At 61.3% G+C, this 55,597-nt stretch carries 57 protein-coding genes and 1 tRNA gene (2 of these 58 cut by a window edge); 26 read left to right on the forward strand and 32 right to left on the reverse strand.

Annotated elements, in window-relative coordinates; all coding sequences use genetic code 11:
• Positions 1–576: the 3' end of a sensor histidine kinase gene (locus CR152_RS16670; protein ID WP_099876186.1), read on the forward strand. It extends 2,745 nt beyond the left edge of the window; the window shows 576 of its 3,321 coding nt (coding positions 2,746–3,321); the start codon falls outside the window, past its left edge; the stop codon is at positions 574–576.
• 9 nt (positions 577–585) lie between these two features.
• Here CR152_RS16670 and CR152_RS16675 read toward each other — a convergent pair whose 3' ends face one another.
• The 3 genes from CR152_RS16675 to CR152_RS16685 all read right to left on the reverse strand — a co-directional run bounded on the left by CR152_RS16675 (position 586) and on the right by CR152_RS16685 (position 4,024).
• Positions 586–1,770, reverse strand: coding sequence for a DUF3103 family protein (locus CR152_RS16675; protein ID WP_099876188.1), 1,185 nt, complete (start codon positions 1,768–1,770; stop codon positions 586–588).
• A 114-nt stretch (positions 1,771–1,884) separates the two neighbouring features.
• On the reverse strand, positions 1,885–3,327 hold the full coding sequence (locus CR152_RS16680; RefSeq protein ID WP_099876190.1) for a sensor histidine kinase: 1,443 nt from the start codon (positions 3,325–3,327) through the stop codon (positions 1,885–1,887).
• Between the two features lies 1 nt (position 3,328).
• Positions 3,329–4,024, reverse strand: a complete 696-nt coding sequence (locus tag CR152_RS16685; RefSeq protein ID WP_099876192.1) for a response regulator — start codon at positions 4,022–4,024, stop codon at positions 3,329–3,331.
• A gap of 153 nt (positions 4,025–4,177) precedes the next feature.
• Here CR152_RS16685 and CR152_RS16690 point away from each other — a divergent pair, with 153 nt between their 5' ends.
• The 5 genes from CR152_RS16690 to CR152_RS16710 all read left to right on the forward strand — a co-directional run bounded on the left by CR152_RS16690 (position 4,178) and on the right by CR152_RS16710 (position 10,313).
• The gene (locus CR152_RS16690; RefSeq protein WP_099876194.1) at positions 4,178–5,242 is read left to right on the forward strand and encodes a porin; all 1,065 of its coding nucleotides are present in this window, start codon (positions 4,178–4,180) and stop codon (positions 5,240–5,242) included.
• Positions 5,243–5,312: 70 nt separating this feature from the next.
• Positions 5,313–6,257, forward strand: a complete 945-nt coding sequence (locus CR152_RS16695; RefSeq protein WP_099876196.1) for a tripartite tricarboxylate transporter substrate binding protein — start codon at positions 5,313–5,315, stop codon at positions 6,255–6,257.
• Between the two features lie 25 nt (positions 6,258–6,282).
• Positions 6,283–7,386: an ABC transporter substrate-binding protein gene (locus CR152_RS16700; protein WP_099876198.1), complete on the forward strand. Its 1,104-nt coding sequence runs from the start codon at positions 6,283–6,285 to the stop codon at positions 7,384–7,386.
• Positions 7,387–7,451: 65 nt separating this feature from the next.
• Positions 7,452–9,218 (forward strand): ABC transporter permease, encoded by a 1,767-nt coding sequence (locus CR152_RS16705; protein ID WP_099876200.1) that lies wholly within the window; start codon positions 7,452–7,454, stop codon positions 9,216–9,218.
• Positions 9,219–9,242: 24 nt separating this feature from the next.
• Complete coding sequence (locus tag CR152_RS16710) at positions 9,243–10,313, forward strand: ABC transporter ATP-binding protein (protein WP_099876202.1); 1,071 nt, start codon at positions 9,243–9,245, stop codon at positions 10,311–10,313.
• Positions 10,314–10,316: 3 nt separating this feature from the next.
• Here the strand turns inward: CR152_RS16710 and CR152_RS16715 are convergent, their stop codons facing one another.
• Positions 10,317–11,111 (reverse strand): DUF2145 domain-containing protein, encoded by a 795-nt coding sequence (locus CR152_RS16715; protein ID WP_099876204.1) that lies wholly within the window; start codon positions 11,109–11,111, stop codon positions 10,317–10,319.
• Between the two features lie 2 nt (positions 11,112–11,113).
• A complete protein-coding gene (locus CR152_RS16720) occupies positions 11,114–11,539 on the reverse strand; it encodes a hypothetical protein (protein ID WP_099876206.1) in 426 nt (141 codons plus the stop codon).
• Between the two features lie 142 nt (positions 11,540–11,681).
• Between CR152_RS16720 and CR152_RS16725 the strand changes: the two genes are divergently transcribed.
• The 3 genes from CR152_RS16725 (at position 11,682) to CR152_RS16735 (ending at position 16,718) form a co-directional block, all read left to right on the forward strand.
• Complete coding sequence (locus tag CR152_RS16725) at positions 11,682–12,416, forward strand: helix-turn-helix domain-containing protein (RefSeq protein WP_054263907.1); 735 nt, start codon at positions 11,682–11,684, stop codon at positions 12,414–12,416.
• Positions 12,417–12,479: 63 nt separating this feature from the next.
• Positions 12,480–14,366 carry an MFS transporter gene (locus tag CR152_RS16730; protein WP_099876208.1) on the forward strand — a complete coding sequence of 629 codons (1,887 nt, stop codon included), beginning with the start codon at positions 12,480–12,482 and terminating at the stop codon, positions 14,364–14,366.
• Between the two features lie 120 nt (positions 14,367–14,486).
• Positions 14,487–16,718: a hybrid sensor histidine kinase/response regulator gene (locus tag CR152_RS16735; RefSeq protein WP_099876210.1), complete on the forward strand. Its 2,232-nt coding sequence runs from the start codon at positions 14,487–14,489 to the stop codon at positions 16,716–16,718.
• Here the strand turns inward: CR152_RS16735 and CR152_RS16740 are convergent.
• Both CR152_RS16740 and CR152_RS16745 read right to left on the reverse strand, forming a co-directional pair.
• The gene (locus CR152_RS16740; RefSeq protein WP_099876212.1) at positions 16,715–18,247 is read right to left on the reverse strand and encodes a hybrid sensor histidine kinase/response regulator; all 1,533 of its coding nucleotides are present in this window, start codon (positions 18,245–18,247) and stop codon (positions 16,715–16,717) included. The two genes, CR152_RS16735 and CR152_RS16740, sit on opposite strands and share 4 nt — an antisense overlap.
• Before the next feature lie 12 nt (positions 18,248–18,259).
• Complete coding sequence (locus tag CR152_RS16745; protein WP_099876214.1) at positions 18,260–19,762, reverse strand: ATPase domain-containing protein; 1,503 nt, start codon at positions 19,760–19,762, stop codon at positions 18,260–18,262.
• A gap of 244 nt (positions 19,763–20,006) precedes the next feature.
• Here CR152_RS16745 and CR152_RS16750 point away from each other — a divergent pair.
• A tRNA-Pro gene (locus CR152_RS16750) sits at positions 20,007–20,083 on the forward strand.
• 175 nt (positions 20,084–20,258) lie between these two features.
• Here the strand turns inward: CR152_RS16750 and CR152_RS16755 are convergent.
• Complete coding sequence (locus CR152_RS16755; protein WP_099876216.1) at positions 20,259–20,558, reverse strand: hypothetical protein; 300 nt, start codon at positions 20,556–20,558, stop codon at positions 20,259–20,261.
• A gap of 866 nt (positions 20,559–21,424) precedes the next feature.
• On the opposite strand from CR152_RS16755, the gene CR152_RS16760 reads away from it, so the two are divergent.
• The 4 genes from CR152_RS16760 to CR152_RS16770 all read left to right on the forward strand — a co-directional run bounded on the left by CR152_RS16760 (position 21,425) and on the right by CR152_RS16770 (position 25,630).
• Positions 21,425–24,019: a PAS domain S-box protein gene (locus tag CR152_RS16760; protein WP_099876218.1), complete on the forward strand. Its 2,595-nt coding sequence runs from the start codon at positions 21,425–21,427 to the stop codon at positions 24,017–24,019.
• A 256-nt stretch (positions 24,020–24,275) separates the two neighbouring features.
• A complete protein-coding gene (locus CR152_RS16765) occupies positions 24,276–24,689 on the forward strand; it encodes a BLUF domain-containing protein (protein ID WP_099876219.1) in 414 nt (137 codons plus the stop codon).
• A 285-nt stretch (positions 24,690–24,974) separates the two neighbouring features.
• Positions 24,975–25,112: a hypothetical protein gene (locus tag CR152_RS34235; RefSeq protein ID WP_229413424.1), complete on the forward strand. Its 138-nt coding sequence runs from the start codon at positions 24,975–24,977 to the stop codon at positions 25,110–25,112.
• Positions 25,088–25,630, forward strand: a complete 543-nt coding sequence (locus CR152_RS16770; RefSeq protein ID WP_502554295.1) for an ADP-ribosylglycohydrolase family protein — start codon at positions 25,088–25,090, stop codon at positions 25,628–25,630. The genes CR152_RS34235 and CR152_RS16770 overlap by 25 nt, the downstream gene beginning before the upstream one ends.
• 37 nt (positions 25,631–25,667) lie before the next feature.
• Here the strand turns inward: CR152_RS16770 and CR152_RS16775 are convergent, their stop codons facing one another.
• On the reverse strand, positions 25,668–26,501 hold the full coding sequence (locus CR152_RS16775) for an SIR2 family NAD-dependent protein deacylase (RefSeq protein ID WP_099876223.1): 834 nt from the start codon (positions 26,499–26,501) through the stop codon (positions 25,668–25,670).
• A 220-nt stretch (positions 26,502–26,721) separates the two neighbouring features.
• Between CR152_RS16775 and CR152_RS16780 the strand changes: the two genes are divergently transcribed.
• Positions 26,722–26,904, forward strand: a complete 183-nt coding sequence (locus CR152_RS16780) for a YegP family protein (RefSeq protein WP_099876225.1) — start codon at positions 26,722–26,724, stop codon at positions 26,902–26,904.
• A 64-nt stretch (positions 26,905–26,968) separates the two neighbouring features.
• The gene (locus tag CR152_RS16785) at positions 26,969–27,175 is read left to right on the forward strand and encodes a hypothetical protein (RefSeq protein WP_099876227.1); all 207 of its coding nucleotides are present in this window, start codon (positions 26,969–26,971) and stop codon (positions 27,173–27,175) included.
• A gap of 52 nt (positions 27,176–27,227) precedes the next feature.
• Here the strand turns inward: CR152_RS16785 and CR152_RS16790 are convergent, their stop codons facing one another.
• Positions 27,228–27,674 carry a group I truncated hemoglobin gene (locus CR152_RS16790; RefSeq protein WP_099876229.1) on the reverse strand — a complete coding sequence of 149 codons (447 nt, stop codon included), beginning with the start codon at positions 27,672–27,674 and terminating at the stop codon, positions 27,228–27,230.
• A 138-nt stretch (positions 27,675–27,812) separates the two neighbouring features.
• On the opposite strand from CR152_RS16790, the gene CR152_RS16795 reads away from it, so the two are divergent.
• Positions 27,813–28,031: a hypothetical protein gene (locus CR152_RS16795; RefSeq protein WP_099876231.1), complete on the forward strand. Its 219-nt coding sequence runs from the start codon at positions 27,813–27,815 to the stop codon at positions 28,029–28,031.
• Positions 28,032–28,119: 88 nt separating this feature from the next.
• Here CR152_RS16795 and CR152_RS16800 read toward each other — a convergent pair whose 3' ends face one another.
• The 7 genes from CR152_RS16800 to CR152_RS16830 form a co-directional block, all read right to left on the reverse strand.
• Complete coding sequence (locus CR152_RS16800; protein WP_099876233.1) at positions 28,120–29,217, reverse strand: glycosyltransferase family 9 protein; 1,098 nt, start codon at positions 29,215–29,217, stop codon at positions 28,120–28,122.
• Complete coding sequence (locus CR152_RS16805; protein ID WP_099876235.1) at positions 29,214–29,780, reverse strand: D-glycero-alpha-D-manno-heptose-1,7-bisphosphate 7-phosphatase; 567 nt, start codon at positions 29,778–29,780, stop codon at positions 29,214–29,216. The genes CR152_RS16800 and CR152_RS16805 overlap by 4 nt, the downstream gene beginning before the upstream one ends.
• A 3-nt stretch (positions 29,781–29,783) precedes the next feature.
• Entirely contained in the window at positions 29,784–30,536 is a 753-nt protein-coding gene (locus CR152_RS16810; protein ID WP_099876237.1) for an SDR family oxidoreductase, read from the reverse strand.
• A gap of 11 nt (positions 30,537–30,547) precedes the next feature.
• Complete coding sequence (locus CR152_RS16815; RefSeq protein WP_099876239.1) at positions 30,548–31,876, reverse strand: glycosyltransferase; 1,329 nt, start codon at positions 31,874–31,876, stop codon at positions 30,548–30,550.
• A gap of 35 nt (positions 31,877–31,911) precedes the next feature.
• A complete protein-coding gene (locus CR152_RS16820; RefSeq protein ID WP_099876241.1) occupies positions 31,912–32,889 on the reverse strand; it encodes a glycosyltransferase in 978 nt (325 codons plus the stop codon).
• Between the two features lie 393 nt (positions 32,890–33,282).
• Positions 33,283–34,170: an alpha/beta hydrolase gene (locus tag CR152_RS16825; protein WP_099876243.1), complete on the reverse strand. Its 888-nt coding sequence runs from the start codon at positions 34,168–34,170 to the stop codon at positions 33,283–33,285.
• A gap of 84 nt (positions 34,171–34,254) precedes the next feature.
• On the reverse strand, positions 34,255–35,001 hold the full coding sequence (locus tag CR152_RS16830; RefSeq protein ID WP_229413426.1) for an AraC family transcriptional regulator: 747 nt from the start codon (positions 34,999–35,001) through the stop codon (positions 34,255–34,257).
• Positions 35,002–35,180: 179 nt separating this feature from the next.
• Between CR152_RS16830 and CR152_RS16835 the strand changes: the two genes are divergently transcribed.
• Genes CR152_RS16835 through CR152_RS16850 form a run of 4 tightly spaced genes read left to right on the forward strand, consistent with a single transcriptional unit; the run spans position 35,181 to position 38,775 of the window.
• Positions 35,181–36,077: a dihydrodipicolinate synthase family protein gene (locus CR152_RS16835; RefSeq protein WP_099876247.1), complete on the forward strand. Its 897-nt coding sequence runs from the start codon at positions 35,181–35,183 to the stop codon at positions 36,075–36,077.
• 7 nt (positions 36,078–36,084) lie between these two features.
• On the forward strand, positions 36,085–37,218 hold the full coding sequence (locus CR152_RS16840) for an NAD(P)/FAD-dependent oxidoreductase (protein WP_099882408.1): 1,134 nt from the start codon (positions 36,085–36,087) through the stop codon (positions 37,216–37,218).
• Positions 37,208–37,471, forward strand: coding sequence for a 2Fe-2S iron-sulfur cluster-binding protein (locus CR152_RS16845; protein ID WP_099876249.1), 264 nt, complete (start codon positions 37,208–37,210; stop codon positions 37,469–37,471). The genes CR152_RS16840 and CR152_RS16845 overlap by 11 nt, the downstream gene beginning before the upstream one ends.
• Positions 37,468–38,775 carry an NAD(P)/FAD-dependent oxidoreductase gene (locus CR152_RS16850; RefSeq protein WP_099876251.1) on the forward strand — a complete coding sequence of 436 codons (1,308 nt, stop codon included), beginning with the start codon at positions 37,468–37,470 and terminating at the stop codon, positions 38,773–38,775. The genes CR152_RS16845 and CR152_RS16850 overlap by 4 nt, the downstream gene beginning before the upstream one ends.
• Here CR152_RS16850 and CR152_RS16855 read toward each other — a convergent pair.
• Entirely contained in the window at positions 38,772–39,236 is a 465-nt protein-coding gene (locus CR152_RS16855; RefSeq protein WP_099876253.1) for a hypothetical protein, read from the reverse strand. The two genes, CR152_RS16850 and CR152_RS16855, sit on opposite strands and share 4 nt — an antisense overlap.
• A gap of 351 nt (positions 39,237–39,587) precedes the next feature.
• Between CR152_RS16855 and CR152_RS16860 the strand changes: the two genes are divergently transcribed.
• The 4 genes from CR152_RS16860 to CR152_RS16875 all read left to right on the forward strand — a co-directional run bounded on the left by CR152_RS16860 (position 39,588) and on the right by CR152_RS16875 (position 42,087).
• On the forward strand, positions 39,588–39,896 hold the full coding sequence (locus CR152_RS16860; protein WP_099882410.1) for a KGG domain-containing protein: 309 nt from the start codon (positions 39,588–39,590) through the stop codon (positions 39,894–39,896).
• A gap of 115 nt (positions 39,897–40,011) precedes the next feature.
• Positions 40,012–40,413, forward strand: a complete 402-nt coding sequence (locus CR152_RS16865) for a hypothetical protein (RefSeq protein ID WP_229413427.1) — start codon at positions 40,012–40,014, stop codon at positions 40,411–40,413.
• Positions 40,414–40,498: 85 nt separating this feature from the next.
• Entirely contained in the window at positions 40,499–41,620 is a 1,122-nt protein-coding gene (locus CR152_RS16870; RefSeq protein ID WP_099876256.1) for a M14 family metallopeptidase, read from the forward strand.
• Positions 41,621–41,622: 2 nt separating this feature from the next.
• A complete protein-coding gene (locus CR152_RS16875; RefSeq protein WP_099876258.1) occupies positions 41,623–42,087 on the forward strand; it encodes a CYTH domain-containing protein in 465 nt (154 codons plus the stop codon).
• On the opposite strand, the gene CR152_RS16880 is transcribed toward CR152_RS16875, so the two are convergent.
• Positions 42,047–42,610: a hypothetical protein gene (locus CR152_RS16880; RefSeq protein WP_099876260.1), complete on the reverse strand. Its 564-nt coding sequence runs from the start codon at positions 42,608–42,610 to the stop codon at positions 42,047–42,049. The two genes, CR152_RS16875 and CR152_RS16880, sit on opposite strands and share 41 nt — an antisense overlap.
• Before the next feature lie 143 nt (positions 42,611–42,753).
• On the opposite strand from CR152_RS16880, the gene CR152_RS16885 reads away from it, so the two are divergent.
• The gene (locus CR152_RS16885; RefSeq protein ID WP_157778549.1) at positions 42,754–43,473 is read left to right on the forward strand and encodes a hypothetical protein; all 720 of its coding nucleotides are present in this window, start codon (positions 42,754–42,756) and stop codon (positions 43,471–43,473) included.
• Here the strand turns inward: CR152_RS16885 and CR152_RS16890 are convergent.
• From CR152_RS16890 to CR152_RS16940, 13 genes are all read right to left on the reverse strand, one after another.
• Positions 43,470–43,889, reverse strand: a complete 420-nt coding sequence (locus tag CR152_RS16890) for a DUF2177 family protein (RefSeq protein ID WP_099876263.1) — start codon at positions 43,887–43,889, stop codon at positions 43,470–43,472. The genes CR152_RS16885 and CR152_RS16890 overlap by 4 nt on opposite strands.
• Before the next feature lie 155 nt (positions 43,890–44,044).
• Positions 44,045–44,860, reverse strand: coding sequence for a helix-turn-helix domain-containing protein (locus CR152_RS16895; RefSeq protein WP_099876266.1), 816 nt, complete (start codon positions 44,858–44,860; stop codon positions 44,045–44,047).
• Between the two features lie 311 nt (positions 44,861–45,171).
• Positions 45,172–45,576 (reverse strand): thioredoxin family protein, encoded by a 405-nt coding sequence (locus CR152_RS16900; RefSeq protein ID WP_157778550.1) that lies wholly within the window; start codon positions 45,574–45,576, stop codon positions 45,172–45,174.
• Positions 45,560–46,969: a HEAT repeat domain-containing protein gene (locus tag CR152_RS16905; RefSeq protein ID WP_157778551.1), complete on the reverse strand. Its 1,410-nt coding sequence runs from the start codon at positions 46,967–46,969 to the stop codon at positions 45,560–45,562. Before CR152_RS16905 ends, CR152_RS16900 begins: the two co-directional genes overlap by 17 nt.
• 131 nt (positions 46,970–47,100) lie before the next feature.
• Positions 47,101–48,129: a beta propeller repeat protein gene (locus CR152_RS33050; protein WP_157778552.1), complete on the reverse strand. Its 1,029-nt coding sequence runs from the start codon at positions 48,127–48,129 to the stop codon at positions 47,101–47,103.
• A complete protein-coding gene (locus CR152_RS33655) occupies positions 48,068–48,370 on the reverse strand; it encodes a hypothetical protein (protein ID WP_208640137.1) in 303 nt (100 codons plus the stop codon). Before CR152_RS33655 ends, CR152_RS33050 begins: the two co-directional genes overlap by 62 nt.
• Entirely contained in the window at positions 48,321–49,349 is a 1,029-nt protein-coding gene (locus CR152_RS33055; protein WP_157778553.1) for a beta propeller repeat protein, read from the reverse strand. Before CR152_RS33055 ends, CR152_RS33655 begins: the two co-directional genes overlap by 50 nt.
• A gap of 10 nt (positions 49,350–49,359) precedes the next feature.
• Complete coding sequence (locus tag CR152_RS33060; RefSeq protein ID WP_157778554.1) at positions 49,360–50,811, reverse strand: hypothetical protein; 1,452 nt, start codon at positions 50,809–50,811, stop codon at positions 49,360–49,362.
• A gap of 4 nt (positions 50,812–50,815) precedes the next feature.
• Positions 50,816–51,202, reverse strand: a complete 387-nt coding sequence (locus CR152_RS16920) for a DUF4150 domain-containing protein (RefSeq protein ID WP_099876278.1) — start codon at positions 51,200–51,202, stop codon at positions 50,816–50,818.
• A gap of 13 nt (positions 51,203–51,215) precedes the next feature.
• Positions 51,216–52,328, reverse strand: a complete 1,113-nt coding sequence (locus tag CR152_RS16925; RefSeq protein ID WP_099876281.1) for a hypothetical protein — start codon at positions 52,326–52,328, stop codon at positions 51,216–51,218.
• A complete protein-coding gene (locus CR152_RS16930) occupies positions 52,325–53,446 on the reverse strand; it encodes a DUF2169 family type VI secretion system accessory protein (RefSeq protein ID WP_099876283.1) in 1,122 nt (373 codons plus the stop codon). Before CR152_RS16930 ends, CR152_RS16925 begins: the two co-directional genes overlap by 4 nt.
• Positions 53,447–53,453: 7 nt before the next feature.
• Positions 53,454–53,978: a DUF6484 domain-containing protein gene (locus CR152_RS16935; RefSeq protein ID WP_099876285.1), complete on the reverse strand. Its 525-nt coding sequence runs from the start codon at positions 53,976–53,978 to the stop codon at positions 53,454–53,456.
• 2 nt (positions 53,979–53,980) lie between these two features.
• Positions 53,981–55,597, reverse strand: the 3' portion of a protein-coding gene (locus CR152_RS16940) for a type VI secretion system Vgr family protein (protein WP_099876287.1). It continues 651 nt past the right edge of the window; the window shows 1,617 of its 2,268 coding nt (coding positions 652–2,268); its start codon lies beyond the right edge, outside the window; the stop codon is at positions 53,981–53,983.

Consider the following 55,597-nt stretch of genomic DNA (forward strand, 5'->3'; position numbering starts at 1 on the left):
ATCGATGCGCTGATTCGCCAGAGCGCGACCATCCTGGAAGGCACTTCGCGCATCCGCGACCTGGTGCGCGATCTTGGCACGTTCGCGCGGCCCGACGAAGGGGCGATGACGACCGCGCCCATCGGTCCCAATCTTCTGGCGACGGTGCACCTGGTGCGCACCCTGTATGCCAGCGTGGCCGATATTACCTGCGTGCTGGCGGCCGACCCGCCGCTGGCATGCTGGCCGGCGCAGCTGAACCAGGTGTTCATGAACCTGATCGTCAATGCCTGCCACGCCATCGAAGACAAGCAGCAGCGCAGCGGCGACTTCACGCCCGGCGTGCTGGCCATCAGCAGCCGGGCCGACGAGGCATCGCTGTACGTCGACTTCGAGGATAGCGGCAGCGGCATCGACCCGGCCGTCATCGACCATATCTACGAGCCGTTCTTCACCACCAAGCCGACCGGGCAGGGCACCGGTCTTGGTCTGTCGATTTCGTTCGGCATCGTGGAGCGCCATGGCGGCAGCCTGACGGTGCGTTCAAAGCCGGGCCAGGGCAGCTGCTTCACGGTGAGGCTGCCGCTGCCCGCGTGATGCCGGCGCTTACTGCGCGCGTAGCAGATACGGCGAGAGCGTTACCGTGGCATTGTTGGCGGCGCCGCGATGGTTTTCATAGGTGCGGCCACGTTCGATGGTGTAGAACGAGTCGACGTAGTCGTCATCGTTGCTGAACCAGCCTGCGGGCATGGCTTGCAGGATCGCCGTGGCGACCTGGCCGATCACCGCGTAGGAGGGCGCAAACACGCCGAGGATCGCGCTGACGCTTTGCGACAGGGCCACCGCCAGGTCCTTGTAGTTGGTGTTGTCGTCATGCTCGAACAGCTGGATGTTGGCCGCGCCGTAGCGGTAGCTGCTCCAGAAAACCATGATCTGGTTCGGCGTGTAGGCGGTGCCGGCGTAGTCGAGGTAGGGCATGTCGACCACGCTCAATTCGGCCTTGGCCTGGTCGGGCTGCACGCCGGAGACGATGGCAAACACTTCGGCCGCCCCCGACACCCAGCTCTCCTGGCTGTTGGCCAGGCTGACGCGGTCGAGGCGGGTGGTGTCGATATCGCCGGCGGCCATGCTGGAAGCGGTCTTGGGCGCTATTTTTGGCGGCGCCGATTGCAGGCCGGCGGCGCGCAGGCTGCGGTTCACGTAGGCCATCCCGGCACGCATGTCTTCGCGCGCGTTGATGCCGACGATCAGGACCGGCGTGGCGGGCGGCGTGCGCGCATCGAGCAGCTGCACCTGGCCCAGTTGGTCGAAGGCTTCCACGTCGCTCCATTCGGAGCGCTTGCCTGCCGGCGCGTAGGCGACCAGCAGCTTGCTCATGTCGGGCCGTGCGGCGGCGTCCTGGCCGCGTGGCACGTAGAGCCGCACTTCGAGCAGGTTTTTGGAGTCGCGCGCGATGGCCTTGTGCTCGCGCACGCGCTGGTCGAGAAAGCGCAGCTTGTCGGCGCTGGCCCTGGTCTGCGCGCTCGGCTGGCGCACGTCGTCGAGCAGGGTGTCGAGCATGACCGCCTTGTCCTCGCCGGCGAGTCGCTTGTCCAGTGCCCTCGCGAACTGGGGGTCGCCCAGCATGCGCGCCACGTTCCAGGCGCTGTAACGCTTGGCCTGGTCGACCAGTGCGGTCTGGCCGCCACGCGGTTCGTGGTAGTCGGCGCTCAAGCGGTCGCCTGCGATGACGGGCGCGCTTGCGCTTCCCGCCAGGACGATGGTGAGTAATGCCTTTTGAATAAACTGCATGCCTGCTCTCCGTTTCTTGTTGTTGAAGGGTGCTGTAAATACAGCATCGACAACATTAGCATTGGACGCGCAGGCTGACGCGCAGTTTTTTCCGTCTGTATTTGATCCGTAAGCTCAGGCGGCCGAATCGAAACAAATCACGACCCTGAGGCCAGGTCCCGCGCTGGCGCTTGCCAGTGAAACCACGGCGTGGTGCTGGGCCGCTACCTCGCGCACGATGGACAGGCCAAGGCCGGTGCCCCCAGGGTTGGTTTCGAGCGCGCCCGACGAACGGTAAAAGGGCGTAAAGACCTTTTCGCGCTCGTCGTCGGCGATGCCGCAGCCGCTGTCCTCGACGTCGAGTTGAACTTTGAGGCCGTCAACCCTGACCCGCAGCGCCACTTTGCCGCCCGCCGGCGTGTAGCGGATGGCATTGTCGACCAGATTGGTCACCAGTTCATGCAGCATGAGTTCCTGGCCATCGACCAGCGCTTCATCGGCCGCGTCGAGCGACAGGTCGATCTGTTTTTGCACGGCCGGCAGCGCCATTTCCAGCCCGACCTGGCGCACGATGGCGGTGAGCGAGACCGGCGCCATGCCGGCCGCCTCGCTGCCATGCTCGACGCGCGCCAGCGTGAGCAGGCGGTTGGCCAGGTGGACGGTGGCGTCCGTTGTGGCGGCGATCGAGCGGACGATCTCGCGCATGGCGTCCGGGTCGTTTTCGCGCAGCGCCAGTTCGGCCTGGGTCTTGAGCACCGTGAGCGGGGTGCGCAACTGGTGCGAGGCGTCGGCGATGAAACGGCGCTGGCTGGCGATCAGGTTGTGCATGCGCGACATGGTGCCGTTCATGGCAGCCACCAGCGGGCGCACTTCCTTGTGTACCAATGCCTGGTCGACGTCGGACAGGTCGTTCAGGGCGCGGTTCTCGACTTCGATTTTCAGGCGCATCAGGGGGCGCAAGACCAGGCGCACCGCAAACCACACCAGCGAGGCGACCGCCAGCACCATCACCGCCTGGCGCAGCAGGGTGTCGACCAGGATCTTGCGCGACAGGCCGCGGCGCGCGTCGAGCGTTTCGCCGACCTGGATCAGGGCGATGCCGCGCATCGAATCGTCGTACACCGGCTGCAGCAGGGCGGCGATGCGAACCTGCTCGCCGTTGTAGTCGGCGTGGTAGAAGCGCACCAGCGCCGGATAGGCTTCCGAACGCGGCACATTGGCCGGCACCGGCGGCAGGTCGTCGAAGCCGGACACGGTTTCGCCGTCGATGCCGCTGACCTTGTAGTAAATGCGGCCCAGGGTATCGGTCTCGAAGCTGTCGAGGGCGACGTAGGGTACGTCGGCCACCACCTTGCCATCCTTGATGGCGACCCGCTCGGCCAGCGCGCGGGTGGACGCCAGCAGCGAGCGGTCGTAGGCCATGTCGGCCGCGTCGAGGGCGTTGTCGTACACCGATACCGCGTTCAGGGCGACCAGCAGCACCAGGGGAATGAGCAGCCAGCGCAGCAACTGGCTGCGCAGGCTGCCCAGGGGCGCGGCGCCGAACTTGCTGCGCATGGTGGCGTACAACGGGGCCATCTCAGGAGGTGGCCTCGCGCGGCTGCAGCAGGTAGCCGATGCCGCGCAGGGTGGTGATGGCGGCGGCGCCCTCCTGCACGCGTTCGAGCTTCTTGCGCACGCGGTGGATGTACAGCTCGATGGCATCGAGGTTGGCGTCGTCTTCGAGCGCAAAGACTTCGTCGAACAGCTTTTCCTTCGATACCGCGCGGCCCGGCCGGGTAATCAGGGCTTCGAGCACCGCGTGTTCGCGCGGGGTGAGGGCCAGCGCCGCGCCGCCGTAAGAAAACATGCGCGTCACGGTGTCGAAACTGAGCGCGCCGCACTGGTGCACCAGAGCTTCGCTGCCCTGGCTGCGGCGCAGCAGCGCCTTGACCCGCGCTTCGAGTTCGGTCAGTTCGAACGGCTTGGCCAGATAGTCGTCGGCGCCCAGGTTCAGGCCCTGGACCCGCTCTTCCAGGCCGCCGCGCGCGGTGAGGATCATCACCGGCGTCTTGGCGCGCGCGCCGCCCCGGGCGCGCAGGCGGCGCAGCACATCGAGGCCGTCCATCTTGGGCAGGGTCAGGTCGAGGATGACGAGCGCGTAGTCCTGCGTGTGCAGCAGGGCGTCGGCGTCGGCGCCGTTGACGGCGCATTCGACGGTCAGGTGGGCGTCGCGCAGGGCCTTGGAAAGCCAGTGCGACAGTTCGATGTGGTCTTCAACCAGGAGTATTCGCATCGGGGCAGTGTAGCCCTAAGCGCGCAAAAAAGCTTGACCGGTGTGGTCCGGCCGGTACAGATGAGCACTGAAAGCCAATTGAAAGGATGGCGAACATATAGTGGGACCCGAAGCACCCGTCATACATAAAACATAAAAACTCAGGAGACAAGAATGAAACCATCCGTGCTTACGCTCGCGCTGGCGGCCGCCCTGTCGGCAGCCGGCGCCGCCCAGGCCCAGTCCAGCGTGCAAATTTATGGCCTGATCGACGCTGGCGTCGATTACACCACCAACACCAACGCTGCCGGTGACAATGCCACCCGTGTCATCTCGGGCGGCAAGAACACCTCGCGCTGGGGCTTGCGTGGCAACGAAGACCTGGGTGGCGGCCTGAAAGCCGTTTTTGGCCTGGAAGGCGGCATCCTGATGGATACCGGCGCGGCCGACGGCGCGCTGTTCAAGCGCCAGGCGTTCGTGGGCCTGGACGGCAGCTTCGGACGCGTGGTGGTAGGACGTTCGTTCACCACCACCTACGACTTCGTGATCCTGTTCGACCCGCTCGGCTATGCGCCGAACTATTCGTGGGCGACTTCGTCGAACGCCACCGGTTCGTCCAAATACGGCATGACGACCGCCTTCGACAACCTGATCAAGTACTCGGGCAAGGCCGGCGACTTCAAATACGGCGCCAGCATCGGCCTGGGCGAGCAGGCAGGCAGCAGCGCCGACAGCCGCAAATATGCGGTGGCCGGCTCCTGGACCCGCGGCAGCTTTGCGGCGATGGCGGCGTACGAGCAAATCAACGCCAATACCTTGGCCGGCACCGGCCGGCGCGACGAAACCACGGCCTTTCACGCGGCGGTCGACTACAAGAACAGCCTGTTCCGCCTGACCGGCGGCGTGCGCGACTACACGCTGGAAGCCGCCAAGGCAGCCACGCCGGACGTACGCGCCACCACCTGGTGGGGCGGCGCCAGCTACTTCGTCACGCCGGTGGTGACCCTGACCGGCGCCGTCTACTACGTCAACGTCAAGAACGTGGCCGCCAGGACGGACGCCGATCCGGTCATGTACGTGGCGCGCGGCCTGTATGCGCTGTCCAAACGCACCGACCTGTATGTGGCCGCGGCGTACGCCAAGGCCGACAACGGCAAGCTGGTGGGACTGTCGCGCGACGATGCGGGCTTCGGCACGACGCAAAAAGGACTCACGGCCGGTATCCAGCATCGCTTCTGATGCGTATTGCATGACTGACGGGGCTATCATGGTTATTCGATCGCCGCGCCCGACTGGAGAAGCCACCGCCATGAAAACCCTGCTTTCCACCCTGATCGCCTGCGCCGCCCTGCATGCCGCGGCCGCCGAGTGCATCGTGCCGTCCAAGCCGGGCGGCGCGATGGACCTGACCTGCAAGCTGGCGCGCGAAGGACTCAAGGGCGAAGCCGGCGCGCCGGCCCTGCGCCTGTCGTACCTGCCGGGCGGGATCGGCGCGGTTGCCTGGCATTCCATGGCGGCCCAGCGCGGCAGCGAGAAGGACACCCTGGTCGCGTTTTCGGGTGGTTCGCTGCTCAATCTCGCGCAGGGAAAATTCGGCAAGGCCAGCGCGAACGACGTGCGGTGGGTTGCCGCCCTGGGCGCCGACTACGGCATGATCGCCGTGCGCTCGGATTCGGCCTTCCGCAACCTGGCCGACTTGCTGGACGCCCTGAGGCGGCAGCCGGAAAAGGTGCTGATCGGCGTGTCCGGCACGATCGGCAGCCAGGACTGGATGAAGATGGCACTGCTGGCCCGGGGCGCCGGGATCGATCCGAAGGTGCTGCGCTTCGTGGCACTGGAAGGCGGCGGCGAAGCCTTCACCGCGATGCACGCCAACCACGTGCAGGTGGTGTCGGGCGACGCCTCGGAAGCGACGCTGTATGCGGGCGCCGGCAAGGTGCGGGTGCTGGCCGTGCTGTCGGAGCAGCGTTTGCCCGGCGTGCTGTCGCTGGCGCCGACCGCGCGCGAGCAGGGCGTGGACGTGGTGTGGCCGATCATCCGCGGCGTGTGGATGGGGCCCAAGGTGGCGGACGCCGAATACCAGCGCTGGGTGGGCAGTTTCGATCGGATGACATCGAGCCCCGATTTTTCCCGCTTGCGGGCGGCGCACGGGCTGTATCCGTTCACGCTCACCGGACAGGCACTGACCGATTACATCCACAAGGCTGTCGCCGACTACAACCGGCAGGCCAGGCAATTCAAGCTGATTCGCTAAAACAAAACAACAATCTGGAGACAATATGACTACCAAACGCACCCTTATCGGCGCCGCCATCGCGGCTACCCTCGCCGCCACGTTCGCCGGCAGCGCCTTCGCACAGGTACCGGCGGGCTATCCGGCCGACTACCAGAAGATTATCGACGGCGCCAAGAAGGAGGCCAAGCTGGTGATCTACTCGGCCACCGACAGCAAGGCCGCACAGCCGCTGATCAAGGACTTCAACGCCATGTATCCGGGCGTGACGGTCGAATACAACGACATGAATTCGACCGAAGTGTACAACCGCTTCATTTCGGAAGCGGCCGCCGGCGGCAATACGGCCGACGTGGTGTGGTCGTCGGCGATGGACCTGCAGATGCGCCTTGCGTCGGACGGGCACGCGCTGCAGTACAAATCGAACGAAGCGGCCAAGCTGCCGGCATGGGCGGTGTGGAACGACAGCGCCTACGGCACCACGTTCGAGCCGGCCGCCATCGTCTACAACAAGCGCCTGCTGGCCACCAATGAAGTGCCGCGCACGCACGCCGCGTTTGCCGCCCTGATCAAGACCGAGAAATTCCGCGACAAGGTGACCACCTACGACATCGAAAAATCGGGTGTGGGCTTCATGTTCATGACCCAGGACGCGCGCGAAAATCCGCAGTTCCTGGACTTGGAAAATGCGTTTGGCGTGGCCAAGGTGCGCGTGCAGTCGTCCACCGGCACCATGCTGGAGCGGATTTCGTCTGGCGAAAACCTGATCGGCTACAACGTGCTCGGTTCCTACGCGCTGGTGCGCGCCAAGACCGATCCGTCGCTGGGCGTGGTGCTGCCGGCCGATTACACCCTGATCATGTCGCGCGTCCAGTTCATCAACAAGGCGGCAAAGCATCCGAACGCAGCCAAGCTGTGGATGGATTACCTGCTGTCGGTGCGCGGCCAGACGATCATCGCCAACGATTCCAAGCTGTTCGCGATCCGCTCCGACGTCAAGGGCGAAACCACGTCGGCGGAACTGATCAAGATCATCGGCGAGAAGAATGTCAAGCCGATTCCGGTGCATCCGATCGTGCTGCAGTTCCTGGGACCGGCGAAGCGCATGGCCTTCCTCAAGCAGTGGAAAGAAACCGCCGGCAAGAAGTAAAGGCGGGTAAACGCGCCCTGGGGTGGGCGCCCCCCCACCCTCATCATCCCAAGATCGGACCTCACATGACCACCTTATCATTGCGGGCCACGCGGCTTAACTGGCCGCGCGGCCTGGTGGTGACGCTCGCCTGCGTCGCCATCTTTCTGCCGCTGTTTTTGATTTTTTACCAGAGCTTTTTGTCGGCGCCGTTCTTCATGCCCGAAAAAACCCTGGGCTTTGAAGCGTACGCCTTCATTTTCGAGGATCCCGATTTCAGCCAGGCCTTCAAGAACGGCGCAATCCTCGCCACCGGCCTGGCCGCCATCGCGGTGCCGCTGGGCGGCATGCTCGCCTTTTTGATGGTGCGCACCGACCTGCCCGGGCGCAGCTGGATTGCGCCGCTGCTGCTGGTGCCGATTTTCGTCTCGCCCATGGTGATGGGCTTCGGCTACGTGGTGTCGATGGGCCCCGTGGGTTTCTATTCGGTGTGGGCCAAGCAGCTGCTCGGCTTCATCCCCTGGAATATCTATTCGTTCACCAGCATCGTCATCATCGCCGGGCTGACCCACGTGCCGCACGTGTACCTGTACGCCTCCTCGGCGCTGAAAAGCCTGGGTTCGGACGTGGAGGAAGCGGCCCGCGTGGCCGGCGCCTCGCCGCTGCGGGTGATGATGAATGTGTCGCTGCCGATGATTATGCCAGCGCTGGCGTATGCGGGCGTGCTGGTGTTTTTCCTCGGCTTCGAGGTCTTCGGCCTGGTGCTGGTGCTGGGCGACCCGGAAGGCCATCTGGTGCTGGCCACCTATCTGTACAAGCTGACCAACAAGATGGGCACGCCCTCGTACCACCTGATGGCGGCGGTGGCGGTGTGCCTGGTGATGGTGACGATGCCGCTGGTGATGCTGCAGCGCTGGCTGCTCAAGTCGGCCAACAAATACGTGTCGATCAAGGGCAAGGGCGCGCGCCAGAAGGCGATGCCGCTGGGCCGCTGGAAGTGGCTGGCGTTCGCGCTGCTGGCCGGCTGGCTGCTGGTGACGATCATCCTGCCGTTGTCGGGCATCGTGCTGCGCTCCTTCGTGCAGAACTGGGGCGAAGGCGTGGTGCTGTGGGATGCGCTGACCTTGCAGCATTTCCGCGACATCCTGGACCAGCACTCGCTGGTGCGCGGGATTATCAACACGGTGCTGATCGGCGTGATCGGCGGGGCGCTGGCGGTGGTGTGCTACACGGCCATCGCACTGGCCATGCACCGCAAGCCCGACGGCATTACGCGCTTGCTCGACTACAGCGTGCTGGTGCCGCGCGCCGTGCCTGGCCTGCTGGCCGGCCTGTCGTTCCTGTGGGTGTTCCTGTTCGTGCCAAGCTGGCTCGATGGGATGCTCAAGGCGACCGAGTTCGGTCCGGCGCTGTGGCTCAGCGAGCATGTGATTCCGCTGCTGCGCGAAGTGCGCTCGACCATCTTCGCCCTGTGGCTGGCGTATTCGGTGGTGTGGCTCGCTTACGGCATGCGCCTGATCTCGACCGCGCTGCTGCAGGTGGGGCCGGAACTGGAAGAGGCGGCGCGCGCGGTGGGCGCCAGCCGCGGCCAGGTCACGCGCGACGTGACGCTGCCGCTCATCAAATTCGGCATGCTGGGCGCCTGGCTGATGGTGTTCCTGATTTTCGAGCGCGAATATTCGACCGGCGTGTACCTGCTCACGCCAGGCACCGAGGTTATCGGGGCGATGCTGGTGTCGCTGTGGGCGGGCGGATCGACCGACCTGGTGGCGGCGCTATCGTTCATCAATATCACGCTGGTGGCCATTGGCCTCGGCATTGCGCTGCGCTTCGGCGTCAAGCTGCACCAATAAACACACTCTACATCGGGAATGACCATGAATGAACTGACCGTCAACGACCTGCACCTCGATTATGGCACCGGCGCGCACGCCAACCAGATCCTCAAGGGCGTATCGATGCACCTGCAACGCGGCGAAGTGGTGGCCTTGCTGGGCCCTTCCGGCAGCGGCAAGACCACCTTGCTGCGCGCCGTGGCCGGGCTGGAAAGCCCCAAGAGCGGCACCATCGACATCGGCGAGCGCCGCGTGTACGACGGCGCGCGCAATTTCGAGATGGCGGCCGAGCACCGCAGCCTGGGGCTGGTGTTCCAGTCCTACGCGCTGTGGCCGCACAAGACCGTGTTCGATAACGTGGCTTACGGCCTGACCTTGCGCAAGATGGGCAAGAGCGAGATCGAGGCCAAGGTCAAGGAAGTGCTGGGTCAACTGGGGCTGGGCCACTTGGGCGAGCGTTATCCGCACCAGCTCTCCGGCGGCCAGCAGCAGCGGGTGGCGATTGCGCGCGCGCTGGTGTACAACCCGCCCGTGATTTTGCTCGACGAGCCGCTCTCGAACCTGGACGCCAAGCTGCGCGAGGAGGCGCGCGCCTTTTTGCGCGAGCTGATCGTGCGTCTTGGCCTGTCCGCGCTGATGGTCACGCACGACCAGGGCGAGGCGATGGCGATCTCGGACCGCATCCTGCTGCTTAATAACGGCAAGATCGAGCAGCAAGGTTCGCCGCAAAGCATGTACGAAACGCCGGACACGCTGTTTACCGCTGAATTCATGGGCAGTAACAACCGCCTTCCGGGCCAGGTGGTGGCCGGTAACGATGGCAAGGTGGCGCTGATGGTTGCCGGCGTGAGCATGCGGGGCACGGTGCGCGGTGCTGGCCTTCAGGGCGGCGGCGAGGCCACGCCGCTGATCCGGGTCGAGGATGTGAAGATCAGCGCGCAGCAGGTCGACAATGCGATCGAGATGCCGCTGTTGACCTGCATGTATCTGGGCGACCGGTGGGAGTGCCTGTTTTCGCGCGAAGGCCTGAGCCTGCGCGCGTATTCCAAGTACCGGCTGGAAGCGGGCAGCTACTGGCTGCATATGCCGCCCGCGAAGCTGTGGGTGTTCTGACGCCTACTGGATCCCGACCACGGATTCGGTCGTGCCGGGGTCGCGCTTCTTCACGAAGCGCACCACCGATTCAACGGTGACGATGTCGATCTGGCCGGCGATGCGGCGGCCCATCGGGTGGTCGTCAAAGGCCACGTTGGCGCGGAACACGCGCGCGCCGAGGCGCTTGACCGACGGTACCCAGATCGTGTTGGGCGTGTAGCCGGCCTGCTTGAGCCACGACTGGGCGGCGCCGCGATCGTCGATGGCGGTGTCGCTGGCGCTGGCGGCGTAGGTTTCGAGCACCCACTGGTTCGAGTTCTGGTACTTGGGCGAGAAGGGGAACGCCAGCATGTTGTAGTTCTCGCCGTGCAGGCGCGCCGGTGCCTGGGAGGCCAGCATGGCGACGATGCGCTTCTGGCTTTGCGCGCTCGGGATCACGATCTGGCTTTCGTAGGCGAACAAATCATCGAGGAAGAAGTTGGCCAGCCCCTGGTCGAACACTTTCGACTTCGCGGTGCCGCACTGGTTCAGCAGATGCACGACGGTCCAGCGTCCCTTGGGATGGTCGCGCCAGGTGTAGGCCATGTGCGAATAGCGCAAGTCGTACTTGGACAGGTCCTGGCCGACACGGGCGATCAGCGCGACCTCGGCCCCGGAGGCATCAAGGGCGGCGCTGGTGTTTTCGGCCAGCTTGACGGCCTTGACGAAGGCGGTGGCGTCCTGCGCGACTTCTTCGCAGGCGGTGCCGGCGTGCGCGAACTGCAGCGGCATGGCCAGCACCAGCAGCAGGAGGAAGCGTTGACCGATGCGCGTCATGCTTAGCCTTTCGAGCCGTTCTGCGAATGGTGCAACAGGCCCTTGCCCACTTCGGTCGGAATGAACGCGATCACCTTGCCGGCGGCGATGAGCACATGGCCGCTGGCGGTCGCGGTGACCGTGACGGCCTGGCCGACCAGTTTGGAGAGTCCTTTGGCGCCATCGCCACTCAATTTGACGGTGGCGGTGGAACCGTCGGCCACGTTCTTGAGCACCACCATGGTGCCGTCGGCGACGGTTTCAACGCTTTGCGCCACCACGCTGCCTCCCACGGCCACCACCAGCAAACTTCCCAGCACCACCGCACCCGACACGCCGCTCGGGGACTTCGACAGGTTCGATCCCATGTTGTGGGACTCGGCCATCGCGGCAGGATTGGCGCCGAACAGTGCACAAGCGATCGTGATAGCCGTCAGGGTGGTTTTCATGCTGTTTCTTTCAGTAAGTTGGCCGGGTTGGCAGAACACATCTTACGCAAGAATCAACTTTACTCAATGAATTGATAGTCCGTATCGCTTTTATTCTGAATAAGTATTAATATTTGCTACCAGAATTCCTAGGGATACAGAAATGCCGCACGCAATTACACTTGTCGACACCTTGAAGCGCCTCCTGAAGGGGCGGGGTATTACCTACGGCGACCTTGCCGGACGGATAGGCATGTCGGAGGCGAGCGTGAAGCGCATGTTTTCACAGAAAAATTTTACCTTGCAGCGGCTGGACGAGATCCTGACGGCCACGGGAATCGAGTTCGACGAACTCAGTGCGGCGCAGTCCGCGCCGACCCTGATTTCACACCTGACGCTGGCGCAGGAGCGCGAAATCATCGGCGACCCGCGGCTGCTGGTGGTGGCCGTGTCGGCCATGAACCACATCGGCTTCGACGATATCGTGCGCTTTTACGACATGACGGAAGCGGAAGTGACGAAGTACCTGCTGCGGCTGGACCGCATCGGCTTTCTGGAGCTGCTGCCGAATAACCGGGTCAAGCTGCTGATCGCGCGCACCTTCGGCTGGATTGCGAATGGGCCGATCCAGGGCTACTTCCGGCACGAGGCGGCGGCCGACTACCTGAACTCGCGCTTCGACGGCGAGGATGAAGTCATGCGGCTGGTGAACGTGATGCTGTCGAAGCAGTCCGGCGCCGCGTTGCTGGAGCGCCTGAAGCAGGTGGCCGCCGAATTCGCGCAGCAGCACCAGCACGAAACGCGCCTGCCGCTCGACCAGCGCCATGCGATCAGCTTCATCGTGGCCGCGCGGCCCTGGGTGCCGCAGGCATTCAAGGCCCTCTTGCGCCAGGGCTGATGGTACCCTGACGATGCAACTCCGACCTTTTTGCCACATCGAGACCTTGAGAGATCTATCAGCATGAGTCAAGCCAGCCAGTTTTCCCTCTTAAAGCAGCGCCGCTTCGCGCCGTTTTTCTGGACCCAGTTCCTCGGCGCGTTCAACGACAACGTCTTCAAGACCGCCTTGCTGGTGATTCTCACCTACGATGCCGCCAGCTGGACCAGCCTCGATCCGGCCGTCTTGAACAGCCTCATTCCCGGCTTGTTCATCCTGCCGTACGTGCTGTTTTCGGCCACCGCCGGACAGATCGCCGAAAAGGTCGAGAAGGGGCGCCTGGCGCGCTTCGTCAAGATGCTCGAAATCGGCATCATGCTCGTTGCGGGCATCGGCTGGATGACCCACACCCTGTGGCTCCTGATCGCCTCCGTGGTCGGCATGGGCGTGCATTCGACCCTGTTCGGGCCAGTCAAATACGCCTACATGCCGCAGCATCTGAAATCGGAAGAACTGGTCGGCGGTAACGGCGTGGTCGAAATGGGTACGTTCGTCGGCATCCTGCTCGGGCAGATCCTGGGCGCGGCGCTGGTACTCAAATCCAACGGGCTGCTGCTGGTGGCCGGCGCCACCATGTTCTTCGCCGTGCTCGGCCTGGTGGCCAGCTACCGCATTCCGCTGTCGCCGGCGCCCGCGCCCGACCTGAAAATCAATCCGAATCCGTTCGCCGAGTCGGTGCGCAACATTGGCCACGCGCGCAAGAACCGCACCGTGTTCCTGTCCATGCTGGGCAACTCGTGGTTCTGGTTTTACGGCGCGATGATCCTGTCGCAGTTTCCGTTGTACGCCAAGGAGTACCTGCATGGCGACTACAGCGTGTTCGTGATGCTGCTGACCGTGTTCTCGGTCGGCGTGGGCGTGGGCTCGCTGCTGTGCGAGAAGCTGTCGGGCCACAAGGTGGAAATCGGCCTGGTGCCGTTTGGCTCGATCGGCCTGTCGCTGTTCGGCATCGACCTGTATTTCGCCAGCCTCGGTTACGTGCGCCCGCCGGTCGAAGTGGAGATGATGGGCATGCTGGCGCAGGCGGGCGTAACGCGCGTGCTGTTCGACATTGCCATGATCGGCGTGTTCGGCGGCCTGTTCATCGTGCCGCTGTTCGCGCTGATCCAGACCCGCTGCGAACCGGCCCACCTGTCGCGCACCATCGGCGGCATGAATATCATGAACGCGCTGTTCATGATCGGGGCGGCCGGCGTGGCCATTGTGATGATCAAGATGGGCTTTTCGATTCCCGAAATGTTCCTCGCCACCGCGATCCTGAACGCCATCGTGGCGCTGTATATCTTCTCGCTGGTGCCGGAATTCCTGATGCGCTTCCTGGCGTGGATGCTGATTCATACCATCCACCGCGTGAAAACGGTGGACGTGGACCGCATTCCCGAAGAAGGCCCGGCGGTATTGGTGTGCAATCACGTCAGCTATGTCGATGCGATCGTGATCGGCGCGGCCAGCCCGCGTCCGATCCGCTTCGTGATGGACCATAAAATCTTCAAGATGCCGTTCATGGGCTGGCTGTTCCGCACGGCGCGCGCGATTCCGATCGCGCCGGCCAAGGAAGACCAGTTCCTGATGGAGAAGGCGTACATCGACATCGCGCAGGCACTGCACGAGGGCGACCTGGTTTGCATCTTCCCGGAAGGGCGCTTGACGTCGACCGGCGAATTGGGCGAGTTCCGCGGCGGGATTGCCAAGATCGTCGAACGCAGCAAGGTGCCGGTGATTCCGATGGCGCTGCGCGGTTTGTGGGGCAGCCTGCTCACGCGCGATCCTGGCAATCTGTTCGAGCGCACCTTCGCGCGCGGACCGCGTTCGCGCCTGGCGCTGGCGGTCGGCACGCCGGTCGCTCCGGAAGACGCCACGCCCGACTACCTGCACAAACAGGTGCTCGCCTTGCGGGGCGACTGGAAGTAAGCCAAACCGGCTTAAGGTGTCGGGTAAAGTGGTTATAATTGCAACCGTACGGCATTGTGCCGCTTCTCCCGTTTTTCAAAGGCCGCAGTATTCCATGAACAGTTTTTCGCCGCCGGTGCCATGAAAATCCGCGCCTATCTCGCGCTGATGGTTGCGGCGATCCTGATTCCGGTCATTCTGTTCTCGACGATTTCGCTGAACATGCTGCTCAAGTCCGAGCGCGAGGCGGCGCTCAAGGGCGTGCGCGAGACGGCCCGCATCTCGCTGGTGAGCATCGACCGTGAACTGACCAACACCCAGAGCGCGGTGCGCATGCTGGCCATTTCGCCGCACCTGGCGCGCGGCGACCTGGCGGGTTTTTATGAGCAGGCGCGCTTCGCCGACAAGGTGGGCGCCACCTGGACCGCGCTGATCGACGAGCGCGGGCAGCAGCTGATTAATACCGCGGTGCCGTTCGGCGCGCCCTTGCCGGGCCCGGACGCGGCCCAGCGCGTGGCCCAGGTGCTCGATGCGGGCACGCCGCAAATTTCCAATCTCATTCGCGGCGTCGTCACCCAGGCCTTGCTGGTGGTGGTGGATGTGCCGGTAACCACGCCCGACGGCATGCGCTACGTGATCGCGCAGGGTTTCAAGATCGAACATTTCAACGGTGTGCTGACCCAGGTGAACGCGCCGCCGACCTGGCTGGCCGGCGTGTACGACCGCAACGGCATGACCATCGCCCAGACCTATGGCGGTGGCGGCACCGGGCGCGGCGACACCCGACCCGACCTGCGCGAAGCGATCCGCAATAAAACCATTGGCGTGATTCGCAACGCCAGCGATGACAACCTGAAGCTGTACACGGTACTGGAACGCTCGGCGCTGTCCGGATGGACGGTAGCCGTTGGCGTGCCGGAAGCTGAAATCGAATCGGCGGCGCGGCGCGCACTGATGGTATGGATCGTGGGACTGGTGGCGGCGGTGTGCTGCGCCGCGCTGGCGGCCGTGTTCTTTGCGCGCCGGCTGTCGCGCTCCATCGGCCAGGTGGCGCGGTCGGCGCAAGCGTTGGGCGGCAGCGGGGACCCGGTCCACTCCGACGTGTCGGGCGTGGCCGAGGTGGACGAGGTGCTGGCCGCGATTGGCGCGGCTGCGGCGGTGGTGAACCAGGAAAAGCAGTCGCGCCTTGCTGCCGAAACCGAGCGCGAAATCCTGTTCGAGCGCGAACACGAAGCGCGCACCACGGCCGAACAGCAGAACCGGGCCAAGGATGAATTTTTGGCGATGCTGGGGCATGAGCTGCGCAATCCGCTGGCGGCGATCGTCAACGCGACCAGCGTGATGGCTCATCCCGCCATGCCGGCAGCGGCCAGCGAACGCGCGCGCGAGATCATCACGCGCCAGAGCGGGCACCTGACGCGCATCGTCGACGATCTGCTCGACATGGGGCGGGTTCACTCGGGGAAGATTTTGCTGGAGCGGCACGCGCTGCGGCTGGACCAGGTGATCGACAACTACATGGCCACCCTGCGCGCGTCGCAGCGCTCGGCGCGCCACGAATTGCGCGTCGATGTCGCGCCGGTCTGGGTCGATGGCGACCCGACCCGGCTTGAGCAGATCGTCTCGAACCTGCTCGACAACGCGCTCAAATACACGCCGGCCGGCGGCACGATTTCGGTCAGCGTAAGGAGCGAAGGGGAGGACGCGGTGCTGTGCGTGTCCGATTCGGGTATCGGGATTGCGCCGGAACTGATGCCGTATGTGTTCGATCTGTTCGTGCAGGGCGCACGCCCGCTCGACCGGGCGCAGGGCGGCCTGGGTGTGGGGCTTGCGCTGGTGCGCCAGTTGGCGCTGATGCACGGGGGCATGGTGGACGTGCGCAGCGCGGGCACGGGGCTGGGCAGCAGTTTCGAGCTGCACCTGCCGCGCGTGCAGCCGCCGCAGTCCGAGGTGAGCGTGCCGGCGCTCACGCCGTCCTCGCGCCAGCGCGTGCTGCTGATCGAAGATAACGAGGACGGGCGCGAGATGATGGCCATGATGCTCGAAGCGCAGCAGTACCGCGTCGATACGGCCATCGACGGTTTCGACGGCCTGCGCCAGGCTGGCGCGGCGTGCCCGGATATTGCGCTGGTCGATATCGGCCTGCCGGGCATCGATGGCTACGAGGTCGCGCGCCGCATGCGCGCCGACCCGGCCACGAGCAAGGTGCGCCTGATCGCGCTGACCGGGTATGGGCAGGACAGCGACCGCGAACGCGCGCTCGCCGCCGGTTTCGACGCGCATCTGGTCAAGCCGGTGGACATGGCGCGATTGATGGAAGCGCTGGAAAGCGCACCTGCGGCGGCCCCGCGCTTCGCGGGAACGGCCAGCTAGCTTGTCAGGCGCGAGCCCTGGGCGATGGCCAGGCGGCCGTCGGCGAGGCGCTTGATTTCGTCGAAGTTGACCGGTTTGATCAGGTGATGGTCGAAACCGGCGTCGAGGGTGCGCTGGCGCGCGTCGCTCTGGCCCCAGCCGGTCAGCGCGATCATCAGCACCGACTGCGAGCCGGGCTTGAGGCGGATGCGGCGCGCGGCCTCGTAGCCGTCCATGCTCGGCATGCCGAGGTCCATCACGATCATGTCGGGCATGTCCTGTTCCACCGCCTGCACCGCTTCATAGCCGTCGTAGGCGGTGGCAACGTTACAGTTTTCCATTTCAAACAGCGCCTGCAGCGAGTCCGCGGCATCGCGGTTATCGTCCACCACCAGCACCCTGGGGCGCTGGTCGCTTGAACCGATGATGTCCGCCACGCTCGCCGCGACGGCGGGCCGCGCTTCGGTCACGACCGGCAGCGTGACCACGAATTCGCTGCCCTTGCCCAGGCCTTCGCTGGTCGCCTGCACGCTACCGCCATGCATCTCGGCGAACTGGCGCGACAGGCTCAAGCCGATACCGAGGCCGCTGGCGATCTGGCCGGACAGCGGCCGGCTTTGCTCGAACATCGCGAAGATGCGGCCGATGGCGGCTGGTTCGAGGCCGATGCCGGTGTCCTTGACGTAGATTTTCAGGGCGCCGAATTCGACCAGCGCGCGCACGCTGATGTAGCCTTCGAACGGCGTGAACTTGACCGCGTTCGAGACGATGTTGGCAACGATCTGCACCACGCGCGCGTAGTCGGCATACAGCACGACCGGGTCGGGCGGGATGGCGACATCGATCTTGATATGCTTGGCCGCCGCCGCTGCCGAACACAGTTCGGTGACGTGCTCCATCACTTGCGCGAAGGTCGTGTAGTCGCGCTGCAGTTCGATCTTGCCGCTGTTGATGCGGGCGACGTCGAGCAGGTCGTCGACGAGGCGGGTCAGGTGCGTCACCTGGCGCTCGATCACGTCGCTGACCTTCTTGACGGGCGCCTGGTCGGGATACAGGTGATTGAGGACGCTCATCGAGGTGCGGATCGGCGCGAGCGGGTTACGCAGTTCGTGACCGAGGCTGGCCAGGAATTCGTCCTTGCGGCGGTCGGTTTCGCGCACCTGGTACTGCTTTTCTCGGGCGCGCAGCACCGATTGCAGGGAGGTGATGAGGGTCAGGGTGCGGACCGGGCGCTCGAGCAAGGTGACGTTGCCGAGGGTGTTGATGGCCTGGCGCACGCTGAGGGAATCGGGGCCGCGGTGCGTCAGCAGCACGATCGGCAGGTCCGACCAGTTGGGCTGGCGCTGGACGAATTCGCCGAGCGCTTTCAGACCGCCGTTGGACAGCGCTTCTTCGACCGTGAGCACGGCGCCGACGCCGATCAGCAGCTCTTCGGAGAGCTTCTGCGCGGTTTCGGCGACCAGGTTATCGACTTGCGCCAGCGTGAGCATCTTCGATGCCAGCACCGCGTCTTGGCCGGTCGGGGCGTAGATCAGGACTCGCTTTTCCATGGCTGTTATCGCTTATCCGTTTTCGTCGTCGAACAGCACGTGGCAGTCGCTGTCGTCGAAGGTGGGAATCCCGGTCAGGATGCCGTGGAAGTTGGTCAGCACGTCGCCTACCTGAATGCCCTTGGCGCTCATCGTGAACAGGCGGATGGTGCGCTCATGCAGGCCGACCCGCTTCTTGAAGACGGAGATAGCCTGGCGCACCTTTCCGCGCGCCTCGAAGTAGCGCAGCATGATGACGCTGTCGGCGATGTAGCTGGCGTCGACCGTGGTGGTCATGTTGGAGCCGATGACGCCGGGCTGCACGCCGACCAAAATGGTGACCACGCCGCGCTGGCCCAGGTAGGTAAGCAGTTCGTGCATATGGGTGGCCAGGAAGCGCTCGTCGGGCATGGCCTTGAGGTAGCCATTGAGGCTGTCGATGACGATCACGCGCGCGCCGCCGGCTTCGGCATCGGTCACGGACTGCATGAATTCGCCGGGTGCCATTTCGGCCGGGTCGATCTGCTTGATGATCAGCAGGCCACTATCGATCGCGCCCTGGAGGTCGATACCGAGACCGGTGGAGCGCAGCAGCAGGTTGTTGGCCGCTTCCTCGAACAGGAACATGGCCGCTTTCTGGCCGCGCTGGGTGGCCGCGTACACGTACTGCGCGCACAGCGAGGATTTGCCGGTGCCCGGTGGGCCGGAGAGCAGGGTGCTGGTGCCTTCATCGAGGCCGCCGCCGGTCAGGGTGTCGAGTTGCGCGATGCCGCTCGAGAGCTGTTTGCGTTCGGTGTGCACGCGCGTGTGGGCGGCGATCAGGCGCGGGAACACCACCAGGCCGCCGGTGACGATCTTGTAGTCGTGCGAGCCGCCGCGAAAGGCGATGCCGCGGTATTTGACGATGCGCACGCGGCGCCGTTCGGAGCCGTAGTCCTGGTTGATCAGTTCGAGCGTGATGACGCCGTGCGCCACGCTGCGCACCTGCAGGTCGCCCGAGAGGGCGGTGCGGTCGTCGAGGAACAGGGTGGTGCAGCCTTTGCCGGACAGGTACTGCTTGAGCGCGAGCACCTGGCGCCGGTAGCGCAGCGGGCTTTCGGCCAGCAGCTGCAGCTCGGACAGCGAATCGAGGACCACGCGGGTCGGCTTGTACTTTTCGATCGTGTCGAGAATGCGCTGGGTGGTCATGCCCATCTCGATTTCGGACGGGTGGAAAATGGTGAACTGGTGGTCGGGGTGGAGGATGTTTTCGTTGGGGATGATGTCCTCGACGTGGATGCCGTCCATCGACCAGCCGTGCGACTGCGCCACCGCCTTGAGTTCGACCCGGGTTTCGGCCAGGGTGATGTAGATGACCGATTCGCCGCGGCGTACGCCTTCGTACAGGAACTGGAGGGCGAGCGTGGTCTTGCCTGTGCCGGGCTCGCCTTCAATCAGGAACAGGCGGTCACTGGTGAGGCCGCCACCAAGGATGGTGTCCAGTCCCGGTACGCCGGTTGAAAGAAAGCGGCTGGTGTCGCTGTTCTGTTTTTCCATGGAGGGATTCTCCGTTTTTCTCATCGTAAATTTTGATAATTGCAACACTGTATGATAAATAGTACATGAATGCGATCCGGGTGGTAGTTCTGTACGGAAGCAAAACCGTTAGCTGAATTGCAGAGTGGCAACGAGGGTTTTGATGGGCGGTTTGAGCTGGCGCAAAGCGGTACGTGGCGGCGGGTGACGCATGCGATTTTGTGTGCCAAAAACGTAAGATGCTCTGATATAATTCGCAGCTCGTCGGGGCGTAGCGCAGCCTGGTAGCGTACTTGCATGGGGTGCAAGGGGTCGAGTGTTCGAATCACTCCGTCCCGACCAATATAATCAAAGACTTAGCGGAAGCCGGCACATGCCGGCTTTTTGTTTTTCTGCTCCGTGCCTTACCGGTGCCCTAAATCCTAGCCGTGCCTTAGTAGGTGGCTTTCGCCAAGATAGGACTATTGCGCTTACCTAATCGAAGTTCTTGCTCAGCTGACTAGCCGTGGCCCGCTACCTACGGTGGCCTTACTTGCAGGGCGGCATCGTCCTCATCTGGCTCGTCGTCATAGCTGCGGTCATCGGGGTCGAGCACCCACAGCGGAACTGTCAGCATAGCGATATCGCCGGCGCGCAGGAATGCGCTCTCCCCATCTTCGTCGACGAAGTGCAGACGCTGGTGCTGGTGAACGCCGCCGAATGTTAGAACAAAGAAAATTCTATTGAAGTAACTTCTTTCGTTCTCAATATCCGGGTTGGCCTCGGACTCGGCCCCGAACGAGAGTGGGGTGCTGTCAGTCGAAACGAAAACCTGCACCCTTTGCTCGTGTCCTGACACCGCTGACGGGCAGCGCGGCGATCACGCAACGCGCGGGCCGGTGATGACACGCAGAAGATGCCAATAGCCTCCCTTCGGTACCCCTTGTAGGCTTCGCGACGTGCTTGGTGCCGCCGGTGCCAGCCATCCAAGGAGACCTGTTTGAGTTCGATCCCCGCTACCCCCAAGCGCGATCGCTGGGCGCACTTGCGCTTCTCGATCGTCGGTCCGCTGCTGGCGGCGCCGCCGCAGCCGGGCCAGTTATACGGTGCCATCCGCGACCTGGCGGCCAAGACCTGGCGTAACCCCATGTCCGGAACCGATGTGCGATTTGCCACCGCGACCATTGAGCGCTGGTTCTACGCCGCGCGCCCAACTCCGTCAGTTGCCGATACAGGCCATATCCGCACGGTCCCGCCTCGTAGCACAACGAAAGCGCGGCGTCGCCCTTGCGCAGTTGACGCACCAGCTTGGTTATCGCTTCCGCCGTATTGGCGATCTCGCCGAGGTAGCGCACCTCGCCGCCACCCGCCTCGGCGACTGACACTGCGATCGTCGCTTTGTGCACATCCATCCCGACAAACTTGGTAAACTGGTTCATGACCTGCCTCCTCAATTGCGGCTATGTGCTGCCGTACTCCCAACGAAATGGCAGTAGAACAGGGGCGGGGCTTGGCTTAACGATTTCCATGCAGAGCATCAGGGCTAACGATGGAATCCGCGTTTCATCGTCACCCACCTGACTGGGGGGCCAAGGCATTGTACGAAAGTTCACTGCATCTTGTAACAATGTGCTATGCCCCCAAGTTTCAAGAGTAGGATAGTCCGACGGTAAGCCCATAGGGCCTCTTTCCGGACATCTGACAATGGAAAAGCTGGCCATGGAAGATTTTGCTTTTGTTTCACCGCTCACCCCGCGCTCAACAGGCGATCCCCGCGTTGCGCCGGTCGATACGGTCGCGCTACCCGAACTTCAGACTTTTCTGGAGTGCGTAACGATCGCTTATGGGGTAACGGCGGCCTGGGTCGCCTTTTCTGACGGAACGCCACCCTGTTTCGCTGCGCCTTTAGATACTGCCACAGTTGCTGTGCTGACGAGCGACGTGGCGTTGCTTTCCCATGCGTGCAGCAGTGAATCACAACTAGTCGTTGCCGATGTCACGTACGATCCGCGTTTTCCGGCCGCTGCTTGGGCCACTGCATCAATCGGAATACGTTTTTTCGCTAGCACGCCGATATTGCTGGAACATGGAAAGCGCGTGGGGACGCTGTGTGTTGCTGCCCCATTGCCGCGCTCTCTTGACGCTGCCGAGACCGGCAAGCTTGGGGCGCTGGCGGCAACAGTGGCAAGAATAATAGAGGGGGCACGCACGAAGCATCGGGACGATGCCGTGCAGACTGAACTGCACCGCACGAAAGCGCTTCTGGACCGCACCGGAACAATGGCCGGGGTAGGGGGATGGGAAGTCGATTTGGTGGCAAATACGATTTTTTGGTCCGATGAAACATGCCGCATCCACGGGGTTCCGACTGGATATCTACCGAAGATGAGCGAAGCAATCGGGTTTTACCAGCCGCATGTTCGCCCTGTCATAGAAGGGGCCATCGCCCTGGCTACTGCGACAGGCGAGCGTTGGGACCTTACGCTGCCGTTTGTTCAAAAGAATGGCACGCAAATCTGGGTCCGTGCAGTAGGAACTGCCGAGTTTGATGTGGGCAAACCTGTACGCCTAGTTGGAGCATTTCAAGATATTACTGAACGACATCTCGCAGAGGTAGCGCTTACGATCAGTGAGTCGCAATTTCGTGCGTCCTTCGAGGCGGCTTCGCATGGCATCGCGCTGGTATCGACCACCGGAAAATTTTTGAAGGTCAATCAGTCACTCTGCAACATGTATGGCTACAACGAAGCGGAACTACTCGACATTGACTTTCAAACGCTCACGCATCCAGATGACCTAGCCCTTGACCTGCATCACGTAGATGAACTGCTCCGTGGCGCGATCGACACATACGAGATGGAAAAGCGCTATTTCAACAAAGACGGCAGGACCATCTGGGCGCAGCTTAGTGTGTCATTGGTGCGATCACCTGACGGCGCGCCCGTGCATTTTGTATCCCAGATTCAGGATTTCACGGAAATGAAAAATTTGACCGTGCGCTTGCAGACCTTACTTGATACCGCGAGCGATGGGATTCACATTCTTGACCGTGATGGAAATGTAAAGCAGTTTAGTCAGTCGTTCGCGGTGTTGCTTGGCTATACAGCGGAAGAAGCATCGCGGCTGAATGTGCGCGATTGGGATGCTATGTTTGAGCGTGAGGAAATTAGTCCGGAAATCTGCCGCTTGATGACGCAGCCGCGCGCTTTTGAGACACAGTTCCGTCGCAAGGATGGCGTGATATTGCATGTAGAGATCAATGCAAAAGGGGTGGTGCTTGACGGGATCGAATTCCTCTATGTATCTGCGCGCGACATCACAGAGCGCAAACAGCACGAGCGGTCCTTAGAGCAAGGACGATTGTTTACCAAAGATATTCTCGACTCAGTCCCCAGCGAGATCGCGGTGTTAGATCAGCGGGGGGTCATCGTGGCGACCAACGAAGCATGGCGTCAATTTGCCCTCGGCAACGGCGGCTGTATCGATAGCGCTAGTAGCAGTAACGTCGATGTGGGCGCCAATTACCTTGCTGTCTTGCCCGACTTGCCGGCAGAGTCAACTGACGTAGACATTCGCGAAGGGATCGAGTCGGTAATCAACGGGGAGCGGCCCAGTTTCAGTTGCGAATACCCTTGCCATTCGCCGGAGAAGCATCGTTGGTTTCTCATGACCGTGACACCGATGCACACCGGTGAGCATGGCGCGGTAGTTGTCCATTCCGACATCACCGCGCGGAAAGACGCAGAAACGCTGATGTACAACTACGCCTTCTACGACAGCTTGACGATGCTCGCCAACAGGCGCCTGTTGCAAGAACGGCTTAACATGATGATCGCCGGAAATGAACGCGATGGCACTTACGGGGCTTTGCTAGTCATTGACCTGGACAATTTTAAACCGCTCAATGATCAGTACGGCCACGCGGTGGGCGATCTTCTACTGCAGGAAGTCGCCAAGCGTTTAAAGGTAAGTGTACGACAGGTTGACACAGTGGCCCGAATTGGTGGCGATGAGTTCGTCGTTGCCTTGGGCGCCTTAAATGGAAGCCAGGTAGAGGCGCGTCGAGCGGCCATGGTGATCGCCGAAAAAGTACGGGCTGGTCTTTCCGAAAAGTATAACTTTACCGTGCACAAGGGTGCAGGTGCATTACCTATTTCCCACTGCTGTACGGCGAGCATCGGCGTGGCACTTTTTTCGCCGCAAGGATCTGACCAGACCGAGATATTTCGGCGCGCCGATGCCGCCATGTACCAGGCAAAGCACAGCGGTCGCGATGTTGTTCGGTTTAGCGCCGACTGACCACGCTGGCTGCTTGAAAGGGGGCAGTTCCGCCATTCCTGCCACGACCTTGGCCGATTGCCGGAACTGATCAGATCCAATCGGATTTTGTAAGAAAAACCGAGAAAGGCGGGAACGTAGCGTATTCAATCCGCGAGCGCTTTGAAAAAATGCAAATTTACTTTAATTATTTCCACGAGGAGCTATTTGTCCTAGGCAACATATCCACTACGTGTCCGAACTGACCAATTTCCCCGCAACGAAAAGGATGATTTAAATGTCAATTAATCAACTTGTATACATAAGTCAAGCAGTACGTAAGATGTCTCCGGAAGATCTTGCCGCGATCCAAGAAACGGCAAAAAAAAACAACGGACCACTCGACGTAACCGGCAGTTTGTTCGATAACGGCGGTTGGTTCTTGCAAGTACTGGAAGGTCCAGCATCGACGCTCGATAAGCTCTATAAAAAAATCGAACTCGATCCCCGGCACAAGAATTCTCGGATACTTTACAACGAACCAGCAAACTTCCGTACGTTTCCGCGCTGGAGCATGAATATGACTAACTTGAACGACAGGCAAGCAGACAAATACGATGAACTTGTTGAAGTCCTCGACGCAGCTCAAGCAAACCGCAAGATTGGATCGACATCCCCGGCAGTGGCATTACTGAAGATTTTCAAAAACTAAAAGACGCGGGCTTGGTTGAGGATTTTGAACAACCGCTCGTGGCCGATGTCTGCCGGCCGACCTATCCCCAATCGATTGTACTCGACGGGGATAGGATCGCCACCTTAGGAACGCGTCCGTACTCCGGCTACGTTAGCTGCGCGTTATGTGGAGCGAATTTGCACCGGTGGCAAGCCGGACCGGGCTGGGATCGCGCAACAGCGCCAGCTCTTTCCATAACTATATGCTTTCCATAAGAACGGTTATGCTCAGCTGAACACAACCGTTCTGTTGCAATTGGAACCCATGTCCTTATACATTAGTCAGCCAAGCCTATCACGCAGGGTGCGCAGCGTCTCGGTGGCGGCAAACTATCCCCAGGCCGGCTACGGCAAGCTGTTCGCCGCCTGGGCGCTGGGATCGTCCCCGGAAGAGCTGGTGTGAGCTGGGGTAACGGCGCGCTGATGCGCCTCGGCCCGGTCGCCGCGCTCGCCCCAAGCCTGGACGGGGCACGCCACGTGGCGGCGGACATCACGCGCTCCACGCACGGCCATCCAAGCGCGATGCAGGCGGCCGACACCTACGTGCAATTACATTGGGCAGCGCTGCACGGCGCCAGCAAGGCGGCGTTGCTGGCGTCATGGAAAGCGGGCGGCGGCAGCCTGCACGCGGTCGAGGCCAATCGCCAGGCCGGTTCCCCGATGCGGGTGCGCGCCGACGATACGCTGGAGGACGTGATGAGATGCCTGGCGGAAAGCGACGACGTCGATTCGCTGCTGGCCGCCTGCCTGTATCACGGCGGCGACAGCGACACCATTGCCGCGACCGCCTGCGTGCTTGGAGAGGCGCTCTGGGGCGTGCCGCAAGTGCGGGTGGCTGCCATCGCCCCCTTCCTGGACGAGCGGGTAAGGGCGGCCATGGAGCAGCTCGACGGCGCCATCGACCGCCTGAAGCGCGCCTAGCGCTGCGAGACGGCGTTTGCGGCGACCGTCGCAGACGTCAGAGCGCGTCCAGCGCCGCGGCGATACGCGAAATGCCGTCCAGCGCGCCAAGCGCAATGCCGATATCGCGCGGCAAGCCGACGGCCGATTCGCCCGGATTGACCCGAATCAGCGGGCGCTGCTGGCTTTCGCCGAACACGCGCACCGATGGAATCCACGTGCCGGCGCCAATTTCGATGATCACCGCCTGGCGCTGGCGCGCCAGCCAGACCTTCAGGCGGTGCTCCTGCTGGTCGGCATACACCGAATCCCACAGCCGGTCGCCAAACATCAGGATGTTCGGGCGTGCGATGTCGCCGCAGCGGGGACAGCGTGGAAGCGGGCAGGTCAGCAGGCACTGTTCTTCATCGACCACCGGCACGAACGCTTGCGCGGACCAGGTCGGCTCGCCGCAGTCGCCCAGGCATTGCAGTTTCTCGATGCTGCCGTGGCATTCGACGACGCGCTCGTGCGCCATGCCGCTGCGCTGGAATTGTCCATCCACGTTGCTGGTGAAAACAAAGGCCCCGCCAGGCAGGCGCGCGGCGATCTTGTTCAGGAGGCCGAACCCCGCATGCGGCACCGTGCGCCGGTACAGCTGCAGGCGGTGTCCGTAAAATCCCCAGGCCAGCTCGGGACGTTCGCGAAAGGCGCGGGGATTGGCGATCTCTGTGAACCGCAAGCCGTGCGTGCCCAGGGCCGGGTAGGCGCGCCAGAAGCCCTGGTCGCCGCGGAAGTCGGGCAGGCCGGAATCGATGCCCATGCCGGCGCCGGCCGTGATCACCAGACCATCGGCCTGGGCGATGAGGGCGGCCGCGTCGGCGCAAGCCTGGTCGGGAGAGGTGTTCGTCATACGGACATTCTTCAAAAAATGGATAGCCCGTCATTCTACGGCGTTTGTCCGAACGTGCCTTCCGGCACCAACTTCCCTGGCAATTGCAATGCTCAACCGCAAAATTTATTTGAGGAAAATGGAGACTTATTTGATATTGGTCTAGGCATTTATTGAACCAATCAGAACGTCAGGTATACGGCTCTGTAACACTGAAATCTCACGTCATGGGAGGTTCATCATGTATTTCGAAATCTACCAACAAGCTTCGGAAAAAGTCCGTAAAGAATGGCGCTGGCGTTTGAGGGCTAAGAATCACGAGATCATCGCCAGTGGCGAGAGCTACAGCTCGCGCGCGAAGGTGCTGGCCGCGATTGAACTGATCAAGTCCGTCACCGCACGTACCAAGATCGTCGAGGGCTAAGTCGTTCCGCCCCCGCCGGACAAGCTGCCGCAGGCGGCTTGTCCGGCGAGCATTCAAGGAGGTTATGATGCAAAACAATTGCCGTACTTGGAATTTGACGAGTGACCTGCCCAGGTCGCTTCCGCTGACGCTGCGCGACCTCACTGGCCGCCGTGTCCGCGTGGTGCCGTTCGGCGCACTCATCACCCAGGATTTCGTGGCCGGCCGGGTGACGATCTTCCTCAATCAAGCCGGCCTGGTCCGCGACGTTGTTGTGGAAAATTGCGGCTAACCGCATGCCACGCCGCAAGGCTGGGGCGTCGCCCGGCGCCCCGTTGCTCCCTCTACTTGTTCAATATTTCCGGTCCCAGCTTGTCGAGCATGCTTTCCAGCTCTTCCCTGTTTGCCCGCGCAACCCCCTGCCGTTGCAACGCCTGGTCCACGTAGTACCCCATCACGCTTAACTCTTCACTGGTGATCGCCATGCCACGGTGCGCCAGCGCCATCGAATCGCCCTCGTATTTGCATGGCCCCCCGGAGAGGGCGCACACATGTAAGACCACGCTGGCCTTGAGCCGCGGCAGATTGACGCCCTCGAACGTGCGTTTCGAGCGCGGGTCGACCGACACCTTCGAGACGAAATCGTCGACCACCGCCGTCACGCCCGTCATGCCGCCCAAACGCACGAACAGGGAAGGCTTGGCCGGCGGCGCGGGCGTGGAGCAGGCGGTCGTGCCAGCGATGGCGACCACGGCGAGCAGGGCGGCAGAAATGCGAATATGTAGATTCATGGCGAGGGTTCCCAGTTGCTGTGAATGCTAACACTCAAGCCATGCAAGGGTGGTTCCGCTTCGATGGTGCGCGCGCGAACGCAAGCATTCGGCGCGGGGGCCTATACTCGCCGTTTTCCTACCGATAGTGAGAACACCATGAGCGATTCCGAGGTCAAAGTCATGCTGAGCGAGATTACCAGTGGCGCAGGTGCGACCGTGCTCAATGCGCATCGCGCCGCGGTGACCATCGCGCAGTACATGCAATTGTGCGAAGGCTTGCGGGGAATTATTCCGGACGGCGAGGTCAGCCTGGTGGCGGCCAGGTTGACTGCGGGAATTATCTCGAACCCGAATTTCGCCTTGTCGACCGAGTAAGCTGCACGGCGTCTTACCTCGACGCCGTCCTTGCCGTTACCGGCAAAGATGGCGGTAACGGGCTTGCCAGTCGCCCCAGTGGCTTGCGTCAACGGCGTTGCGCCCGGTGATGAATTTTTGCCGCCATCAGACTGCATACCGCCTCCACCACGACTTTCGGGGCCACCTTGTCCAGGCAGTCGTGATGCACTTGCGGGCACACGCTCTTGTAGCAGAAGCGGCACGGCACATCATGGAACAGCAAGCGGCTTTCCACCTGCCACGGCGTGTGCTGCGGATTGGTCAGCGCATACAGCGTGGCCAGCGGCGTTCCCACGGCCGCGGCAATATGCGCCGGTCCCGTATTGTTCGACAATACAACCGTGGCCAGGCGGATCGCCGCCCCGAGCTGTCCCAGATCGAGCTGGCCGGCCAGCGAGTGCGTGCGCACGCCGCAAGTGCTGCGGATGCCATCGATCAATTCCGCCTCGTGCGCATCCCCGGTCAGCACGATCGGGCAGCCAGTACGCCTGGCCAGCGCGCGGATGACCTCGGCCCAGCGCGCCGGCGGATAGCGGCGCGAGGCCGCACTGGCACCCGGGTGCATGAGTACCCACGGCTGGCGCGGTTCAATGCCGCGTTCGCCCAGCATGTGCCGCACCGCCTCCACATCGTGCGCGCGCACGGCAAACTGCAGGCGCGCAGTGCTGTCGCCGCGGCAGCCGATGCTGGCCACCAGGTCGAGCTGGCGCTGCACTTCGTGCCGGATCACCGACTCGGGCTCCTTTTCCAGCACCCAGTGCGACAGCATGCGGTAGGGGTTTTCCCGGCAATGACCGAGGCGCAAGGGAATGCCCGCCATATAGCACATCAGGGCGGCCGGCAGCGCGCTCTGGCTGTAGGACGTGAAAATCACTGCCGCGTCGAAGCGGCGCTCGGCCAGACGCGCGATAAAGGCGCCGTCGCTCGACGGCGGATGGCCGCCGCCAGCCTTGATCCACGGCGCCGCATAGCCGATCACGGCGTCCACATCGTCGAGGTAGGGCGCCAGCGCCGCGCCGCTCCCCGAACTGAGCAGGGTGAGCACGCGGTCCGGCCGCGCCTGCTTGACGGCGCGGATCGCCGGCGTGCACATGAGCACGTCGCCCATCGCATCGAGGCGTACGCACAGGACGTTGCGCGCATCGGCCCAGTCCGGCGCGCTCATCGGCGCGCCTCGTCATCGTTGACGATCATGACGGCGGCCCCGTACAGATCGGTGGCGATGCAGGTGGGAACGCGGTGCGGGCCGAGCTGCCACTCGGTTTCGTTGCCCTTGTCGATCAGCAGCGTGCGGCAGCCGGCGCGGTTGCCGGCCTCGACGTCATGGAGGATGTCGCCGACCATCCACGAGGCCCGCAGGTCGATGCCGTGTTCGCGCGCGGCGCGCAGCAGCATGCCGGGCATCGGCTTGCGGCAGGTGCACGGCAGCGCATACGCCTGCACCTTGCCGTCCGGATGGTGGGGGCAGTAGTAAAAGCCGTCCAGGCTGAGCTGCTCGCGGAACAGCAGGTCGGCCAGGCGCCGCTCGACGCAGTCCATCGCCGCTTCGTCGAAATAGCCGTGCGCGATGCCGTCCTGGTTGCTGATGATGAAGAAGCGGTAATCGCAGCGCGCCAGCAGGCGCAGGGCGGCGCCGGCGCCGCTGCACAGGGTGATGCGGCGCGGCTCGGCGTTGTAGGGCACGTCATCGACCAGGGTGCCATCCTTGTCCAGGAAAATCGCTTTCATGTTTTATGGCCAGGAGGATTCTTGCATGGGCAGCACGGTGATCTCGGCCACCACGCTTTCGCGCGGCAACAGCAGCACGGAGCGGATGGCTTGCGCCACGTTCATCGGGTCTTGCAAGGTCGCCTGGTCGAGGTCGGGGAAGCGGTCGAGCAGGAACGGCGTGCGCATGCCGCCCGCGATCACGGCCGTGACCTTGATGTTGTGGGGCCGCAGTTCGGCATGCATGGCGTGCGACAGGCCCAGCAATCCCCACTTGCTGGCATGGTAGGCGCTGGCGTTGGGCCAGGCGCGCTTGGCGGCGGTGGAGGCGACATTGATGATGTGCCCGCCCCCGGCCGCGCGCATGTGTTGCGAGGCATGTTTGGCCAGCAGGAAGGGCCCGTTCAGGTTGGTATTCATGACGCGCATCCATTGCTGCGGCGTCATGTCGGCCATCGGGAGGGTGACGTCGGTGCCGGCATTGTTGACCAGCACATCAAGGCGGCCGAAGCGCTCCAGCGCCGTGCCAATGGCGTGCTCGGCGCTGGCCGGGTCGCCCACGTCGAAGCCGAGCGCGTGCACGCGCACGCCATGTTCGCGTAGGATGTTGGCGCTGACGGTGGCCATGTCGCGGTTGATGTCGGCGACGATCAGGTCGGCGCCGGAGCGCGCCAGCAGCTGGCACAGCGCCGCGCCGAGACCGCTGGCGCCGCCGGTAACGAACACTGCTTTGCCGCGCAGGCTGGGCGCTTCGTGATCGAGGTGTTGGTCGGACATGAGGCATTCTCCTATCGGGTGGACAAACGGGAAACGGCGCACGCGGCGCTGCCGGCGGGAACCTGCTTGCCGACCACGTCGGCGTAGATGGCCGCGGCCTTGCGCGCCACGTGGCGCCAGGTGTAGTGCTGGAAGGCGCGGCGCATGCCTTCGTCGCCCATGCCGGCCGCCAGGGCGGGATCGCGCTGCAGCAGGGCGAGCTTGTCGGCCACCGCCTGGGCGTCGCGCGGCGGCACCAGGAAGCCGCTCGCGGCATCGAGCACGGTATGCTTGATGCCGCCCACGGCGGCGCCGATGACTGGCCGCGCGCACGCCATCGCTTCCACCGGCGTAATGCCGAACGGCTCGTACCAGGGCGTGGTGACGAAGACGTTGGCGGCGCTGTACCAGTAGCGCAGTTCGGCCCGTTCCTTGCGGCCGGTAAAGCGCACCTGCGCGCCCACGCCCAGCTGCTGCGCCAGCGCGCGCAGGCGCGCCAGCTCCGGCGTGTCGTGGTAGGGGCTGGCGGCAGCCTCGCCGCCGACCACCAGCAGTTCGGCGTCGATGCCATGCTGGCGGCGCAGCAGCGCCAGGGCGTGGATGACGGTATCGATGCCCTTGCGCGGGACGATGCGGCCGAGTTGGAGCACCAGGAACTTGCCCTGCGTGAGGCCCAGTTTCTGGCGCGCCAGGCGCATCGGCACCGGCCACAGTTCGTGCGGATCGAAGCCGCAGGGGGCGATGTCGATGCGCTTGCCGGGCGCGTCGTAGAGCTGCTCCATGTCTTGCCGGTCCTGCGGGCATTCGGCGATGATGCGGTCGGCGTGGCGCATCAGGCTGTTTTCGATCTGCAGGCGCGATGGCGGAAAGGCGTCCGCAGCCCCCTGCGCGCGCAGCCTCACCTGGCCCAACGCATGGAAGGTGATGACGAAGGGAATGCCGAGCACCTCCTTGAGATGGTGGGCGACCATGCCCGACATGAAGAAGTTGGCATGCGTCACATCGTAGAGCGCTTCCTGGCGGCGCGCGAAGCGGGCCACGAAGCGCGCGAAGGTGTCGATGTAGGGCAGCATGCGTTCCTTGGGAATGTAGTGGGCCGGCCCGGCCGGCACGTGCACCACGCGGATGTTGTTGCGCCAGTGCACCAGCTGCTTCTGGCCGATGGCGTCGCGCCGGGTGAAGATGTCGACCAGGTAGCCGGCCAGCGCCAGCTCGCGCGCGAGGTGGGCCACGTAGACGTTCTGGCCGCCGCTGTCGACGCTGCCGGGCGCGGCCAGCGGCGAGGCGTGCTCGCTGACGATGGCGATGCGCCTGACGGCGCCATCGGCGCGCGGGTCCGGATGTAAGTCACCAAGTAACATGCCAGCTCCTTTGTTGATTTTTTAGTGGAATTTGCTCAGTAAAGCTGCCCGTGGAAGGGGGCGCGCGCCAGATCGGTCACGTGGCACAGCGCGCGGTCCCAGTCGTCGCAGAAGCGGCCGATGGCAAAGTGTTCGCGCGCGCGCCGCCGCGCCTGGGCCCCGAGCGCACGCGCCAGGGCGGGATTGCGGCCGAGCTCGCGCATGTGGCCGATCAGGGTGCCGAGGCGCGTATCGATGAAGCCGTTCTCGCCGTTGGCGATGACGGCCGCCATTTCGGTGGTGGCCAGTGCCACGACGGGCATGCCGACCATCATCGCTTCGATCACGGCCAGGCCCAGGCTGGTGTAGCGGATCGGGTTGAACAGGTAGCGGTAATTGGCGGCGAAGGCGGGCAGCCTGGCATGTTCGATTTCGCCCAGGCCGCCAAGTTCCTGCGCGCCCATGCCGACCAGTTCGAGCGGCACGTCGGCACGGGCAGCTTGGAAGATATCGGCGCCGAGCCGCCGGCCACGCCGCGCCAGATGGTTGATGACGACCAGGCCGCAGTCGAGCTGGCCGCGGTAGTGAACGCCCTCTGGCACCTTGACGCCGTGCTCGATCACGCAGCTTGGGGTGGTGCCGCTGTCCCACATCAGCGCGTTGAAGGGGGTCACGTGCACCAGCAGCACTTCCGGCGTATCGACCAGGTGGCGGGTATCGGTGGGGTGCTCGCGCGGCGGGTCGTGTTCTATATAGATGCGCGGCAGCGCGCGCTGGCTGGCGCTGAGAAACTCGTACTGGTCTTTCTCGTACTGCTCGTCGTCCTGGAAGATGATGCAGTCGAACTGGTGGTGGCGCGCCTCGGACACCGGCATGTCGTGCACGTTGTCGCCCCACGGCATGTTGGTGGTGCGGCCGCCGTAGCCGGGCGGGCGGCCCGGCTTGGACAGCACGTAGAACTCGTGCGGCGCCTGGGTGAGGTAGTACAGATAGCTGCCGTGGGTGTGCCAGGTCAGCACTTTCAGCCGGCGCATGGCGGCCTCGCGTGCATGTGGTCGTGCGGATCGGGTGTTCTCGACGTCATGTTGCCTCCCTGCGAGCGGTGAACGATGAGAATGGTTCGATTCGAGGAGAGGCGGACGAGTTCCTGCTGTATCGCGCGGTTTGAATCTGCATCAAGTGCACGCTTGATGGAGCGTGGGGACAGGGAGGGAGGGAGGAGGGTAATACCGTTGAGAACTTGTCGTTCCCGCGCAGGCGGGAATCCAAGTTCAATGAGCCGCCTGCAACTGCGCTACGGAACTGGATTCCCGCCTGCGCGGGAATGACGGTTTTGAGTTTGTGATCAGAAAACCGCTGAACCGAACTCCATCAAGTCGAGCGGCCAGTTCCTGGAGAGGCGGGAACCAAGTTCATACTGGGAAGAGTTAGTTAGTCGTGCTGGCAGTCACAAGCCGTCCGGCATCGCTTTTGACGAACTGTTCCACGGTGTTCAGCGTCGGCGCCAAAAAGCGCAGCGGGGCGGCCATCGATGCCACCAGGGTGGCGTGGCTGACTTTGTCGAAATGCAGTTCCTGCACCGCCACACCCTTGCCGCGCAGCCTGGCCGCCATCGCGCCCGTGTTGCGCACCGGGTCGACCAGCTTGTCGCTATTCGCGGCAATCAGCAAGGCCGGCGGCGTGCCCGCCCTGGCGTGGTTGATCGGCTGCGATTCCGGTGGCGTGTTGGGGAAGTGGAATACCGGCTGCGTGATCTTGTTTTCGATCGGCAGGAAATCGTAGGGCCCGGCCAAGCCGATCCAGCCGCGCAGCGCGGCCGGCTGCATGCCCTGTTTTGCCAGCCATTGCGGATCGAGCGCCATCATGGCCGCGTTGTAGGCGCCGGAGCTGTGGCCCATCACGAACAGGCGCGCCGGGTCGCCGCCGTAGCGTCCGATCTCGCGCACGGTCCAGGCGACGGCACGCGCCGAATCATCGAGAAAGTCGGGATAGCGCACTTCCGGATACAGCCGGAAGTCGGGAATGACGGCCACGATGCCGCGCGCGGCCAGTGCCCGCCCGACGAAGGCGTAATCCTCGCGCTCGCCCTTGGTCCAGTTACCGCCCAGGAAAAATACGACGACCGGCGCTGCCACGCCAGAGTCTTCCGGCGAGTACACATCGAGCTTGTGGCGGGCGTTTTCGCCGTAGGCCAGGGCGCTGCCGCTGCGCAGGCCGCTGCCGGGCGAGAGCGCGTTGAGGGTCGGCAGCGGCGAGCAGGCGGCCACGCCGCCCAGCAAAATCGCGCCGAGCAGGGCCGCATGCAGTTTCTTCATGGTTATCTCAAATGGGTAAGCGTCGGCCCATTATATCGACGGCTAACAATTGGCCGTGTACGCTTGAGTTCGCCTGAAGCGTGCTTAATCCCCGCGGCAATGCGCCCTGTACTGGACCGGACTCATGCCCGTGTGAGCCTTGAACTGGCGGCTGAATGCGCTGTGGTCGGTATAGCCGCAGGCGTACGCAATCTGGGCGATGCTGTTCTTGGTGCCGGATTCGATCAGCGCCATCGCCGCGCCCAGGCGCGATTGCAGCAGCAACTGGCGCGGCGAGTAATGAAACACGCGCTGGAACAGCCGCTCCACGCGCGAGAGAGACAGGCCGGCATTGGTGGCCAGTTCCTCCATGCTGACGTTGGCGTGATAATTTTCGCGGATGTGGGCGGCGATGTCGGCGATCTTGCGGTACACGGGATGCAGTTCGTCGGCCAGGCCCAGGTCTTGCGAGGTGCCGGCCAGGCCGACGATGGCGCCGTTCTCGTCGCGCAGGGGCGTCTTGTGGGTCAGGCACCAGCCGCGCGCGCGGCTCGGATACAGGTGCAGTTCGAGGTGCTTCTTGAGCGCCGTGCCGCTGTCGATCACGTGGCGGTCCTGCGCCTGGTAAGTCTGTGCCAACAGGCGCGGATGGACTTCGAGCGCGGTGCGCCCGATCAGCTGGTCCTTGCTGCGCAGGCCGCAGCGCCGCACCAGGGTGGTGTTCACGCTCACGTAGCGGCCCTCGCGGTCCTTGACAAAAAAGGCCACGTCGTTGAGCGCGTCGAACAGGGCTTCCAGTGAGGCCAGCTGCACCGCGCGAATGGCCGGGGCCTCGCATAACAGCGTACTCATGTCCATCGGGGGTCTCTCCAGTTCGGTCGCAATGCGGTAGTATAAATCGGCACGGCGAAAATAATTGTGCCGATTTGAGCCTTTGCACGCTCGTCCATCGATCAAGACCGCAGCCCTTGACAGGGCTAATCTGGATGCTTCTAAACCGACCGGCGCGCCGGAGAAAGCAAGGTACCCCCATGTGGCAAGGTGTTATTCCCGCTGTATCGACCAAATTCAATGAAGACGGTTCGCTCGATATGGGCGAAATGGAGCGCTGCTTCGGTTTGCAAATGGAGGCCGGCTGCGATGGCCTGATCGCCTGCGGCTCGCTGGGCGAAGGCCCGATGCTCACGCAGGACGAACGCATCGCCGTGCTGCGCCTGACCAAGCAGGTCACGGGGAGCAAACCGGCCATTCTGACGGTGGCCGAAGCGGGCACGCGCGAAGCCTGCGCGCTGGCCGAAAAGGCTGCCAAGGCCGGCGCCGACGGCCTGATGGTTGTGCCGAGCACGATCTATCACAGCAACCACCGTGAAACCATCGTCGCCCTGCGCGCCATTGCCGCGGCGGGCGACTTGCCGATCATGATTTACTCGAACCGCCTGGCGTATCGGGTCGACGTGACCACCGACATGCTGGAAGAACTGGCCGACGATGCGCGCTTCGTGGCGGTCAAGGAGTCGTCCGACGATATCCGCCGCACCACGGAAATCATCAACCGCCTGGGCCAGCGCTACGATCTGTTCACCGGTGTCGACAACCTGGCGTTCGAGGCGCTGGCCGTGGGCGCGGTGGGCTGGGTGGCGGGGCTGGTGCTGGCCTTCCCGAAGGAGACTGTGGCCATTTTCCGTCTGATGAAGGAAGACCGCCAGGCCGAGGCGCTGTCGATCTACCGCTGGTTCCGGCCTTTGCTCGACCTGGACGTGTCGACTTACCTGGTGCAGAACATCAAACTGGCCGAGGCGATGGCGCTCGGCTCGACCGAGCGCGTACGCGCACCGCGCCTGCCGCTCGAAGGCGAACAGCGCGCGCGGGCCGAGCGCATCATCCGCGCGGCGATGGAAACGCGTCCGCAACTGCCGCGCTTCGGCTGACGCAGTGGTGCGGGGGTACGATGCGATCGTGGTGGGCGCCGGCATTGTCGGCGCGGCCTGCGCGCTGGCGCTGCGCGAACAGGGCATGACGGTGGCACTGGTCGATGCGGCCACGCCGGGTTCGGGCGTCACGGCCGCCGGCATGGGGCATCTGGTGGCGCTGGACGAGAGCAGCGACGAGCTGGCCCTGTGCCTGATGTCGCTGCGGCTGTGGGACGCCTTCATGCACGACCATCCGGGTGTGGGCGAGCCCTCGCGCTGCGGTACCTTGTGGGTGGCCGAGGACGAGCATCAGCTGGCCGAGGCGCACACGCGCGCCGCGCGCCTGTCGGCGCAGGGGTGGCACGCCGAAGCGCTCAGTGGCGACGAGGTCGCGCGGCTTGAACCGGCGCTGCGCCAAGGCTTGTGCGGCGGCGTGCGCGTGCGCGGCGACAGCGTGGTGTATCCCCCGGCGGTGGCGCAGTTCCTCAGCGAGCAGTTCACGCGCGCCGGCGGCGAGCTGCATCTTGGCCGGCGCGTATGCAAGGCCGGCCAGGGCGGCTTGACGCTCGACGATGGCACGCGCCTGAGCGCGCAGGCGGTGGTGGTGGCGGCCGGCGTGCAGTGCGCGCGCCTGATGCCCGAGCTGCCGATTTTCGCGCGCAAGGGACACCTGGCGATCACCGACCGCTATCCCGGCCGCCTGGCGCACCAGATCGTGAGCATGAATTATGGCCAGAGCGCCGCCGGCGACGATGCGCTGGCGGTTGCGGCCAACGTGCAGCCGCGCCCCACCGGGCAGTGGCTGGTGGGGTCGTGCCGCCAGGATAGGCGCACCGACAGCGCCATCGAACCGCCGGTGCTGGCGGCCGTGCTGCGCAGCGCAATCGGTTTGCTGCCCTGCCTGGCCGACATGAACATCGTGCGTGCCTGGACCGGCATGCGGCCGGCGTCGCCCGATGGCCGTCCCCTGATTGGCGCCCATCCCGGGCGGGCAGGCACCTGGCTGGCCTGCGGCCACGAAGGCCTGGGCGCGACCACCGCGTTCGCCACCGCGCGCCTGCTGACCGACCAGATCATCGGGCGCGCGAGCCAGATCGATGCGACGCCGTACGCGCCGGCGCGTTTCGCGGCATTGGCAGAGGTCAGCGATGGCGACTGAGGACATTCTTGTGCAGGTCGATGGCCGGCCGGTCGCCGTGGCGGAAGGCGCGAGCGTGATTGCGGCGCTGGTGCTGGCCGATTCGCTGTGCACGCGCCGCTCGGTCGGCGGCGAGGCGCGCTTTGCGTTCTGCGGCATGGGCTATTGCCAGGAGTGCCGGGTCAGCATCGATGGCCGGCCGCACCGGCTGGCGTGCCAGAGTGCGTGCCGCCCCGGCATGGTCATCGTCACGGGCGCGGGGAGCGGGACATGAGCGCTCCGGTGATCGTGCTCGGTGCCGGTCCGGCAGGGCTGGCGGCGGCGGAGGCGGCGTCGGCCTCGGGCCAGAGCGTGCTGCTGATCGATGAGAACAGTGCGCCGGGTGGCCAGATATGGCGTGGCGGCCCGCAGCGCTGGCGCGACGAGCGCGCCAGCCGGTTGTGGGAAGCACTGCGTGCGCGAGCGCACGTGACCATGCTGGGCGGGGCGCGCGTGGTGGCGCCGGCCGGCCCGCGCGCGCTACTGCTGGAAGCTGCCGACGGCGCGCTCACCCAGCCATGGGAAAAGGTTATCGTGTGCAGCGGCGCGCGCGAATTGCTGCTGCCGTTCCCGGGCTGGACGCTGCCCGGCGTGACCGGCGCGGGCGGCCTGCAGGCGCTGATCAAGGGTGGCATGCCGGTGGCGGGCAAGCGTGTGGTGGTGGCCGGTACCGGACCGCTGCTGCTGGCGGTGGCGGCGACTGTCCGCGAGCATGGCGGGGAAGTAGTGGCGCTCGTTGAACATCGCGGCAGCGGCGATCTTGCGCGCTTCGCGGCGAAGCTGGCGCTGTCGCACCACGGAAAACTGCTGCAATCGCTGCAGCTGGCGGCGCGCTTGCGCGGTGTGCCGTATCTGCGCGGCGCCAGCGTGCTGGCCGCCGAAGGAAGCGGGCGTATCGAACGCGTGCTGCTGCGTCAACGCGGGCGCGAGAAGGCAATCGATTGCGATTTTCTGGCGTGCGGCTTCGGCCTGACGCCATCGCTGGAACTGGCCGCGTTGTTCGGCTGCGCGGTGGAGCAGGGCAGGGTCGGTGTCGATGGCGCGCAGCGCACCAGCGTGCAGGGCGTGTGGGCGGCGGGGGAGTCGACCGGCATTGGGGGCGTGGACAAGGCGCTGGCCGAAGGGCGCATCGCGGGACTTGATGTGGTCGGCGGTGCGCCGAACGCCAGCGACCTGCGCGCGCGAGGCACGGCGCAGGCGTTCAGCGCGCTGCTGGCGCAATCGTTTGCGCCCTTGCCGTCGCTGCGTGCGATGTGCACCGGCTCGACCATCGTCTGCCGCTGCGAGGATGTGCTGGCGGCCGACCTGGCGCCACACACAGGCTGGCGCAGCGCCAAGCTGCAAACGCGCGCGGGCATGGGGCCTTGCCAGGGCAGGGTATGCGGGACGGCCTGCACGTTCTTGTACGGGTGGGAGGCGCCGGGCTTGCGCCAGCCGGTGTTCCCAGCCAGCGCCGCCACGCTGGCGCTGCCCCAAACGCTAAGGGTGGACACGGTCGCCCGTGCCCACCCCGAATCACCGCAACAGCAGACTAATTAATCTGGGGTGCCGTCGCTGCGGCGTCCCACGTTGCTCTGCTGCGACTGACGGCTGCCTTCGTCCAGATCGGCCGACTGGCGGTTCTGCTTGTTGGACAGGCCGGTGTCGTCATCCATGTCCTGATCGGCCGACAGGCGTTTTCCGCCAGGGCTTTTTGGCATGCCACCGGCAACATCGTTGGATTGATGCTGTCCCGGGATGCCTTGCTGCTGGCTACCGGTTTGCGAGCCGGAACGTTCCGTGCTTTGCTGGCCGATCTGCGAACCTTGTTGCGAGCCACCTTGCTGCTGCTTCGAGCCGCCCAGGCCGCCCGACTGCTGCGATCCGCCCAGGGTGCCCGATTGGTTCGATTGATTCAGATTGTCTTTCTCGACTGTGCCGCCGCGCGACGACGATTCCGATTTCTCGTTGCCGCCATTGCTGGATTGATTGTTCCCCTCGCTACGCTGGTTCGAGTTCATATATTGATTCCTTTCCGAGTAGACACAACATAGGGTGGCACCCGCCACTTGCGGAGGGACGGGGTTAGCGTCCAGTCCGTAAGCGGTGTTGCCAGGATTGGAATCATGCGCGTCCCTTCCCGGGCGATGTATCGGAACACGATCCGAAACTGTGTAGGACAAATCCCCTGTAAAGCGAACCAGTAGTATCGGGGTATCGAGTACCAACAGGACGTCGCCTGTTGTCCTACAAAGTCCTTGCATCCTGTCCTATAGCCGCGGCGATGCGCGCTGCTAAGATGGATTTGCTTGATCGCTCATCGGCGCGCAGCTGATGGGGTCAGACAGAGGCACTAGCTAAAGGAGATGACCATGGCTACAAACAACCAAGGCAACAAGCAAAGCGGCAGTCCGGGGAGCAAGGGCACCAGCAACCGCGGGTTTGCATCGATGGATCCCGAGCGCCAGCGCGAAATCGCCAGCGAAGGCGGCAAGGCCGCGCATCAGAAGGGCACGGCGCACGAATTCACGTCCGAAGAGGCGCGCCGCGCGGGCAGCATGAGCCACGGCAACCGCCAGTCGGAGCAGGGCGGCACCCGTGCCGGGACCGATAAGGCTGACAGCGGCAACAAGCAGAGCGCGGGCGGCGGCAGCAAGGCAGGCAGCGACAAGCCACGCTGAGCCGGACCGTGACGGGGAGCGGCGGCTCCCCATTTTTGTGGGACGATTCGTACAGGCAGCCTGTGGGATGGGGTAGAATTGTTGCGCTAATTTAACAACCCAGAGGGATCCCGTCGTGAAACAAGCAGTCATCCGCCAAGTCAAGAGCATGTACCTGTCATGCGATCCCATCGGTAACCTCTTGCTGGCCAAGTTCTCTTTTGAGGGCGGCAAGGATGCCTGCGTGTTCCTTCCCGCTTCCGTCGTGTTCTGGCTGCTGGCCCACCTGCCGGTGAACCAGGATCCGGAATTGCTGCCACCGCCAAACCTGCCGCATGTGCTTCCCGAAGACTGGGACGACGTGGTCAATCCGCGCGTGCTGAGCGTGCAGTGCAAGCAGTTCGACGATGCCATCCGCATGACGATGGAACTGGACCGTACGGCCAACCTGACGGTGCTGCTGAATCGTTCGAATGTGGAACTGATGCGCCAGATGATGGAAGGGTACCGCGGCGACCTGATGGACCTCGGCTTCTAGCCGGTCGCGCTGGTGTTGCCCGCCCACAAGCGGGCAGCATTTCGGTATGATGCTCTTCTTTGAGAACCGAAGAGAAGGATCCGCCATGCCCATTAAAATCAGCCAGCATTTCGATTCCGGCGCCATTGACGTCGTGCAAGCCGATCAAGCCAGCCAGATCGACCTGAACCTGCGCCCGGACTCGCACGCCGACATCCACCAGTGGTTCCACTTCCGCCTGCAGGGCGCGCGCGGGCAGGCATGCACGATCCGCTTCCTGAACGCCGGCCAGGCGACCTACGCCGCCGGATTCGAGGGCTACCAGGTAGCCGCCAGCTACGATACCGAAAACTGGTTCCGCGTGCCGACGGCCTTCGACGGCCAGGTCATGACCGTGACCCACACGCCCGAGCTCGACAGCGTGTATTACGCTTATTTTGAACCGTACTCGTGGGAACGCCACCTGCGCCTGCTGGGCGAAGTGGCGGAGAACCCGATTGCGCGCGTGCATGATATCGGCAGCACCGTCGATGGCCGCGATATGAACATGGTAGTGATCGGCAACCCTGCTGCCGAGAAGAAAATCTGGGTCATCGCGCGCCAGCATCCGGGCGAAACGATGGCTGAATGGTTTATCGAAGGCATGATGGATGCGCTGCTCGACAACGCCAGCCCGATCTCGCGCAAGTTATTGCAGCGCGCGGTGTTCTACATCATTCCAAACATGAATCCGGACGGCTCCGTGCGCGGCAATTTGCGCACCAACGCGGCCGGCGCCAACCTGAATCGCGAGTGGATGACGCCGACGCTGGAACGCAGCCCGGAAGTGCTGTGCGTGAAGCAAAAGATCCACGAAGTCGGCTGCGATATGTTCTTCGACATCCATGGCGATGAAGCGCTGCCGTACAACTTTGTGGCCGGCAATGAAATGCTCAACGATTTCACGCCGGAGCGCGCCGCGCTGCAGAAGTCCTTCATCGACAATTACATCGCGGCCAGCCCCGACTTCCAGAACGTGTACGGCTATGCGGCCAGCAAGTACAAGGAAGACATGCTGACGCTGGCGTCGAAGTATATCGGGCATACCTTCAAGTGCTTGTCGCTGACCTTGGAAATGCCGTTCAAGGACAATGCCGATCTGCCTGATTCGTACACCGGCTGGAATGGTGCGCGCAGCAGCGAGCTGGGCAAGGCGATCCTGCAACCGATTCTCAAGGCGCTGGGCTGAGCATGGGCGTCGAAATCGAGCGCAAGTTCTTGCTTGTCGGCGACGCCTGGCGCGAGCTTGGCGAGCCGGTGCTGCTGCGCCAGGGTTATCTGTCCACCAATCCGGACCGCACTGTGCGGGTGCGCATCGAGGGCGACGGGGCCAGCATGACCATCAAGGGGCGCAGCGAAGGCGCCACGCGTGGCGAGTGGGAATATCCCATTCCGCTGGCGGACGCAAATGAACTGCTGGACCGCTTGTGCGAACAGCCGATTATTGAAAAATACCGGCGCCGGATTACGTTCGCGGGCAATGTGTGGGAGGTCGATGAATTCCTGGGCGCGAATGCGGGTTTGATGTTTGCGGAAATCGAACTGGCGTCGGAAGGCCAGCAGTTCGAAAAGCCGGACTGGATTGGCGAGGAAGTCACGCACGACCGCCGGTATTTTAATTCGAGCCTGATTGCGTTGCCGTATTCGGCGTGGTAGCCGGTACTGAGAGGCGGGACAGGACTTCTTTCAGGTGATGCTGATATGCGCCTGAGGGAAGGACGAAAACATGCGGGCCGGCGCCATGGTGTTTTCCGCGCGCCGGGCCGATGAAGACATCGTGGCGGCTCATGCGAATCAAAAGCGACAGAAAGCCGTCGAACGGTTCCGGGCCCCACAATACGGCGCAGTGTTCGAAGGATGATGTGTCGAGGTTGAGCTGGCGCGCGGCGTCCATGTCCAAGTCGGGCCGGTCCCTGTCGTAGCGCGCCGTTGGAAAATGGCGCTGCATCAGCGCATCGTTTTCCGCTGCATTTTGCTGGTTCAAACGGCGCAATTCGGATTCGATTTCGCAGGTATAGGCGCCTGCCACGCACGCGCTGTCCAGATGCGAGAATCCGATGCCGTGAATGCGGAAGTCGACGCTGTCGAGAAAAATCCATTGTTTGTTCCATGACCGTTGCATGCTGGTGCTGAACGGTGGATTAAGCACGTCAGTGGATGTCCACGCGTCCGGCGTCATGATGCGTAGCGCTTGATGTCGGGCTGGCGAGTGCGCAGCAGGCGGTCGCGGTCGGGCGGCAACTTCTGGTAACGACAGGGCGCAGTGTTGACGTAAAATAAACGATTCGCCATTGTGCCCGTACCGGTCAAGGAGTCCGTTTCATGTTTTCTCATTCCCCTATTATTGCATCCGTGTTGGCTGGCGCTGCGTTGGCGTTGTCGCCCATGCAGGCGATGGCGCTCAAGCCGGCTCCCAAGCAAAGCGTCGCCTTGCCGAATGCGCCGTTCTCGGTGCTGCCAGCAAAGGAAGTGATCAAGCGCTACAAGCTGGTGTCGCTGCTCAGTCCTCTTGCGAGGAAGAGCGAAGACACGCTCAGCGAGTTCGCCGAGGTCGAGAAGGCAATTGTTTTTGAGGGGGCCGTCACAATCGATGAAAACATCAATATTCTACATATTGCATCCAAAAAGACGCTTTCCAAAAAGACGCTCTCGCCATTCGAGGATGCGCTGCTTAAAGACCGTCTGATCGTGGTCAATGGCGACCTTCATTGCCGCGGGCTGGATACCGGCATGATGCACGGGGTATTTGTGCTTGGGAATGTCAACTGCGAAACCGTCTCTCTCGGCATGGCGCATTTTTACGTCAAGGGCAATCTCGTGGCGCGCAAATATCTACATGGGAGTGCGGAGGACGATGGGGGTTATGGCAATGAAGGGGAGCAGCAGGTGCGGGTGGACGGCACGGTGTCCGCGCCCAAGGTCAGGACCTGGCACTTCGGGCTGGGGCATTTGAAATTTGCCAAGGACTCGGCCGAGGAGGTGCTTGTGGAGCAGGAGGACCGGCAGTCGTCCGGACCGTGCAACCGGAACAAGGACTGTTAAACGCTAGCAGGGGCTGGGTCGAACCGGTCCATGCATAGTTTGGCGGCCATCACGGATAGCGTGCTGGCGACGCAGCCCCAGGCGATGTCGATCAAGGCCACGCTGAGAGGCCAGTCGCGCAGGGTCGCCAGGTTGGACAGGTCGTAGGTGGCATAGGCAACCGTGCCGAACAGGGCTGCCGCAGTGAGGGTGGTGCGCATGGTGCGGCGCGGGCCGTGTGGGGCGAGGGCGAAGAACATCAGGCCGACCGCATACAGCAGGTAAAAGGCGATTGCCGGCCCGAAGCGCGGCTCTGCAGCCATGAGGTGGCCGATGCCGTTGGCGTAGATCGATTTGGCGATAAAACCGAGCCACAGCACATCCAGAAGAACCATCCCGGCAATGAGAATGAGGTAGGGAATCAGCAGTTTGCGCATAGCGGTCTTTGGTGGCGAAAGTACAGCGGAGCATACGCGTTTCCACCGGCTTACGCCGCGCTGGACAAGCTGCGCACCACTGTGCTATCCACGCCTGGTGGAACGACACGCTGCCGTCCGCACCACGCGCGTTTCAGGCGCTAAATCGACTGATATCAGAAGCGGTCAAATGCCCGCTTTGTCACAACCTCCAGCGCCTTGATGTCGCTTTCGACGGCGGCACGGTTAGGCGGCGTGTAGATCATCATGACGTGGGTGCCGTTCTTTACAAAATTGATCGACATTGCCGTATTGGCCGGGGCCTTGCATGCAAACGATGCGTGGGCATTGGCGCCCAGTTGCGGCAACTGCACCACGGTGCAGATTTTTGTGGATGACGCCATGATGTTGCCCAAGGATTCCTTGGTGCCATGCTTGCTGGTCATGCCGACCAGGGCCGAGCCGCCTGGATTGGCCGAGGCGATGCAGTGGTTCGCGGCAAGGCGCTGGACCGTCGGCTTGCCCTTGCCGAGGAGCGTCGTCACTTCGGCCGGGGTGAACCATTCGCATTCGCCGTAAGATTGCGCCGCGTTATCCTTTTTGCCGCTGCCGATGCGGCCGAGGGTGAGGACGGACTCTGCGACGTTGTCATCGATCTTGCCGTTGGCACGGTAACTGATCACAAAGAGGGAATCGCCTTGCAGGGAGATGAAGCCCGCTTCGCCGGGGTTGGCATCCTTTGCGCTCATGCCGAAATACGCTTCCTGGCCGATGGCAGGGGTGCTGGAATTGCGTTTCAGGGCAGCGAAGGTGGTGGCCTTGTAGCTGTCATAAATGGCTTTGGCTTCCGACGCTTTCGGGCGCTTTTGAACGGTGGCGGTCATGCTGCCGCCATTGCTCAGCGAAAAGGAGCACATGCCGGACGGGTCGGCGAAATCCATGCGGGCCTTGGGATCGTTGAAGGCCTTGATGACGTCTGCCTGGGGGATCATTGGGCATTCGGCGGCTGCATAGGCGTGGCTGCTTGTAAAGACCGAGACTGCTAAGGCTGCGAAGGTGGCGAGCTTTGTGTTGTTCATTTTTACCTTTTAATGGTTATGGAGGAGCAATTAACTTTTGTCATGTCTCAGGCGCCGCGAGATAAATGTGCAGTTTATCTATGGAAGTGCCGATTAAATCAGCATTTCCATAGATAAGGACATTCTGGTATTCCCATTCGCTATTTTCGGATCGAAATTTGAGATATGTTACGGTAAGCGCGCGGCGCTGGACTCAAGTGTTGTGAGGTGATCTGGCGGTTGGTTTATTCCGACGCCCAATCTTCGGATATGAGCCGAGATCGAATTCCCGGGTCGATGAGAAGATTTTTATCTTCATAATCGAGCGGTTCCATGGATTTCACGCGCAGCGCAGATGCATTGTTTAGAAATGCAGACGATACCAATTTATCACCGTCATAGACTAACATCATGGGTAAATTTTCGGGCAGATAGTCCCCGAGGAATTGCGCATGATCTTCCACGTCAAGCCAAAGCCAAATCTCGTCGGCCTTGGCACTTGCAGCTAATGAATCGAAGTCTGGACGAATCGTTCTGCATCGGGTACACCACGCCTCGGCACCAATGACGATCAGAAGGCGGAAGCCGGGCAACTGCAAGCGTTTTGCTAAAATACCGGCATCATTCCATGGATCAAGCGGTTGGCTCATGTAATCCCTCCAAGTGCATCAGTTCCTGTAGCTGATCTATGGTTTTTATCTGAATAACTGCTGGAGCCCGGACAGAAACGAAAAAATCCGGATCCAGGGATTGAAGATGCTGAGAGGCAATGCTGCGAACAGCTTGACTGCCCGATTCCATGATTTCGAGCATGGACCTGAGCGTAACCACATGCCCGTTCAAGCAGCGCTGCCCCGGACAATGTGTTATGCGATAATCAGAAACAACTGTGCTGTTGGGCAGAGGGAGCCCAAAGTCATCATCGATCTGGACAGCTTTGAGGGCGGAATCGGCGGAGGATGGTTCCTCGATAACGAGCCCTGATGCGACAAGATCCACGCCGGTGATAACCTGCCATACCCAGCCGGCGTAGCGCGCCGTTCGCGGATCTGCCATTTGCTTTGTAACGAACCCGAGATGATCGGTGTCGCCATGGTAGGCCACGAAACGCAATGCAGTGCGCGCAGGCATTACGCGCAGAATTTCGGATACATGACTACTTCCAGATGTAACCATCCATGCCAGATGCTCCACCCATCGGTTAAGGCGTCGTTTCGCTTGGTTGGCATACCACCCAGTGGCTTGGTTTAACACGGCCACTTGACTCACGATACATTGCCATAACGTTTCGGCGCTCTGAATGGTAAGGTCTTCGTTGATATGTTCACTTGGACGGGAACGATAAGCGCCCCTTTTTGCAAGCCGTGCAACCGCAATTGAGGCCCGGGCACGAACGGAAAAATCGGGATCCTTCAGTGCATCTTTCAAGCGTTCCTTGATTTGCTCGTCATCATCGTAGTTTGCGGCGACGCGGCACGCCGCTGCCCGCACATGGGCGTCGGAGCTCGTCAAAAATTCATGTAGCGGCATCCGAATCCATGTATCACCGTTCGCCGACGATACGCTGGATGTAATTTGGCTGCTGATCAGACTAAATGCACGAAGCGCAGCGACTACCGTGACCGGCCGGCTATCATGTTCTGTCCACCGTTCAATCACATTGCGAGCTATATGGTTCGGAACCCACGCAAGCGCGCTGATGACGCCACGCAACAGCTCATCCGGGCGCGCCTGGACTTTAGCAACCAGTGCCTCTAACTCCGCCGCTTCCCCTGTTGTGAAAGCAACATACGCGCAAGCAAACGCTTCGCCTGGTTTCTTCCATCGTTCGAGCATCGCCATGGCAATCGGCCAAGCGCCGACGCCGGCGACCTCGATTCCGTCAAGATGCGCTTGTAACGTAGCATTAAAACGGTTGAGGTCCGAGAGGTGAAGCCTGGGCGAGCGGTCCGAAACATCGTTTTGAGACCAGTAAAAAGCAGTGTCCTCAACGTGCCTGCGTACCATTGCCGGAATGACATTCTGATTTTTCTGTAGGCGCATGCGAGAGTGATTAATAGATTAGTAAAAACGTGAAGAAACGCCATCAGATATGACAGGCCATGTGCACCCATGATTTTCCTAGGATGCACGGCCAAACTCCGTCCGCTGCTTTATCTGGAATGAATTGTAGTTCAAGGAAAATCAAACGCGCTGAATAGTCTTCTCCATCCGGTCCCGTCATTCAGGCACGCGCCGTAAGGTCCGGCAGTCAATAAAAATTTTCCATCCGGGCTAAGGTAAAGGCGGCCCCCGTTGGTTGGATTTGGCGCGTCCCTTTCAACGCTTTGTAAGGGAACGACCTCTTTTTTCTTCGAATCGATTGTAAAAATGCCTTGTTGAGCACCAAGATATAATCGGTCATTGAACCAGAAAGCATCAACCGGTTGATGTCCGGGGTTAATGTCTGCATTTGCCACCCGTTTCCAACTGTCAGTTCGACCCGCCCATACACTTCCGTTCATTTCCGTTATGTAGACGAGTCCGTCGCCAGCGCAACAAACCGATTGCAAATCCGCGTTGGTGGGTAACGGGCAGTTATGCCACTTTACGCCGTCAAAGCGCCAGACATCGCCTTCTCCTCCCACGGCATACATGTCACTGGAAGAAAATGCACTTAGGTCGACGAAGCCGAATTCGTCCGAATAGACGTTGCCCTTGAGAACTTCGGCCGGAATAGGGAGTCCTTTAGATTCATTTCCGAGTTCAATCCATTGGTCGATGCCAATGCGCCGGTAAATCTTGCGATAGGTACCTAAAGCATAGATCTGGCCTGCAGCTCGTACAACTTTCTTGACTACCCCTATCCTTCCGCCATATGTCGACATGTCAATGACCTTATCTATTGGCTTTTCGCTTCCCCTACGAGGCTTGGTAACCGAAAAAACGTTACTTGATGTATCAACTGCTACGTATTCTAGAGGATCCTCGCAAACGGCAATTGTTGTAAAACCGTGATTGTCCGTTTGTGAACCAGAAAATCGGTGTTCCATGGGTTGATCAATCGCCATGGTGAGAAATCGTGTCAGTGGCAGTACATCACGATTGTCCTTTTCCTCAACCAATATAAAGCCAAAACCATGCTCTCTTAAAATTGCGCAATCATAAATTGTAAAGCCCTTTACATATTTTTCCCAAGTCGGCTGGTTGAAGATTGTATTCATCAATTTCGTGTGCATTGTTAATGGCATCGATAGTAAGGCTTGCTTTCGGCTCACCGCCGCGTTGTCCGTCTACCATTCCGGCATTGAATTGCGCGGAAACGTACCATGCCTTTATCGACGTTTGGCTGGCCGCTGAGTTATTAGCGGCGGAACCAGCTCCATCCGTCGTTTTAAATGGAATGAACTGTAATTCAAGGATAATCAAACGCGCTGAATAGTCTTCTCCATCCGGTCCCGTCATTCAGGCACGCGCCGTAAGGTCCGGCAGTCAATAAAAATTTTCCATCTTGGCTAAGGTCCAGACGACCCCCGTTGGTTGGATTTGGCGCGCCCCTTTCAACGCTTTGTAAGGGAACGACCTCTTTTTTCTTCGAATCGATTGTAAAAATGCCTTGTTGAGCACCAAGATATAAGCGGTTATTGAACCAGACAGCATCAACCGGTTGATGTCCAGCGTTAATGTCTGCATTGGCCACCCGTTTCCAACTGTCAGCTCGACCCGCCCATACGCTTCCGTTCATTTCCGTGATGTAGACAAGTCCGTCGCCAGCGCAACAAACCGATTGCAGATCCGCATTAGTGGGGAGCGGGCAGTTATGCCACTTTACGCCATCGAAGCGCCATACATCACCTTCTCCTCCCACGGCATACATGTCGCTGGCAGAAAATGCACTTAGGTCGACGAAACCAAATGCCTCCGGATACACATTGCCCTTAAGAACTTCGGAAGGAATAGGTACTCCTTTAGATTCATTTCCGAGTTCAATCCATTGGTCAACGCCGATACGCCGATAAATTTTACGATAGTCACCTAAAGCATATATCTGCCCTGCAGCTCGCACGACTTTTTGGACTATTCCTATCCTTTTTCCATATGTCGACATGTTAATAACTTTGTCTATGGGTTTTTCGTTGTCCATACGTAGACTGTTAACTGAGAAGACTTTGCTCGCTGTGTCGACTGCCACATATTCTGCAGGATTGTCGCGCACCGCAATTGTGGTAAAGCCGTACATGTCGCTTTGAATGCAGGAGAACCGAGTTTCCAAAGGTTTGTCTATACCCATGGTCAAAAAACGCGTGAGCGGCTGTGTGTCACGATTTTCTTTTTCTTCAACCAATATAAAACCAAAACCGTGTTCTCTTAAAATTGCACAATCATAAATAGTAAATCCTTTTACTATTTTGTCCCAAAGCGGTTTGTCGAAGACCGTATTCATAAAGTTTTCCTTACATTGTTGGAGTAGGTCCGGTATGTATCGGTACGTTCGGGCCGCCCCCCGACCGGCCCGAGTGCGGGGAAACCATAGCATCTTGAGGGAATTTCCCACATTCCGCGTCGTTGCTATACCGCTTTTTTAATTCGTCATCAAGTTGCTCTGCAATACATTCCCATTTGCATCCGAACATCTTAGCCATGAGCTGGGAAGTCCGGTCCCGAGCTTCCGTGTATGGCATATCCGGAGAATTTCTGCTATTTTCTACTATTTTCTCGGTTCCGGAGTGCGCGAGCCCGTGCGTACCATTTGCTATTCGGTTGGCGGTTCCCTCTAAACAAATAGTCAAGGCATTATTTTCCTTGTAATCCTTCCAGCATTTCCGCAGTCCTTGTGGCTTCATTGTGGTATTTTCGACCGTTCCTGTCGCTGTCTTTACTGTCTGGGTCACTGGCGCAAAAGCTTCAAACATTGCATTCGGAATAACATGATGTCCAGTTTGCCCTGGGCAGCAACCGTTTCCGGCAGTGGTTTTCCCAGCATCCTTGTAAGGAACTAAAAGACACTTACGTGCCTTTATGCATGGATTGGCATACGCTACCCCAGCCATCAAACTGGCCATTGCGTCTTCCATTCCCCCTGGCGTCAATATCTTTCTGCCAGCTTCAATAGCATCTGTAAATACTTTTGCGTTATCTTGCAGCGCTTGAAACTGTCGCTCCATATCGTTCGTTACAATAGCGCCGATTGTATTTCCAATCAATCGTCCTAGACTTTCCCAAGTGCCAATTCTTGCCATCAGAGTTGCAGCACCCGGAAAACGGAAAAATGCTGCCCTCCGCAATGCTTTTTCTTTTGCATTGTCCGCCGCATCCTGCCAGTGGCTCATCATATAATCGTCCGCAAAAGAAAAAACCTTTTCCAATGCTTCTTTTTCTAGTTTACTTTGGTCGGCGATGAAACTCTGAATGTCGCTTACAACGGAATCTCTGAAATCTTTGGTATTAAATACTTCCTGGCCTTCTGGGCCTTTTTTGCCCCCAGGTTTTTGCCATAGGCCGTCGCAATGATTCTGCATCCACCGGTTTTTGTCGTTCGCAGTGTATCCGCTGGCTTTCCGCGCTTGAGCATCAATCTTGCCTAACGCATCTTTAAGCTTGTTAATAAAGTACGGCGCAACGCCCGATTCCTTGCTGAGCCTCGCATTTTTCAGAGCGTCTGCGGATTTTTTTTTCGACTCATCATTGTCCGCACATTCGTTTTTTATGCGTTCAGCGTCAGCTTTGCAGTTAGCGCTATCTTTTTTGTTGTGAAAATAGTGATAATCAGCAGTATTGGCTAGTTTCTTGTTGCTTGTGGTGCTCGTTCTTCTGGTGCTTTGCGCCGGAGCAGGGGTGTCATTCTTGGCTTTCGCTCTTTCAGCCGCCGCCTTACGGCGTTGATGTCTATCAAATGCTGTTGACATTGAATTACCTGTGGTTATGTGTCATCGTGTCATTATGCCTGCAGACGTTTAATCCTTCGAATTTCACGTTTGATGACCACTGAGTAAAATACGCTTTCCCCTTGATTACGCCGGTCTTATTTCCTTTTTTAAATAATGGAGTTGCCGGTTCATTGCCAGTACTGTTCGCTAAATATGAGACGTCTTTCAGCGCTACTGGTGTCCCGCAAATAAATACCGTCGTGCTTCCTTTTTCGAGTTGTTTGGCATACGCGGTATTGGGATATGGAATCAATACCGGCCCCGCGCCCGGTGCGGGTGGGCTCCAGCATGGGTCCGCGAATGCCGATGATTGTCCATCCGCAGCTTTCGAGCAAATTTGATTGTCGTTGGCATAAACTCGGGTATTCATTGACTGCTACCTCCTAGGCGATGTTTCGTTGCAATATCACTGCGCAGCGCAGCCCCGTATCATTTGCCAAATGCAAAAATCCGCATTCGCCGGGACTCGCAGGAGTGAACATTATTTTTGACATATAAGCTAACATTGCCGGTCCGGTAGCGGCCCCAACTTCTCCAATACAATCCGTGATCGTTATCAGCTTTAACATGTTGCCTCCGGTCGGTGTCACCCGGGTGATTGCGTTGGCCGCTTCGCGGGAGAAAAATGATTCGCCATTCTGATCGCTGACTCTGAACTCAAGTGCGCTGTAATCGCGTTGGCTCATGTTCACTGCTGATCGAATTGCAGTTGTTAATCCTCGCGACTTGCTTGGTACGCTGCCGTCCAGGCGGCCCGGTTCATCGCCGACCCCGAAGCCGCTAATATGTATGGCGGAAGTGCTTTTATGGGCCACATCACTGCTCAAGTTACCGAGGACGGCTTTCTGCAATAGAACTGCCGCAGCGGCTTCGCCAGGGATGAACCCATCAGTGTTTCCTCGAACTTGCAAGCGACCTGCGTGCAGATAGGCGTTGATGGTTGTAGCGTTCAGGTAAGTGTCGGCGCCAACCAAGAGAACCTGTTCACAATCGGGTAGCTCAAGCAGCGCTGCTGCCTGTTTAAGTGCACTCGCCAGACCAGCGCGCCCCAATGGCATGACGCCGGAACGAGGATGAAACTGCAAGTTGAGCTGATCGACGGCCTGGCTGAAAACGCTCGCGTACCAGTCGCTATCGGCTCCGCTGCGCTCAGGTTCAGGCGCTAGCCATACAAGAGGCACTTTCGCGAAATCAGTTTCGTCGACCGAACTAAGACAATCCGCAATGGCAAACGCAATCCAGCGCGCTAGCCGGCCTTGTCCCCATACATCATCGTCGTCCAGGCGTGCAACGAGGACCCGTTCGTGCTGCGCTGTTTTGAAGTCGCTCTGTTGAAAGTGGTCCATATTGGCGCGCATGGCGCATGTTGCCGCTTCCAGGTTGTATCCGACAGCGCAGCAGAGGCCAGCGGAACGTATTGCCAACATCGTCGACGGCGTATGAATGGGTTCCGCGCTGAACCTATTCCAGAAACTGTTTTTCGTCATCGAGCTCATGCGATCCCTTCGTTTTCGTCGGTTTCTCCGGCACATCCGTGGCAGCCATCGGCCCCGGTTTTTTTCCGTTCCCACCATGCTGGATCAACCGGGCCAACGGCCAGCGCTGAAAATTCCTGAATGCGGCGCCGGATCGGCACGCTTGTTCGCCATACCGCTGAAAAGCTGCCTTTTTCCGTTTCAAAAAACAGGGTGTCGACCACCGGCACCAGCATGTCGGTGCTGTAGTCGGTTCTGAGAATTCTCACTTGTAGCTCGTCCAATCGGGGAAGCTTGAACCGCACATCCGGCCTCCCTGCCATCATGTTTCGCAAAATGACGTCTTCGCCTCCCTTGGGGTAGACAATTTGTTGATCTTCCGGCGCGCACTGGTGGTACCGCTCATCAAAATCCTCCGGAAGGAAAGGACAAATTTCTTCCTCCCAGTGTTTGTCGTAGGTACCTGTATATTGGGTGCGTGGCGTCCAATGCCTGGCCACTGCAGATAACGCCACCGGTTTGTAGTTGCCGGTCGGGCTGCTGATATTATCGTCAAGCGCATGGAGATTAGGGGCGGGCTCGCCATCGAGGTCGCCCCCGGTGCGTTTTCCTCCCCATCCAATTCCGGCTGGGTTGCTCAGCATTGTTTCGGTAAGGATCTGAGGCTTGTCTCCCCAACCTTTTTCGTACGTGCGGGTGCCGCCGAAGGCATGCCCGTAGTGCAAGGGCATGCTTGTAAAAGGCATTGTCTTGGTAAGCGTGTACATTCCCAAAAGTTTGCGCCATTGACGCGGACCGACGACTTTAATACCCTTTTTCATTGGCCCAACTTGACACGCAACCGTCAGCTCTTGCACTTCCTTCCCATCGGGAGCATGCGCGCACGAATCGAACAGAACATCGCAACGCGGCTTATACCGTGCAAAATCGTCGCCGCAGATCATGGCACTTTGCCCCGGATCGCCTACAAATTTATCGCTCGGGAGCAGTGGCGATGACGCAATCGGCCGCGGTCTTTGACCTGCCTCGGGAATGAGCCATGTCCCTTTGATGACGATGACGAGATGCTCTCGTCCATCCACATCCAGGGACGTGCTGATCTGTGCAATCAAATGCTTTGATGCGACTTGAATGTCCATGTCGCTCCTAATTGACGTGAACCGAGCCGCCCAGAATGCGGTGTGTCGCGCTTGCCTGGCTGGTAATGTAGGTTCCCCGCAGCTGGATGCGGCCGTCGGCGCTCAGGATGAGGGCTGCTTCGCCACATCGGAGTTCGATTTCGTGCTCGGCGCGAAGTTCGACACGCTCACCGTCGAGAAGTACATCTGTGCTCGGGCGCGGTGCGGCTGATGGGGCCGCGAGCATGAACCCGAGGATAATCGGACGCTGAGGATCGCCAGATTCGAATCCGAGGGCGACTGCCTGGCCGATCTGGCCAGGGTCCAGTGGGCTGATTGTACGGGCGGCAATACGCGTCAGTCCAAATGTGGGAATGCTGACAAGTGCTATTCCATCATCGCCGATTGCGTCAAACGTACCGACAGCAATGCCGTCCGCTCGCCTTGGCTGGTGCGACGTCTGAACAATCACATCGTGCAGCAGTTGTTCGGTCTGGCCTTCATTCAGCCCGAGCGTTGACGCCGTAGCGGGAGCGTGGAGTTTCGATTGCATGGTTAATTCTCGAGAATAGTCTTGGCGGTCAAGGTGATGTTTCCATCGGCTTTATACGATTGCTCATCGGTAGTGCCCACACTAAACGTGTGTCCGTTGAAGATAATCGTGCCATCGGATTTCATCACCAGGCTCGCCTTGCCAACGGTGATCGATATTTCTTCCCCTGCATTAATCGAAATGGATTCTCCGACATCGGTCGACTGGCTTTTTCCCACCACGGTAGACATCATCATGCCGACATTCAGGCTGTAACCCAATCCCACGTTCTCCATGCGCCCCAGCCCGACGTTCTGCATGTACGCCATGCCAATCGTCTCGGTCTTCATCTTCGCCACATTGATCGACCAGTTCTTGCCGATCGTATCCTTCTCGTGCTTGGCCACGTTCTTAGTACGATTCCCGCCAATATCGATGGTCTCGTTCTTTCCCACATCCTCGGTGCGGTTATCCCCGATGCTGATCTTCTCGTCGTGATCCACCCGCTCGGTGCGGTTGTTGTGAATCGTGATCGTTTCGTTGTTGTCGACCGTCTCGGTACGGTCGTGATGCACCGTAATCGTTTCGTCGCGGTCGACCGTCTCGGTGCGGTCGCGCTTGATGTGGTTGGTCTCGTCGCGGTCAATTGTCTTGCGGCGGTCATTCCCGACCCATTTATCCTCATCGTGCTCGACTTCGGTCAGCTGGTCCTTCTCCGCATGCAGCCAGAGCTGTTCCTTGCCTTTCTTGTCCTCGAAGCGGATCGCGTTCGCATTGTCGTAACTGCCGCCCGGCGTCGAGCGCGACAAAATACCGCTTTGCGTCTTGTTCTCCGGCAGCGTCCATGGTGGCATGGTGTCGGTATTGGGCACCATGCCGGTGATGATCGGCCGGTCCGGATTGCCGTCCAGGAATTGCACAATGACTTCGGTCCCGATGCGCGGAATCGACGTCATCCCGAAATTCGCGCCTGCCCACGGCGTTGCCACGCGAATCCAGGCCGAGCTCTTTTCGTCGCTGGCACCGACCCGGTCCCAGTGGAACTGCACGCGCACCCGGCCGTATTGATCGGTATGAATTTCCTCGCCCGCCGGCCCGACCACGGTCGCGGTCTGGATGCCGTGAATCTTCGTCTCGACGCTGTTCAAAGCACGCGGCGCGCGCCACGGAATGATCCTGCGGATCGCCGTCAGCGTGTTTTCGTAGCGCGACGGTTCGGTCACCTTGACGTGATAGTTATTGGTGGCGTGGTGCTTGACTTCGAGAATGAGAAATTCACGCGCCTGTGCATCGTCGCCGCGCGGATCGGCGTCGAAGTGCCCGCTCAGGCGGAACCAGCGCCCCGGCATCACATAGCGGTTGTTACCCGCGCCCTCGAAGCGCTTGCCTCCCGCCTCGACCGATTCCATCTGGCGCTGCGCCACGTCGCGCGCGTCGCCGCTGTCCTTGAAGCCGAAGGCGCCCGAGTATTCGTACGATTCGATATTCGGCACGTCGCCTTGCTGCTGCACCGTAGGCAGCGAGGTCTGCGCCGGGCGGCCAGTCTTGAAGTCGTACGACGCCAGCGATACCGTGCCTTGCATGATCTGACGTCCCGGCGACCATTCGCCGATGCCATCCTCTTCATGCGCGCCGCCGTG

Origin of the sequence: Massilia violaceinigra, from assembly GCF_002752675.1 — a bacterium.
In the GTDB taxonomy this organism is placed as follows: Bacteria; Pseudomonadota; Gammaproteobacteria; order Burkholderiales; family Burkholderiaceae_D; genus Telluria_A; species Telluria_A violaceinigra.

Bases quoted from the DNA above. Each gene is read 5' to 3' on its own strand.
- CR152_RS16675 (WP_099876188.1), bottom strand. From the start codon at position 1,770: ATGCAGTTTATTCAAAAGGCATTACTCACCATCGTCCTGGCGGGAAGC.
- CR152_RS16680 (WP_099876190.1), bottom strand. From the start codon at position 3,327: ATGGCCCCGTTGTACGCCACCATGCGCAGCAAGTTCGGCGCCGCGCCC.
- CR152_RS16685 (WP_099876192.1), bottom strand. From the start codon at position 4,024: ATGCGAATACTCCTGGTTGAAGACCACATCGAACTGTCGCACTGGCTT.
- CR152_RS16690 (WP_099876194.1), top strand. From the start codon at position 4,178: ATGAAACCATCCGTGCTTACGCTCGCGCTGGCGGCCGCCCTGTCGGCA.
- CR152_RS16695 (WP_099876196.1), top strand. From the start codon at position 5,313: ATGAAAACCCTGCTTTCCACCCTGATCGCCTGCGCCGCCCTGCATGCC.
- CR152_RS16700 (WP_099876198.1), top strand. From the start codon at position 6,283: ATGACTACCAAACGCACCCTTATCGGCGCCGCCATCGCGGCTACCCTC.
- CR152_RS16705 (WP_099876200.1), top strand. From the start codon at position 7,452: ATGACCACCTTATCATTGCGGGCCACGCGGCTTAACTGGCCGCGCGGC.
- CR152_RS16710 (WP_099876202.1), top strand. From the start codon at position 9,243: ATGAATGAACTGACCGTCAACGACCTGCACCTCGATTATGGCACCGGC.
- CR152_RS16715 (WP_099876204.1), bottom strand. From the start codon at position 11,111: ATGACGCGCATCGGTCAACGCTTCCTCCTGCTGCTGGTGCTGGCCATG.
- CR152_RS16720 (WP_099876206.1), bottom strand. From the start codon at position 11,539: ATGAAAACCACCCTGACGGCTATCACGATCGCTTGTGCACTGTTCGGC.
- CR152_RS16725 (WP_054263907.1), top strand. From the start codon at position 11,682: ATGCCGCACGCAATTACACTTGTCGACACCTTGAAGCGCCTCCTGAAG.
- CR152_RS16730 (WP_099876208.1), top strand. From the start codon at position 12,480: ATGAGTCAAGCCAGCCAGTTTTCCCTCTTAAAGCAGCGCCGCTTCGCG.
- CR152_RS16735 (WP_099876210.1), top strand. From the start codon at position 14,487: ATGAAAATCCGCGCCTATCTCGCGCTGATGGTTGCGGCGATCCTGATT.
- CR152_RS16740 (WP_099876212.1), bottom strand. From the start codon at position 18,247: ATGGAAAAGCGAGTCCTGATCTACGCCCCGACCGGCCAAGACGCGGTG.
- CR152_RS16745 (WP_099876214.1), bottom strand. From the start codon at position 19,762: ATGGAAAAACAGAACAGCGACACCAGCCGCTTTCTTTCAACCGGCGTA.
- CR152_RS16760 (WP_099876218.1), top strand. From the start codon at position 21,425: ATGGAAAAGCTGGCCATGGAAGATTTTGCTTTTGTTTCACCGCTCACC.
- CR152_RS16765 (WP_099876219.1), top strand. From the start codon at position 24,276: ATGTCAATTAATCAACTTGTATACATAAGTCAAGCAGTACGTAAGATG.
- CR152_RS34235 (WP_229413424.1), top strand. From the start codon at position 24,975: ATGTCCTTATACATTAGTCAGCCAAGCCTATCACGCAGGGTGCGCAGC.
- CR152_RS16775 (WP_099876223.1), bottom strand. From the start codon at position 26,501: ATGACGAACACCTCTCCCGACCAGGCTTGCGCCGACGCGGCCGCCCTC.
- CR152_RS16780 (WP_099876225.1), top strand. From the start codon at position 26,722: ATGTATTTCGAAATCTACCAACAAGCTTCGGAAAAAGTCCGTAAAGAA.
- CR152_RS16785 (WP_099876227.1), top strand. From the start codon at position 26,969: ATGATGCAAAACAATTGCCGTACTTGGAATTTGACGAGTGACCTGCCC.
- CR152_RS16790 (WP_099876229.1), bottom strand. From the start codon at position 27,674: ATGAATCTACATATTCGCATTTCTGCCGCCCTGCTCGCCGTGGTCGCC.
- CR152_RS16795 (WP_099876231.1), top strand. From the start codon at position 27,813: ATGAGCGATTCCGAGGTCAAAGTCATGCTGAGCGAGATTACCAGTGGC.
- CR152_RS16800 (WP_099876233.1), bottom strand. From the start codon at position 29,217: ATGAGCGCGCCGGACTGGGCCGATGCGCGCAACGTCCTGTGCGTACGC.
- CR152_RS16805 (WP_099876235.1), bottom strand. From the start codon at position 29,780: ATGAAAGCGATTTTCCTGGACAAGGATGGCACCCTGGTCGATGACGTG.
- CR152_RS16810 (WP_099876237.1), bottom strand. From the start codon at position 30,536: ATGTCCGACCAACACCTCGATCACGAAGCGCCCAGCCTGCGCGGCAAA.
- CR152_RS16815 (WP_099876239.1), bottom strand. From the start codon at position 31,876: ATGTTACTTGGTGACTTACATCCGGACCCGCGCGCCGATGGCGCCGTC.
- CR152_RS16820 (WP_099876241.1), bottom strand. From the start codon at position 32,889: ATGCGCCGGCTGAAAGTGCTGACCTGGCACACCCACGGCAGCTATCTG.
- CR152_RS16825 (WP_099876243.1), bottom strand. From the start codon at position 34,170: ATGAAGAAACTGCATGCGGCCCTGCTCGGCGCGATTTTGCTGGGCGGC.
- CR152_RS16830 (WP_229413426.1), bottom strand. From the start codon at position 35,001: ATGAGTACGCTGTTATGCGAGGCCCCGGCCATTCGCGCGGTGCAGCTG.
- CR152_RS16835 (WP_099876247.1), top strand. From the start codon at position 35,181: ATGTGGCAAGGTGTTATTCCCGCTGTATCGACCAAATTCAATGAAGAC.
- CR152_RS16845 (WP_099876249.1), top strand. From the start codon at position 37,208: ATGGCGACTGAGGACATTCTTGTGCAGGTCGATGGCCGGCCGGTCGCC.
- CR152_RS16850 (WP_099876251.1), top strand. From the start codon at position 37,468: ATGAGCGCTCCGGTGATCGTGCTCGGTGCCGGTCCGGCAGGGCTGGCG.
- CR152_RS16855 (WP_099876253.1), bottom strand. From the start codon at position 39,236: ATGAACTCGAACCAGCGTAGCGAGGGGAACAATCAATCCAGCAATGGC.
- CR152_RS16860 (WP_099882410.1), top strand. From the start codon at position 39,588: ATGGCTACAAACAACCAAGGCAACAAGCAAAGCGGCAGTCCGGGGAGC.
- CR152_RS16870 (WP_099876256.1), top strand. From the start codon at position 40,499: ATGCCCATTAAAATCAGCCAGCATTTCGATTCCGGCGCCATTGACGTC.
- CR152_RS16875 (WP_099876258.1), top strand. From the start codon at position 41,623: ATGGGCGTCGAAATCGAGCGCAAGTTCTTGCTTGTCGGCGACGCCTGG.
- CR152_RS16880 (WP_099876260.1), bottom strand. From the start codon at position 42,610: ATGACGCCGGACGCGTGGACATCCACTGACGTGCTTAATCCACCGTTC.
- CR152_RS16885 (WP_157778549.1), top strand. From the start codon at position 42,754: ATGTTTTCTCATTCCCCTATTATTGCATCCGTGTTGGCTGGCGCTGCG.
- CR152_RS16890 (WP_099876263.1), bottom strand. From the start codon at position 43,889: ATGCGCAAACTGCTGATTCCCTACCTCATTCTCATTGCCGGGATGGTT.
- CR152_RS16895 (WP_099876266.1), bottom strand. From the start codon at position 44,860: ATGATCCCCCAGGCAGACGTCATCAAGGCCTTCAACGATCCCAAGGCC.
- CR152_RS16900 (WP_157778550.1), bottom strand. From the start codon at position 45,576: ATGAGCCAACCGCTTGATCCATGGAATGATGCCGGTATTTTAGCAAAA.
- CR152_RS16905 (WP_157778551.1), bottom strand. From the start codon at position 46,969: ATGCGCCTACAGAAAAATCAGAATGTCATTCCGGCAATGGTACGCAGG.
- CR152_RS33050 (WP_157778552.1), bottom strand. From the start codon at position 48,129: ATGAATACAATCTTCAACCAGCCGACTTGGGAAAAATATGTAAAGGGC.
- CR152_RS33655 (WP_208640137.1), bottom strand. From the start codon at position 48,370: ATGACGGGACCGGATGGAGAAGACTATTCAGCGCGTTTGATTATCCTT.
- CR152_RS33055 (WP_157778553.1), bottom strand. From the start codon at position 49,349: ATGAATACGGTCTTCGACAAACCGCTTTGGGACAAAATAGTAAAAGGA.
- CR152_RS33060 (WP_157778554.1), bottom strand. From the start codon at position 50,811: ATGTCAACAGCATTTGATAGACATCAACGCCGTAAGGCGGCGGCTGAA.
- CR152_RS16920 (WP_099876278.1), bottom strand. From the start codon at position 51,202: ATGAATACCCGAGTTTATGCCAACGACAATCAAATTTGCTCGAAAGCT.
- CR152_RS16925 (WP_099876281.1), bottom strand. From the start codon at position 52,328: ATGAGCTCGATGACGAAAAACAGTTTCTGGAATAGGTTCAGCGCGGAA.
- CR152_RS16930 (WP_099876283.1), bottom strand. From the start codon at position 53,446: ATGGACATTCAAGTCGCATCAAAGCATTTGATTGCACAGATCAGCACG.
- CR152_RS16935 (WP_099876285.1), bottom strand. From the start codon at position 53,978: ATGCAATCGAAACTCCACGCTCCCGCTACGGCGTCAACGCTCGGGCTG.